56 protein-coding genes and 1 pseudogene (2 of these 57 running past the window's edge) are annotated in these 55074 nt (G+C 65.0%); 31 read left to right on the top strand and 26 right to left on the bottom strand.

The annotated features are described in order from the left end of the window. A pseudogene (gene recG / locus LQ956_RS03015) lies at positions 1–121 on the top strand (ATP-dependent DNA helicase RecG) (its annotated part extends 1985 nt beyond the left edge of the window); the annotation flags it as partial. A gap of 28 nt (positions 122–149) precedes the next feature. Here recG and LQ956_RS03010 read toward each other — a convergent pair. Beyond that, positions 150–812 carry a hypothetical protein gene (locus tag LQ956_RS03010; protein ID WP_238629366.1) on the bottom strand — a complete coding sequence of 221 codons (663 nt, stop codon included), beginning with the start codon at positions 810–812 and terminating at the stop codon, positions 150–152. A gap of 236 nt (positions 813–1048) precedes the next feature. Here LQ956_RS03010 and LQ956_RS03005 point away from each other — a divergent pair, with 236 nt between their 5' ends. The 6 genes from LQ956_RS03005 to msrA all read left to right on the top strand — a co-directional run bounded on the left by LQ956_RS03005 (position 1049) and on the right by msrA (position 7711). Continuing rightward, positions 1049–1492, top strand: coding sequence for a DoxX family protein (locus LQ956_RS03005; RefSeq protein ID WP_238620622.1), 444 nt, complete (start codon positions 1049–1051; stop codon positions 1490–1492). Between the two features lie 157 nt (positions 1493–1649). After that, the gene (locus LQ956_RS03000; RefSeq protein ID WP_238620621.1) at positions 1650–2654 is read left to right on the top strand and encodes a CHAD domain-containing protein; all 1005 of its coding nucleotides are present in this window, start codon (positions 1650–1652) and stop codon (positions 2652–2654) included. Between the two features lie 421 nt (positions 2655–3075). Beyond that, positions 3076–4074: a TAXI family TRAP transporter solute-binding subunit gene (locus tag LQ956_RS02995; protein WP_238620620.1), complete on the top strand. Its 999-nt coding sequence runs from the start codon at positions 3076–3078 to the stop codon at positions 4072–4074. A gap of 118 nt (positions 4075–4192) precedes the next feature. Beyond that, positions 4193–6355 carry a TRAP transporter permease gene (locus LQ956_RS02990; RefSeq protein WP_238629365.1) on the top strand — a complete coding sequence of 721 codons (2163 nt, stop codon included), beginning with the start codon at positions 4193–4195 and terminating at the stop codon, positions 6353–6355. 94 nt (positions 6356–6449) lie between these two features. Then, complete coding sequence (locus LQ956_RS02985) at positions 6450–6974, top strand: hypothetical protein (protein WP_238620618.1); 525 nt, start codon at positions 6450–6452, stop codon at positions 6972–6974. 71 nt (positions 6975–7045) lie between these two features. Beyond that, entirely contained in the window at positions 7046–7711 is a 666-nt protein-coding gene (gene msrA / locus LQ956_RS02980; RefSeq protein ID WP_238620617.1) for a peptide-methionine (S)-S-oxide reductase MsrA, read from the top strand. On the opposite strand, the gene LQ956_RS02975 is transcribed toward msrA, so the two are convergent. From LQ956_RS02975 to LQ956_RS02950, 6 genes are all read right to left on the bottom strand, one after another. Next, positions 7708–8829, bottom strand: coding sequence for a hypothetical protein (locus LQ956_RS02975; protein WP_238629364.1), 1122 nt, complete (start codon positions 8827–8829; stop codon positions 7708–7710). The genes msrA and LQ956_RS02975 overlap by 4 nt on opposite strands. Beyond that, on the bottom strand, positions 8826–9683 hold the full coding sequence (locus LQ956_RS02970; RefSeq protein ID WP_238629363.1) for a DUF2169 domain-containing protein: 858 nt from the start codon (positions 9681–9683) through the stop codon (positions 8826–8828). Before LQ956_RS02970 ends, LQ956_RS02975 begins: the two co-directional genes overlap by 4 nt. Beyond that, on the bottom strand, positions 9676–10800 hold the full coding sequence (locus LQ956_RS02965) for a hypothetical protein (protein WP_238629362.1): 1125 nt from the start codon (positions 10798–10800) through the stop codon (positions 9676–9678). Before LQ956_RS02965 ends, LQ956_RS02970 begins: the two co-directional genes overlap by 8 nt. Positions 10801–10809: 9 nt before the next feature. Next, entirely contained in the window at positions 10810–11262 is a 453-nt protein-coding gene (locus LQ956_RS02960; RefSeq protein WP_238620613.1) for a hypothetical protein, read from the bottom strand. A gap of 78 nt (positions 11263–11340) precedes the next feature. Further along, entirely contained in the window at positions 11341–12123 is a 783-nt protein-coding gene (locus LQ956_RS02955; RefSeq protein WP_238620612.1) for a gamma-glutamyl-gamma-aminobutyrate hydrolase family protein, read from the bottom strand. Between the two features lie 2 nt (positions 12124–12125). Beyond that, positions 12126–13124: an amidoligase family protein gene (locus LQ956_RS02950; RefSeq protein ID WP_238620611.1), complete on the bottom strand. Its 999-nt coding sequence runs from the start codon at positions 13122–13124 to the stop codon at positions 12126–12128. Positions 13125–13240: 116 nt separating this feature from the next. Here LQ956_RS02950 and dapF point away from each other — a divergent pair, with 116 nt between their 5' ends. From dapF to LQ956_RS02900, 10 genes are all read left to right on the top strand, one after another. Beyond that, a complete protein-coding gene (dapF, locus tag LQ956_RS02945; RefSeq protein ID WP_238620610.1) occupies positions 13241–14077 on the top strand; it encodes a diaminopimelate epimerase in 837 nt (278 codons plus the stop codon). Beyond that, positions 14074–14787, top strand: coding sequence for a DUF484 family protein (locus LQ956_RS02940; RefSeq protein ID WP_238620609.1), 714 nt, complete (start codon positions 14074–14076; stop codon positions 14785–14787). The genes dapF and LQ956_RS02940 overlap by 4 nt, the downstream gene beginning before the upstream one ends. Then, positions 14784–15716, top strand: coding sequence for a tyrosine recombinase XerC (xerC, locus tag LQ956_RS02935; protein ID WP_238629361.1), 933 nt, complete (start codon positions 14784–14786; stop codon positions 15714–15716). The genes LQ956_RS02940 and xerC overlap by 4 nt, the downstream gene beginning before the upstream one ends. A 78-nt stretch (positions 15717–15794) precedes the next feature. After that, the gene (gene hslV / locus LQ956_RS02930) at positions 15795–16328 is read left to right on the top strand and encodes an ATP-dependent protease subunit HslV (RefSeq protein WP_238620607.1); all 534 of its coding nucleotides are present in this window, start codon (positions 15795–15797) and stop codon (positions 16326–16328) included. 49 nt (positions 16329–16377) lie between these two features. Then, positions 16378–17718: an ATP-dependent protease ATPase subunit HslU gene (hslU, locus tag LQ956_RS02925; RefSeq protein WP_238620606.1), complete on the top strand. Its 1341-nt coding sequence runs from the start codon at positions 16378–16380 to the stop codon at positions 17716–17718. 22 nt (positions 17719–17740) lie between these two features. Further along, positions 17741–18097, top strand: a complete 357-nt coding sequence (locus LQ956_RS02920) for a gamma-butyrobetaine hydroxylase family protein (protein ID WP_238620605.1) — start codon at positions 17741–17743, stop codon at positions 18095–18097. A gap of 14 nt (positions 18098–18111) precedes the next feature. Then, positions 18112–18861, top strand: coding sequence for a bifunctional demethylmenaquinone methyltransferase/2-methoxy-6-polyprenyl-1,4-benzoquinol methylase UbiE (gene ubiE / locus LQ956_RS02915; protein WP_238620604.1), 750 nt, complete (start codon positions 18112–18114; stop codon positions 18859–18861). Positions 18862–18894: 33 nt separating this feature from the next. After that, positions 18895–19515, top strand: coding sequence for a ubiquinone biosynthesis accessory factor UbiJ (locus tag LQ956_RS02910; RefSeq protein WP_238620603.1), 621 nt, complete (start codon positions 18895–18897; stop codon positions 19513–19515). Positions 19516–19533: 18 nt separating this feature from the next. Beyond that, positions 19534–21204: a ubiquinone biosynthesis regulatory protein kinase UbiB gene (gene ubiB / locus LQ956_RS02905; RefSeq protein WP_238620602.1), complete on the top strand. Its 1671-nt coding sequence runs from the start codon at positions 19534–19536 to the stop codon at positions 21202–21204. A gap of 131 nt (positions 21205–21335) precedes the next feature. Next, complete coding sequence (locus tag LQ956_RS02900) at positions 21336–22664, top strand: sensor domain-containing diguanylate cyclase (protein ID WP_238620601.1); 1329 nt, start codon at positions 21336–21338, stop codon at positions 22662–22664. A 418-nt stretch (positions 22665–23082) separates the two neighbouring features. Here LQ956_RS02900 and LQ956_RS02895 read toward each other — a convergent pair whose 3' ends face one another. The 3 genes from LQ956_RS02895 to LQ956_RS02885 form a co-directional block, all read right to left on the bottom strand. After that, positions 23083–23547 (bottom strand): PAS domain-containing protein, encoded by a 465-nt coding sequence (locus LQ956_RS02895; protein ID WP_238620600.1) that lies wholly within the window; start codon positions 23545–23547, stop codon positions 23083–23085. A 35-nt stretch (positions 23548–23582) separates the two neighbouring features. Further along, positions 23583–24053 (bottom strand): SRPBCC family protein, encoded by a 471-nt coding sequence (locus LQ956_RS02890; protein ID WP_238620599.1) that lies wholly within the window; start codon positions 24051–24053, stop codon positions 23583–23585. Between the two features lie 78 nt (positions 24054–24131). Further along, the gene (locus LQ956_RS02885; protein WP_238629360.1) at positions 24132–24833 is read right to left on the bottom strand and encodes a pirin family protein; all 702 of its coding nucleotides are present in this window, start codon (positions 24831–24833) and stop codon (positions 24132–24134) included. 134 nt (positions 24834–24967) lie between these two features. On the opposite strand from LQ956_RS02885, the gene LQ956_RS02880 reads away from it, so the two are divergent. Continuing rightward, positions 24968–26653: a GGDEF domain-containing protein gene (locus LQ956_RS02880; RefSeq protein WP_238629359.1), complete on the top strand. Its 1686-nt coding sequence runs from the start codon at positions 24968–24970 to the stop codon at positions 26651–26653. Here the strand turns inward: LQ956_RS02880 and LQ956_RS02875 are convergent. Beyond that, on the bottom strand, positions 26644–26856 hold the full coding sequence (locus LQ956_RS02875; RefSeq protein WP_347402210.1) for a hypothetical protein: 213 nt from the start codon (positions 26854–26856) through the stop codon (positions 26644–26646). The genes LQ956_RS02880 and LQ956_RS02875 overlap by 10 nt on opposite strands. Positions 26857–26906: 50 nt before the next feature. Beyond that, a complete protein-coding gene (locus LQ956_RS02870) occupies positions 26907–27260 on the bottom strand; it encodes a NifB/NifX family molybdenum-iron cluster-binding protein (protein WP_200171391.1) in 354 nt (117 codons plus the stop codon). Positions 27261–27340: 80 nt separating this feature from the next. On the opposite strand from LQ956_RS02870, the gene LQ956_RS02865 reads away from it, so the two are divergent. Further along, complete coding sequence (locus tag LQ956_RS02865) at positions 27341–27646, top strand: DUF134 domain-containing protein (protein WP_238620596.1); 306 nt, start codon at positions 27341–27343, stop codon at positions 27644–27646. A gap of 9 nt (positions 27647–27655) precedes the next feature. Here the strand turns inward: LQ956_RS02865 and LQ956_RS02860 are convergent, their stop codons facing one another. After that, a complete protein-coding gene (locus LQ956_RS02860) occupies positions 27656–28612 on the bottom strand; it encodes an SLAC1 anion channel family protein (protein WP_238620595.1) in 957 nt (318 codons plus the stop codon). Between the two features lie 385 nt (positions 28613–28997). Between LQ956_RS02860 and infA the strand changes: the two genes are divergently transcribed. Beyond that, on the top strand, positions 28998–29222 hold the full coding sequence (gene infA / locus LQ956_RS02855; RefSeq protein ID WP_008930796.1) for a translation initiation factor IF-1: 225 nt from the start codon (positions 28998–29000) through the stop codon (positions 29220–29222). A 45-nt stretch (positions 29223–29267) separates the two neighbouring features. Here infA and LQ956_RS02850 read toward each other — a convergent pair whose 3' ends face one another. Together LQ956_RS02850 and LQ956_RS02845 are read right to left on the bottom strand one after the other, a co-directional pair. Then, the gene (locus LQ956_RS02850) at positions 29268–29705 is read right to left on the bottom strand and encodes a hypothetical protein (RefSeq protein WP_238620594.1); all 438 of its coding nucleotides are present in this window, start codon (positions 29703–29705) and stop codon (positions 29268–29270) included. Positions 29706–29752: 47 nt separating this feature from the next. Then, positions 29753–31039: an MFS transporter gene (locus LQ956_RS02845; RefSeq protein ID WP_347402031.1), complete on the bottom strand. Its 1287-nt coding sequence runs from the start codon at positions 31037–31039 to the stop codon at positions 29753–29755. A gap of 110 nt (positions 31040–31149) precedes the next feature. Here LQ956_RS02845 and LQ956_RS02840 point away from each other — a divergent pair, with 110 nt between their 5' ends. Then, positions 31150–32040 carry a universal stress protein gene (locus LQ956_RS02840; protein WP_238620593.1) on the top strand — a complete coding sequence of 297 codons (891 nt, stop codon included), beginning with the start codon at positions 31150–31152 and terminating at the stop codon, positions 32038–32040. A 26-nt stretch (positions 32041–32066) separates the two neighbouring features. On the opposite strand, the gene LQ956_RS02835 is transcribed toward LQ956_RS02840, so the two are convergent. Further along, positions 32067–33890: an ABC transporter transmembrane domain-containing protein gene (locus LQ956_RS02835; RefSeq protein WP_238620592.1), complete on the bottom strand. Its 1824-nt coding sequence runs from the start codon at positions 33888–33890 to the stop codon at positions 32067–32069. An 89-nt stretch (positions 33891–33979) separates the two neighbouring features. After that, positions 33980–34651 carry a RadC family protein gene (gene radC, locus LQ956_RS02830; RefSeq protein WP_238620591.1) on the bottom strand — a complete coding sequence of 224 codons (672 nt, stop codon included), beginning with the start codon at positions 34649–34651 and terminating at the stop codon, positions 33980–33982. 427 nt (positions 34652–35078) lie between these two features. On the opposite strand from radC, the gene pufA reads away from it, so the two are divergent. Both pufA and pufB read left to right on the top strand, forming a co-directional pair. Then, positions 35079–35279 (top strand): light-harvesting antenna LH1, alpha subunit, encoded by a 201-nt coding sequence (pufA, locus tag LQ956_RS02825; protein WP_238620590.1) that lies wholly within the window; start codon positions 35079–35081, stop codon positions 35277–35279. 14 nt (positions 35280–35293) lie between these two features. Continuing rightward, positions 35294–35434, top strand: a complete 141-nt coding sequence (gene pufB / locus LQ956_RS02820; protein ID WP_200171375.1) for a light-harvesting antenna LH1, beta subunit — start codon at positions 35294–35296, stop codon at positions 35432–35434. A gap of 227 nt (positions 35435–35661) precedes the next feature. Here the strand turns inward: pufB and LQ956_RS02815 are convergent, their stop codons facing one another. After that, positions 35662–36666: a GGDEF domain-containing protein gene (locus LQ956_RS02815; protein ID WP_238629358.1), complete on the bottom strand. Its 1005-nt coding sequence runs from the start codon at positions 36664–36666 to the stop codon at positions 35662–35664. Further along, positions 36647–37657, bottom strand: a complete 1011-nt coding sequence (locus tag LQ956_RS02810; RefSeq protein ID WP_238630360.1) for a cobalamin B12-binding domain-containing protein — start codon at positions 37655–37657, stop codon at positions 36647–36649. Before LQ956_RS02810 ends, LQ956_RS02815 begins: the two co-directional genes overlap by 20 nt. A gap of 350 nt (positions 37658–38007) precedes the next feature. Between LQ956_RS02810 and LQ956_RS02805 the strand changes: the two genes are divergently transcribed. From LQ956_RS02805 to cobJ, 3 genes are read left to right on the top strand one after another with little or no spacing between them, the layout of a single operon-like run. Next, positions 38008–38640, top strand: a complete 633-nt coding sequence (locus LQ956_RS02805; protein ID WP_238620587.1) for a precorrin-8X methylmutase — start codon at positions 38008–38010, stop codon at positions 38638–38640. Then, entirely contained in the window at positions 38637–39371 is a 735-nt protein-coding gene (locus LQ956_RS02800; protein ID WP_238620586.1) for a precorrin-2 C(20)-methyltransferase, read from the top strand. The genes LQ956_RS02805 and LQ956_RS02800 overlap by 4 nt, the downstream gene beginning before the upstream one ends. Continuing rightward, the gene (gene cobJ / locus LQ956_RS02795) at positions 39368–40132 is read left to right on the top strand and encodes a precorrin-3B C(17)-methyltransferase (protein ID WP_238620585.1); all 765 of its coding nucleotides are present in this window, start codon (positions 39368–39370) and stop codon (positions 40130–40132) included. Before LQ956_RS02800 ends, cobJ begins: the two co-directional genes overlap by 4 nt. On the opposite strand, the gene LQ956_RS02790 is transcribed toward cobJ, so the two are convergent. Next, the gene (locus LQ956_RS02790; protein WP_238620584.1) at positions 40096–40875 is read right to left on the bottom strand and encodes a cobalt-precorrin-6A reductase; all 780 of its coding nucleotides are present in this window, start codon (positions 40873–40875) and stop codon (positions 40096–40098) included. The genes cobJ and LQ956_RS02790 overlap by 37 nt on opposite strands. Positions 40876–40961: 86 nt before the next feature. On the opposite strand from LQ956_RS02790, the gene cbiE reads away from it, so the two are divergent. The 4 genes from cbiE to LQ956_RS02770 all read left to right on the top strand — a co-directional run bounded on the left by cbiE (position 40962) and on the right by LQ956_RS02770 (position 44565). Beyond that, a complete protein-coding gene (cbiE, locus tag LQ956_RS02785; RefSeq protein ID WP_255721741.1) occupies positions 40962–42212 on the top strand; it encodes a precorrin-6y C5,15-methyltransferase (decarboxylating) subunit CbiE in 1251 nt (416 codons plus the stop codon). Between the two features lie 3 nt (positions 42213–42215). Then, positions 42216–42980: a precorrin-4 C(11)-methyltransferase gene (gene cobM, locus LQ956_RS02780; protein ID WP_238620582.1), complete on the top strand. Its 765-nt coding sequence runs from the start codon at positions 42216–42218 to the stop codon at positions 42978–42980. A gap of 23 nt (positions 42981–43003) precedes the next feature. Beyond that, positions 43004–43870, top strand: coding sequence for a uroporphyrinogen-III C-methyltransferase (cobA, locus tag LQ956_RS02775; RefSeq protein ID WP_238629356.1), 867 nt, complete (start codon positions 43004–43006; stop codon positions 43868–43870). A 350-nt stretch (positions 43871–44220) separates the two neighbouring features. After that, entirely contained in the window at positions 44221–44565 is a 345-nt protein-coding gene (locus LQ956_RS02770; RefSeq protein ID WP_238620580.1) for a hypothetical protein, read from the top strand. Positions 44566–44587: 22 nt separating this feature from the next. Here the strand turns inward: LQ956_RS02770 and tcuB are convergent, their stop codons facing one another. Genes tcuB through LQ956_RS02755 form a run of 3 tightly spaced genes read right to left on the bottom strand, consistent with a single transcriptional unit; the run spans position 44588 to position 48674 of the window. Then, positions 44588–45739 carry a tricarballylate utilization 4Fe-4S protein TcuB gene (tcuB, locus tag LQ956_RS02765; RefSeq protein ID WP_347402030.1) on the bottom strand — a complete coding sequence of 384 codons (1152 nt, stop codon included), beginning with the start codon at positions 45737–45739 and terminating at the stop codon, positions 44588–44590. Next, positions 45727–47121: an FAD-dependent tricarballylate dehydrogenase TcuA gene (gene tcuA, locus LQ956_RS02760; RefSeq protein ID WP_238629355.1), complete on the bottom strand. Its 1395-nt coding sequence runs from the start codon at positions 47119–47121 to the stop codon at positions 45727–45729. Before tcuA ends, tcuB begins: the two co-directional genes overlap by 13 nt. After that, entirely contained in the window at positions 47118–48674 is a 1557-nt protein-coding gene (locus LQ956_RS02755; protein WP_238629354.1) for a cobyric acid synthase, read from the bottom strand. Before LQ956_RS02755 ends, tcuA begins: the two co-directional genes overlap by 4 nt. 200 nt (positions 48675–48874) lie before the next feature. Between LQ956_RS02755 and LQ956_RS02750 the strand changes: the two genes are divergently transcribed. After that, a complete protein-coding gene (locus LQ956_RS02750) occupies positions 48875–50818 on the top strand; it encodes a sensor domain-containing diguanylate cyclase (protein ID WP_238620577.1) in 1944 nt (647 codons plus the stop codon). A gap of 9 nt (positions 50819–50827) precedes the next feature. On the opposite strand, the gene LQ956_RS02745 is transcribed toward LQ956_RS02750, so the two are convergent. The 3 genes from LQ956_RS02745 to LQ956_RS02735 form a co-directional block, all read right to left on the bottom strand. Continuing rightward, entirely contained in the window at positions 50828–52354 is a 1527-nt protein-coding gene (locus tag LQ956_RS02745; RefSeq protein ID WP_238620671.1) for a cobyric acid synthase, read from the bottom strand. Between the two features lie 188 nt (positions 52355–52542). Next, positions 52543–54252, bottom strand: a complete 1710-nt coding sequence (gene bchE, locus LQ956_RS02740) for a magnesium-protoporphyrin IX monomethyl ester anaerobic oxidative cyclase (RefSeq protein ID WP_238623558.1) — start codon at positions 54250–54252, stop codon at positions 52543–52545. Positions 54253–54402: 150 nt separating this feature from the next. Next, on the bottom strand, positions 54403–55074 hold the final stretch of the coding sequence (locus LQ956_RS02735) for a diguanylate cyclase (RefSeq protein WP_238629353.1). The gene runs 3216 nt beyond the window's last position; the window shows 672 of its 3888 coding nt (coding positions 3217–3888); its start codon lies beyond the right edge, outside the window; the stop codon is at positions 54403–54405.

Below are 55074 nucleotides of genomic sequence, written 5' to 3'. Positions count from 1 at the left end.
GGATCTGCTGGACACGGTGAAGGCGGCGGCGGCCCGGCTGATGCGGGACCACCCCGACCATGTGGAGCCGCTGATCCGGCGCTGGCTGAGCGGGGCGGAGGAATATGGTCGCGTGGGTTGAGGCGATCACCCCCCACGCGACCGGTGGATCAGAAGCGGTAAGATAGGCCCAGGCTCAGGACGGGCCAGTATTTCAGGTCATCGAGTTCGTCCTTGAGGCTGTCTTCTTCACGCTTGAGGTCGTCGTTGAAGGCGTCCTCCAAGGCTGGATCACTGACCTGCCCCCTCAACCGCACATCCGGCGACCCCGTGAACATCACCCCGGCATCCATGGCGAAGGACCAGCGGCTGCCGCGGATGGCGTTGCCGTAGCCGATCCCCACATAGGGGGCAAAGGAGCGCCAGTCGATGGTGGCGTCGAGGCTGGCGTCATACGTGTTATCACCGATGTCCAGACTGCCGTCCGCCTTCCCCTTGAGTTCGTTGCCATTGTGATAGGCCCCGGCGCTCACCCGGAAATTGCCGCCGAAGGGATGCCAGTCCGCCAGCAGGGCCGCGCTGCGCAGCTTCAGGTCACCGTCGTAGTCGATGCCTTCCTCTTCGAAGTCCTTGCTGTAGTCAAAGCCGTACAGGCCGGCCCGCAGGTTTACCCGCTCGCTCAGCACGACCGTGCCTTCCAGGCCCAGGCCGGTGGTCCCCACCTTGGCCGCCATCCCGAAGCGGGAGTCGGCCGCGGCCGTCGTGCCGGCGGCGAGCAGTGCCATGGCCAGGGTGCCGGCCAGGGCGGGGCGGGACATTCCTTGGTTGTGCATGTGTTTCCCCCAAATCTCTTCTTGACTTGTGTGTGCATGGAACGAATCGGTGCAAAATGACACCAAACCCCTTCAGGAACGGATCACGATGTTCAGCGGATCCTTCCTGTCCTTCAGTGTAGTGCCCACGGACCCGGAGGGGGCGGCATTCGTCGGTGATATGCGTCCGTCGGTTCCGCCGCCCCGCCGTTTCGTGGTCAATGCCTTCACAAGATCCAATAAGGAGACTCAGATTCATGCAGTTCAACAGCCAGACCCTGCTTTTCGGCGGTACCACCCCCGCTTCCGCCCTCGCCGATGCGGGCATGACGGTGTTGCGGGTAGCGGCCGGCCTGATGATGGCCTTCGGGCATGGCCTGGACAAATTACCCCCGTCCGCGGGCTTTGTGGGGTTCGTGGAGAGCCTGGGGTTTTCATCCCCCCTGTTCTTTGCCTGGCTGGCGGGATTGGCGGAGGCGGTGGGGGGGCTGTTGCTGGCGGCGGGACTGCTGACCCGGGCTTCGGCGGCCGCCATCCTGGGCGCCATGATGGTGGCGGCCTTCATCGCCCATGGGGGTGACCCGGTCTTTGCCGCGGGTGGTTCCGGCAAGGAGCTGTCTCTGCTCTACGGCGCGGTGATGGTGGCGTTCCTGTTTGCCGGTGCCGGGCGTTTCAGTGTGGACAGCGTGTTTCGGCGGTAATGTCCGTGGCCTGCCCGTTCGCGGGCAGGCCCGCTCCCACAGGAGTCCATGCATAGGGGAGTGCCCTATGGTCGGTCCTTGCCACCGGGTTCATTGAAATGTCATCTACATCGGCGTTAATGGCGGCGCTTATTGACCATTGGATGAACGGTGATTCATGAAAGAAAGTCTGGCGATCCAGCCTGCGGCCCGCGTGGTGCGTGATCTGGCTCGAAAGTATCTCGATCAGGCCGCCCAGGCCGCCCAGCGGCTGTCGGACCCGCAGGATACGGAAGCCCTGCATGATTTTCGCGTGGCTCTGCGGCGATTGCGCAGTCTGCTGGCGGCGCACAAGACCTTCGTGAAGTCCTGGTTACCGAAAAAACTGCGTCGCCGGGTGAAGGAGCTGGCCGCCGGGACGGGTCCGGCCCGGGACACGGAGGTACAGATTGCCTGGATGGAACAGCAGCGCGGCCAGGTGAAATCCCACCAACGGCCCGGCTACCAGTGGATGATGGGACGCCTGGAGCAGCGGCTGCAGGAAGAGTATCAGGATCTGCACGAAACCCTGCCCGATGCCCTTGGGCGCCTGCACAAGCGGATGCATGAGCGGCTGGACCTGATTCGTGATGATGAGAGTCCGCCCTTTGGTGCCGTCACCGCCGCACGGCTGCTGGAGTCTGCGGAGGATTTTCGTCGGCACCTGCTGCGGGTGGCGGGGGATGACGGTGAGGCGGACGAGGCGGTGCATCAGGCCCGTATCAAGGGCAAGCGCCTGCGCTATCTACTGGAGCCGGTGGCGGCGGAACTGGACGGGGGCAAGGAGCTGATCCGTGAACTCAAAGACATGCAGAACCTGATGGGGGAGATCCATGACATTCAGGTTTTTTCCCAGGAGTTGGGTCAGGCCTCCGAGGAGGCCGGGGCCGAGCGGCTGCGACGACTGATCGACCTTTCACTCACGCTGAGTCCCGACCATCCGGACGTGGAAGCCGCCCGCCGTCAGGATGAGAGGGCCGGACTCATGAGCCTGGCCCGGGAGCTTCACGATCGACATGAGCACCTGATGTCCCGGCTGCGGGCGAAGCTCACGGAAGGAGAGGGCGCCCGTTTTCTGGAGCATCTGGCCGCCGCCGTGGCCCAATTGCAGCAAATCAGCGCCAATCCCGCCGCGGATGACTAAGGAATTCGGCGCTTGGGGATGACCCGAATAAGTCATTCCCGCCCAAGCGGAATTCCAGGACGGTGGTAATGCAGCCCTGATCGAATCGCCGTCATTCCCGCGCAAGCGGGAATCCAGTAACAGACTGAAAATCCTGGACTCCCGCATTCGCGAGCGTGGCGGCAAGGGGCTTTTTCAGCGCTTTCCCGGATTGCTTCCCATACAGTTCCGCCATGTCGGGCAAGGTGCTGATGCCGACCGATGTCAACGGAATCTTACTTCAGCGTGAAAATCCTCCTGCGGTCTATGCTATCTTCGGGAACGGGCTTGGCCGGCTGGGACATGGCGGTCTCTCGGGATGGCCCAGAAGATCTCAAACCATCAAGCAAGACATCCCAGGTAGCCCTCGAAGGTTGCCCATACTCCCAGGAGGAGTGTTGCCATGTTGAGAAGTTATTTCCGCTGGGCGGGTGTTGCCGCCCTGAGCTGCATGCTGATGACCGCGGGAGCGGTATCGGCACAGGATCGTACCGGGTGGCCGAATTCGGTCAACATCGGCACGGCATCCCAGGGTGGGACTTACTTCATCTACGGTGCCGGTTGGGGCGGCCTGATTCAGGAAATGGTGGGCGTCAACGCCTCCGCCGAAGTGACCGGCGGTCCGACCCAGAATATGGTGCTGGTGCACCAGGGTCGCCTGGAATTCGGCATGACCACCATGGGTCCGGCCCGCGAAGGCTGGGACGGCGAGCTGGAAGTGGCCCGTGGTCTGCAGACCCGTGATGTCCGCGCCCTCTTTCCCATGTACCAGACCCCCCTGCAGGTGGTGGCGCTGAAGCGCTCCGGTATCAGCAGCATCGCCGATCTGGACGGCAAACGCGTTGGCGTGGGTCCCCGCGGCGGTACCGCCAGCGTGTTCTGGCCTCGTTTCTTCAGTGACCTGGGTCTGAACGTGCGCGTCCGTTACGGCGGCGCCGCCGACCAAGTGGGTCAGGTGCAGGACGGCATGCTGGACGCCTTCGCCTTCGCTGCCGGTGTGCCGATCTCCGCCTTCAGCCAGATCGAGGCCCAGCAGCCGGTGAATATCTTCTCCCTCAATGAGGAAGAGATCGCCAAAATCACCGAGAATCATCCGGTGAGCCGCTTCGTCATCCCTGCCAACACCTATCGCTCCGTGACTGAAGAGCAGCCCACCGTGGCCCTGTGGAACTTCGGTATTGCCAGCAAGAACATGCCGGAGTCCTTCGTCTATGAGGTCATGAAGGCGGTGCTGGACAACAACGATCGCATGGTGACCATCCACCGCTCTGCCGAGGAAACCCTCGCCGAGAACATGGTGCACAACACCTTCATGTGGTTCCACCCGGGTGCGGTGCGCTACTACAAGGAAAAAGGCATTGAGGTGCCCGAGCACCTGATTCCGCCCGAGTACAAGGACTGATCGAGGACTGATCGAGAACCCGGAAAGGTTCACTGCTTTGGGCCGCGCCGAGCGCGGCCCAAAGTGTTTTATCCGGAAAACCGGCTGACTCAACCTGTACGTTCAGAAGATCCTCCCCATGACGAGCTCCGAAAAATCGGGCCCTATTGATGCTGCGTCCCTTGCCGATGCCGAAGAGGGCATGTCATCCCAGCGCAATCTCACCCGCTGGCAAAAGTTGCTGTTGTTCCTCCTTGGTCTGACCTATACCAGTTTCCACCTCCTGGTTCTCAACGTCATCCCGATGGAAACCTGGGCTTTTCGCATCGTCCACGTGGCGGGTGCCCTGGTGATCGGTTTTGCCATCGTGGCTGCCTGTGTGCCGCCGGCAGATCCCCGAAAACGACGATGGGTCCTGGAACTGCTGCCCATGGTGCTCACCGTGGGGTTAGCCCTCTATGCCCTGGTGGCCATGGCCATCGCGATGTATATGAAACTGCGCCTGGGCCACGACACCTACAGTCTGCCTGAGTGGATATTCCACACCTTTAGCTGGGCGCTGTTGGCCAGCGTTGTGCTGGGGATTGTCTTTGCGTGGATGTTCAAGCCCCGTTCCGACCGCATCGGCTGGTATGACTGGTCTCTGATGGCGGGGAGCATCTCGGTCTGTGCCTACCTGCTGTTCAATCTGGATGTCCTGCAGTTCCGCATGGGCGTGATGCCTGCGCAGACCGATTTCTGGGTGGCCACGGCCGGTATCCTGCTGATCCTGGAACTGACCCGGCGGGTGGCCGGCATGGCCTTGGTGGTCATCGCCGGTATCTTCATCCTCTACGGTTTCGTCGGTCCCTGGCTGCCGGGTGTCCTGGAGCACAGCGGCTACGATGCCGACCGTTTCATCACGTACATCTATACGGACAACGGTATTCTCGGCCCCACCACGGCGGTGTCCTCCACCTATATCGTGTTGTTCATCGCCTTTGCCGCCTTCCTGCAGGCCTCAAAGGTGGGTGACTACTTCGTGAACTTCGCCTTTGCCGCCGCCGGTCGTGCCCGCGGTGGTCCGGCCAAGGTGGCGGTGTTTGCCAGTGGTCTGATGGGCATGATCAACGGCACTTCCGCAGGTAACGTGGTGGCCACCGGCTCCCTGACCATCCCCCTCATGAAACGGGTGGGCTACAAGCCTCGCAGTGCCGGTGCCATTGAGGCGGCGGCTTCCACCGGTGGCCAGATCATGCCGCCGGTGATGGGGGCGGGGGCCTTCATCATGGCGGAGGTGACGGGGATTCCCTACACCGACCTGATCATTGCCGCCCTGATCCCGGCCCTGCTGTACTTTGCCTCCGTCTACTTCATGGTGGACATGGAAGCGGCCAAGACCGGCATGAAGGGTCTGCCCTCCAAGGACCTGCCCCAGATCGGCAAGTTGCTGCGGCAGGTCTATCTGTTCGCTCCCATCATCATCCTCATCGGTGCCCTGTTCATGGGGTACTCGGTCATTCGCGCCGGCACGGTGGCCCTGATGAGTGCCGTGGTGGTGAGCTGGCTGACTCCGTTCCGCCTCGGGCTGTTCGGCTCCGCCCGCGCTCTGGAACTGGCGGCCCGGATGTCCATCCAGTTGATTGCCGTCTGTGCCTGCGCCGGGATCATCGTCGGTGTGATCGGCCTGACCGGGGTCGGTCTGCGGTTCTCCTCGCTGCTCCTGGGCGTAGCCGAGAACAGCCAGCTGCTGGCCCTGCTGTTCGCCATGTGCATTTCCGTGCTGCTGGGCATGGGCATGCCCACCACGGCGGCCTATGCCGTGGCGGCATCGGTGGTGGCCCCGGGCTTGATCCAGATGGGCGTGGCCCCGCTGGTGGCGCACTTCTTCGTGTTCTACTTTGCGGTGATGTCCGCCATCACGCCGCCGGTGGCCCTGGCGGCCTATGCGGGGGCAGCCATCGCGGGCTCAGAGCCCATGCGAACCTCGGTGACCGCCTTCAAGGTGGGCCTGGCCGCCTTCATTGTGTCGTTCATCTTCTTCTATCATCCGGCCTTGCTGATGGAAGGCGAATGGACGGAGATTGCCCAGAGCTTTGCCACCGCGATGGTGGGTGTATTCATGCTCGCGGGTGCGGCGCAGGGCTGGTTCTTCGGGGCGGCGGGATGGCCCGTCCGCGTGCTGCTGTTTGCCGGTGCGCTGATGGCCATCTCCGGGGATCTGCTTACCGACCTGCTGGGTCTGGGGCTGGCCGTGGTTCTGTTCCTGTGGCAGCGCAGGATGGCGAAGGGCAAGCCGCCTGAGCCAGCCGTCGACGCCTGAGTCGTTTTGCCAAGGATCGGCCCCCTCCCGGGGGGGCCGATCCTTGGTCACGGAGGAGGCGGTGTTGCGCTGAATCGAAAAAAGGAGGTGCGCGATGGTGGACAGGGCCTATCTGGTGGCCGTGACCGGCAAGCCCATGGAGGGCGTGGATGTGGCCACCGTCAAGGCCAGGTTGGCGACCCTGTTCCGGGTGCCGGAAGCCCGGGTGGAGGGGATGCTGGCCGGCAAGCCGGTGGTGGTCAAGAAAGGGGTGGATGAGGCGACCGCCCGGCGTTATCTTGAACTGCTGCGCGAAGCCGGTGCGACGGCCCGGATCATGGCGTGTGCCGCCGAACCGGCGGCCGATGCGCTGGATGACACCCCTGCTGCGATGATCGGGCTTGCGTCCACCGCCATCCAGGCACCGGAGCTGACCCTGGCGCCGCCGGGGACCGATCTGAGTGACCGGGTGCCGACACCGGACCTGGATGTCGACTTGTCCGGCCTGACCCTGGCTGAGCCCGGGGCGACCCTGGGTGAACCCCGTGATGTGCCCGAGCCACGGATTGATACCCGTCACCTGAGTCTGATTCCAGGCCCGAAGCCAAAGTCAGAACCTGAGTCCCCGGATCCTTTTTGAGTGGCCGCTTGTTTTCCTGAGTAAAAATATCAACTATGATGCGGCATATCCCGTTCCCGAGGTGTGCCGAGATGTTTTCCTTTCTGCGCAAGACCGCCCTACCTGCGCCGGAGCAGGCCCTGCCAGGACGGCAGGAGGCCATGCCGGTACCCGAACACCACCATGTCCTGGGCACCCCCCTCAAGCCCCCTTTTCCCGAGGATATGGAAACGGCCCTGTTTGGCATGGGCTGTTTCTGGGGTGCTGAGCGCCGGTTCTGGGGGCTGGCCGGCGTCTACAGCACGGCGGTGGGCTATGCTGGCGGCTTCACGCCCAACCCCACCTACCGGGAGGTCTGCAGCGGCATGACGGGTCATAACGAAGTGGTTCAGGTGGTCTTTGATCCCGCTCGGATCAGTTATGCCGATCTGCTCAGGACCTTCTGGGAATCCCACGACCCCACCCAAGGCATGCGCCAGGGCAATGACCTGGGCACCCAGTACCGCTCGGGCATCTATACCCATGGCACCCGGCAGGCGGAGCCGGCGGAACACTCCCGGTCCGTGTTCCAGGCGGCCCTCAAGGCCCGCGCCCTGGGCGATATCACCACCGAGATCCTGTCTGCTCCGATCTTCTATTTTGCCGAGGCATATCATCAGCAGTACCTGGCCAAGAATCCCGATGGCTATTGTGGTCTTGGCGGCACCGGGGTGACATGCCCCCGTTGGAACTCCTCTGACCTTGAGCGGGCGGTTTAGGACTCAGGCTGTCCGTGGGCCGGGTCCGCGCACCGGGTCACTTCCAGAATTGCGACACCTCGTTCCTCCGTCAACGGCCGATCCAGGATTGCCACCGACCGCAGCGGCCCGCCGCACCCCCGGGCCGCCAGGCGGCGGGCGGCCTCCATCCAGCCCATGCCCAGCGCCAGTTGCAGCAGGTACTGGGCGGCGCCTGCATGTCCCAGCACGGCCCCCAGGTCCATGATGGGAGGCAGGAGTCCGTCGGGTATGGGATGCTCCGGCCCGGTCGATCCCTCGGGGGGGTGGGTATTCCTTAGCGGCCAGACCCTGGCGTGGCAACCGTACCATTCCATGGCGGCATGCCTGTCCGGATTGCCCGGCAGGACCACGCCGTCCAGTGCGAAGGCATCCAGGCTTGCCTGTTCCAGGCTGCTGTGCAGGGCCATGGCCCAGGCCAGAAATTCGCCACCCTCGGGATCGACATCGCGGGGCTCGGGGCATGTATCCCAGGCACGGACCTGGTGACCACCCGCAGACAGGGAGACGGGCATGAAGACCGCCGCTTCTCCCGGCACCAGGCCATCGGCTTCGTCCCAGGCCGGTGTTCTGCCTGCTGCCGGGAGCGCCGACAGCATCTCCGGTATCAACAGGCTGTCCACGCAACCCAGTACCCAGTGATGGTCCGGTTCCTGGTGCAGTGCTGCCAGTGCCCTGTCCATGAGGCCTACGGCGGAACCTTCCAGTAACACGATCTGCAGCCGGGTTCGCGGGTGCCGGAGTGCCGCCTTGCCCATCCAGTCCCAGATCCGTTCCGGCGCCAGCCAGGGATGCTCCAGGGTGTCGGGTCGGCAGGGCCAGAGCACCGTGCAGTCCGCCGGCAAGGGATCTTGCAGCGCGTGCGCCAGCATCCGCCGGACACGGTCACGGCTGTCCGGCATGCCCTCAAGGGCCGGAGATACCCGTATGCGTCCCCGGGGGTGATCCCCCCCGGCCATGAGTGCCGCCAGGTGATCGGAAAACTGCTGTGTCCCCATCCCGGCCCGTGCCGCCGCCCACAAAGCCAGGTGATCTCCACCGGCGGCCGTCCACAGGCGAGGGGTGTGCAGTCGCAGGTAAAGGTGCTGGGGCTTGCTCATGCTGCGGGCGTCCGGTGCAGGGGATGGTCCCGATGTCCCACCAGGATCCAGCCCCGGCCGCCATCGACGGCATCGGCAGGTATCCCGGCCCGGTGAATGTGATGCACCAGGCCGGCATCCCCGTCCAGCCAGAGGGTGTCGCAGACCGGGGTCAGGGGCTTCATGCTCCGACCTCGAACCCACCATGCACCGATGGTCTCGGCCGTCAGCCTGAGTCTGAAGTGCTCGGATTCCGTACCGTCCGGGATCGGTTGCAGCGTCAGGGTTTCATGGCCCGTAAGGGGTTGCGCCAGTCGTTGATCGAGCGGTGCCTGATTGAAGGTATCGGCGGGCAGAGGTCCCTGAAAGGGCAGGGTCATGAGTCGGGTCGGCAGGGGTGTCAGTCCGAGCAGCGTCCGGGTCTGAGGGGCGGCGTGGCCGGGCACGGGACCCGGCCCCGGGGCGTGCGATGCATGCCCGGTCCAGGGGCGTAGCCAGTCACGGCGCCGGGACTCCGGCCGCTGTCGGTGCAGGGTCTTGTCCAGCAGTACCCGGCCTTCACGGCTCAGGAGCAGCCTCAGCGCGCGTGCGCCCCTGCCACCCAGGAGTCCGTCCAGGCCGGTGATCAGGACATCGGTCCCCTGTTTGAAGGGGACGGCCTCCGTGGCCCGCAGCAGGGGGCTGTCGCCCGGCTCACCCTGATAGGTGTCGGCGGTGATCAGCGGGGCAGGGGGATGCAGGGGTTCCGGCTCTTCCCGTGAAGAAAAAAACCGGTGAGTACGCTTGATGACCAGGGTATACCGGCCCTTTCCGTCGCGGTCCCAGCCGGGGAACAGGCCTGCGGCCCAGGGACTGTGGTTGCACAGTTCAAGCATGGGGGCGGACCTGTCTCAGGGTCTGTCGCCGCCGATCCTGCCAGCCATCCTGTGGCATGCCTACGGGGCGGCCCAGGCCCAGCGACAGCAGCAGCTGCGGGCCGTCCAGCGCCTGTCCGGTATGGTCTTCGAGCCAGTCCAGCAGCTTCCCATGGCTGCGTGGCCGCCCCTGCCACAATGGGTGCGCGGCCAGTCCGGCGCGGTGGACCTGTCGCCACCAGGCCATGGCTTGAGCATGGGGAGACGGTGTGGACAGGGGGCGCGGACCTTGGGTCCCGGGTAGTGTCAGGCCGCTTAGCGCCTCGAAGGCCGGCAACGCGTGGGGCAGGGTCCGGGGATCGGCAAGGGCGCTGATCAGGGCTTCCGTGGCGGTACGGGTCCCGTGCAGCGCCAGCCCCCAGGCGGCGGCCGGGTGTTCGGGCAGGGCCTCCAGCAGTCGAGGCAGGACCTGCGGCAGACCGCCGGCTCCCAGCAGATGCAGTCCCGGGGTGGATCCGGCCAGCACCGCCGCGTGAGCCTTCACCAGCGACGGTGCAAGCAGGCCCCGAATCAGACCGCCGCGCAGTTGCCAGCAAAGGGCTTCGGGCGGCAGACTCGTATCCAGGTTCCTGAACCAGGTCTCCGGTGCCCATGGGGCGTCGGCGCCCCAGCGCAGGGCCGCCAGGGCCTCATCAGGATCCTCAGGGGCGCGGGCCGGGCAGAGTTCCGGGGCGGGTGTAACCAGGTGTGCGGCCACCCGCCAACGCCGGTGACTGAGGGGCGGACATGCCGCCAGGGCCTCAAGCCAGGGGCGAGGTTGTTCCGGCGGTAGGTGTTCCAGAAGCCAGCCCCAGGGATGCCCGGGATGATCCAGCAATGACCGACAGACTTCGTCCGGTGCGGGCGGCCACCGGGAGAGCCAGCGGGCGGCGCAGCGGGTGAAGTGGGCCTGGTCGCCGTGATCGTCCGGGCAAACCGACGACGGGTCCTGTGCCAGCAGCATCCAGTGGGCCAGCAGACGCCGCTCCAGACGGGCCAGGGGCGTGGCCGGGGTGCAGGCCAGGGCACGGTAATGGCGCAGCATCCGGTAGCACTGGCCGGCCAGCCGTTCATGGTCATGCCAAAGGGGGCAAGCCATGGTGATGACTCAGTTGAAATGAATGCGGGCCGCGAGGAAGTGCATCACCCGCGCCATGATGCCGTGCAGCTCCCGCCCGCGCATCTCCATGCGTCCTTCCGGGTCGAGACTGATGGAGGCGGCGCCGCAGCGTAGGTAGAGACCCTGTTCCGCACGCAGATGGACCCGACCGTCCCGTTCCGTGAGCCCGGTACAGGGGGGGGCTTCACCATGACGCCGCAGGCGGTCGAGGACGATGGGGCCGGTGGTGGTCTGGGTCAGGACCAGGACCCGGTCCCCCGGCCGTAGGGCGGGTACGCCCTGCGCATGGGCCATGGGGGCCAGGGTGGCGCCGTCCGGACATTCCACCCAGCGGGCTTCACCGGACTGGGCCTCCAGGACCCGGGCGAGAATGAAGGGGCCGACCGGCTCCATCGTGGCCGGCACCATCGGCCGGGTGGGGTTCACCTGAGCTGCCTCCATGGCATCTTCTCCCTGTGATGACGGTCATGCCGCCGAATACATCCATGGGTTCAATCTTGGACCCGGTGCCGGCCAAGATCAAGGGCCGCCGGCCCCGGCGGCTGCCACCAACCCCCGGAACAGGGCCTGATGCCGGTCCTTGTGGGGCAGGAACTCCGGGTGCCACTGTACCCCGATCAGCATCGGCTCGCCTCCGACCTCAATGGCCTGGACCACGCCGCTGGGTTCCCGGGCGGCGATGATGACCCCTGTTCCCAGCCGATCCACCGCCTGATTGTGCAGGGCATTCACCGCCAGAGGGGTTGGACCCGCCAGCTGTGCCAGGCGGCAACCCGGCTCCAGGACCACCTGTTTGCGGGGCAGGATGCTGCGCACCTGCGGGCACTCCTGGTAGAAACCGCTCAGTTCCTGGTGCAGCGTGCCGCCATGGACCACATTCAGCAGCTGCATGCCTCGGCAGATGCCCAGCAGCGGCAGGCCGCGCTCGCGGGCCATTCGGATCAGGGCTTCTTCCAGCCGGTCTCGGCCCTGATCTTCGCCTTCCAGACGGGTGAACAGGGTTCGCCGCAGCAGCCACAGCAGGGGATAGAGGACGAACCCCAGTAGTCGCTGTCGTCCCCTGCGTTCAGTGGCCTCGATTTCCTTCATCAGACTCAGCGGATCCTGACCGTAAAGGCCCGGATCCACGTCGGCGCCGCCGCCGATCACCAGGCCATCCAGCTCGCTGCCGTCATGGGGACGGGTGGGGGTGATCCGCACCGGTCGGCCGCCGGCGCGCAGGATGCACCATGCGGTCATCAGCCAGGCTGCCATGCCCCCTTGGTCGGGACCAGTGACGCCGATGCGTGGTTTTCGTGCCATGTTTACCTCCTCAGCCAGTCGCTCACCTGGGTGGCCCAGCGGCGCCCCTTATCCGCCAGGGTTTCATCCGGTCGGTCCAGGTACGCCCGGGCCACGGCCATGAGTCGCTGCGGATCTGCCGCCAGACGTTCCACCGCCACCCAGCCGTTCCAGGGCATGCTTAGGTTCCAGTCCGGCTCGTCGATCCGGCAGTCCGGCAGGCGATAATGGAAGGTGGGCCGGGGCCGGATCAGGTGGTGTTCCACCGGTGCGGCCTCGATCCGCCCTGGGGACAGATGGGCGAACAGGGGGAGCATGTCCAGGGGACGGTTGCGGGTGGGGTTGTCCGTGAGGTAATCGTCGATGAGCTGTTCAAGATCCGGGGCATAGTCCGGCCGTAGGATGCGTTGCCCCCATTTCGCCGGAAACGGTTCCACGAAAGGCGTCAGGCGTCGGGAGAGGTCGGTCTGTGCCTCTTCCAGCAGCCAGTCATTAAGCAGCAGGAAGGCCTGCAGGTGTCGCAGGATATAGTCTGCATCATGCCGGGCCAGTTCCAGATTGAGCTGCAGGCCGAAGGCATAGACCAGGGAGGCGTGTGTGCCCTTGGCCCCGGCCGCCTGCAGACGTGCCCGCAGGTGGTCCAGTTCCGGCAGGGTATCGTGGGGGATGGGCGGGGCGACCACCTCGTGAGGGACGATGAGGCCCGCCACCCCGGCCAGGGTGTGTTCCAGGGTGCCGGGTTCCGCGTCCCGATCCACCGACACACCCATGTTTTCCAGATAATCCAGATATTCACGGCGCTTGAGCAGGCTGCTGTCCAGCTCCAGCTGGAAGTCGCCGAGGCGGGTACCGGTGATCTCATGCTCGAACGGGGAATGGCGGTGCTGTTTGCCGCCGAAACAGTCGATGATGATCGCGGCGATGGCATCCAGAGAGATGTCGGCCATCTCCAGTTCGACACCGACCCGGCGCAGACTGCCGTCCGGGGTCTGGCGGTGAGGCAGGGGGGCGAATGCAGTCATGGGAAACTCCCTCGATCCGGGCCTTTTTACAGGGTGACAAAATTGAGGGCGGGCGTCACCTTTTTGCCCTGCTCAAGTGCTTCCCAGCAGCCCGACAAGCCTTTAATCTCACCACCATGATGATCCGATTCACGAAAATGCATGGCCTGGGCAACGACTTTGTCGTCATCGATGGTGTGCGCCAGCAGGTCAGTCTCACGCCGGACCACGTCCGGTTCCTGGCCCATCGACGTCTGGGCGTAGGCTGCGATCAGGTGCTGATGGTGGAACCGCCGTCCGATCCGGGCCGGGCGGCCTTCCGCTACCGCATCTTCAATGCCGATGGCAACGAGGTGGAGCAGTGCGGCAACGGCGCCCGCTGCTTTGCCGTGTTTGTCCGGGACCAGGGGTTGACCCGGGAGACTCGGGTTCCCGTGGAGACCGCCGCAGGAATCATTACCCTGCAGGTGGAGGCGGACGGGCAGGTGACCGTGGATATGGGCCCCCCGCGGCTGGCGCCCTGGGAGATCCCCTTCGAGGCCGACAAGGCGGCGCCCTGGTACAGCCTGGCAGTGAATGATCAGACCCTGGAAATCGGCGCCGTCTCCATGGGCAATCCCCACGCGGTGCTGCGGGTGGATAACGTGCAGACCGCAGCGGTGGCCCGGCTGGGGCCAGCCATTGAGGGACATCCCCGATTTCCCCGGCGAGTGAATGCCGGTTTCATGGAGGTGGTGTCTCCCACCCATGTTCGCCTGCGGGTCTACGAGCGTGGTGCCGGTGAGACCCTGGCCTGCGGCACTGGCGCCTGTGCCGCAGTCGTGGCCGGTCGTATCCAGGGTCTGCTGGAGGCCCGGGTGGACGTGGATCTGCCGGGCGGCCGGCTTGTGATACAGTGGGCGGGTCGCGAAGACGACCCGGTCTTCATGACCGGTCCCGCCACCTCGGTCTTTACGGGTACCATCGAACTATGAGCATATCCGACAAGGGGGCTCTCGCGAGCGAGGCCCTGTCCGACGAGACCCTGTCCGAAGCGGTCGTTGAGTCCTATCTGATGGCCCGTCCTGATTTCTTCGAACGTCACCTTGCCCTGCTGGAGGTGATGCGTGTACCCCACCCCTGCGGGGACGCGGTCTCCCTGATCGAGCGTCAGATCGGGCTGCTGCGGGAGCGTAACCGGGGGTTGGAGCGCAAACTCATGGACCTGGTGCAGGTGGCGCGGGAAAACGAGCGCCTGAGTCAGCGCCTGCATCAGCTGGCCCTGGGGCTCATGGAGGCGGACAGCCTGGATGCGGTGCTGGCCACCACCCAAGAGCAGTTGCGCAACGAATTCCGGGCCGATGCGGTGGTGGTGCGCCTGTGCGGTGATCCGCAGAAGGGCCTGCACTTCACGGCCTCCGATGATGCGGCCATGCGCAGCTTCGACAAGCTGTTCGAGACCCGTCGTCCCCTGTGCGGACGCCTGTCCGCTGTCCAGTTCAAGGCCCTGTTCCCCGAGGATGAGGATCTGTCCCTGCAGTCCGCCGTTGCCGTACCCCTGATGGAGGGTACCCGCCCCCTGGGCGTGCTGGGACTGGGCAGTCAGGATGGCGCCCGCTTCCATCCCGGCATGGGTACCCTGTTCCTGGATTATCTGGGCGAGATCCTCTCCCATGCAGTGGGCCATCGTTTGGCCACGGGATGAACGCCCCCGAGGCCGCCCTGACGGATCGCCGTATCCAGGCCTATCTGGGCCATCTGGCCCGTGAGCGGGCCTATTCCCCCCATACGGTGAGCAATTATCGCCGGGACCTCATGGTGCTGCGGGGGCATGTCCCTTTCCGCAGTGCCGAGCCGGACTCGGACTGGTCCCACGTGACCGTCCATGACATTCGTGCCCTGGTGGCGGCCCGCCATCGGGCCGGGGCCTCCGGGCGCAGTCTGCAGCGGCTGCTGTCCTCTGTGCGGGGGTTCTTTAATTACCTCATCCGCGAAGGTGTGGTGGGGGCCAATCCGGCCCAGGGGGTGAGGGCGCCCAAGACCCCTCGCAAGCTGCCCGAGGTGCTGGACGTGGAGGAAGTCGGACGGTTGGTGGAGATTCCCGGCGACAGCCTGCCGGCGCTACGGGATCGGGCAATTCTGGAGCTGTTCTATTCCTCGGGGCTGCGGCTGTCGGAGCTGACCTCTCTGGACTGCACCCAGCTGGATCTGGCCGACGGCATGGTGCGGGTACTGGGCAAGGGCCGCAAGGTGCGCCAGGTGCCGGTGGGCCGCAAGGCCCGGGAGGCGCTGGCGGCGTGGTTGCGGGTACGTGCCCAGTGGGCCGCGGTGGACGAGCCGGCGCTGTTCGTGGCCCGCCATGGACGGCGCCTGACCCCTCGCGCCATTCAGAAGCGCATGGCCCGCCGTGCCCTGGCTCAGGGGCTGGAGCGGCATGTGCATCCTCACCTGCTGCGCCACTCCTTTGCCAGCCACATGCTGGAGTCGTCCCAGGATCTGCGGGCGGTGCAGGAACTGCTGGGGCATGCGGACATCGGTACCACGCAGATCTACACCCATCTGGATTACCAGCACCTGGCCCAGGTCTATGATGCCGCCCATCCCCGGGCGCGGCGCCAAAAGCAAAACTCCTGACCGGCCGTCTCCCCTCGCGCCCGAGTTCCGTTACAATGCCCCCTCAGTCGTCGGCATCAAGACGTGAGGAGTTTCCCCTTGGAACAGTTCCGCGGTACCACCATCGTCTCCGTGCGCCGTAATGGGCAGGTCGCCCTCGGTGGGGATGGTCAGGTCTCTCTGGGCAATACCATCATGAAGGGCAATGCCCGCAAGGTCCGTCGCCTGCACCATGATCGGGTGGTGGCCGGTTTTGCCGGGGGCACCGCCGATGCCTTCACCCTGTTCGAGCGTTTCGAGGGCAAGCTGGAAAAATACAGCGGCAACCTGCTGCGGGCCGCCGTGGAACTGGCCAAGGACTGGCGCACCGAGCGTTCCCTGCGTCGTCTGGAAGCCCTGCTGGCGGTGGCCGACAGGGACAACTCCCTGATCATTTCCGGCAATGGTGACGTGATCGAGCCGGAAGACGGCATCATCGCCATCGGCTCCGGCGGCCCGTTCGCCCAGTCCGCTGCCCGTGCCCTGTACGAGAATACCCAGCTGTCGGCCCGGGAGATCACTGAAAAGTCTCTCAGCATCGCCGCCGATATCTGCATCTACACCAATCATCACCTGACCATCGAGGAGCTGTGATCAGGCCCCGTCCGATCACAGCCCCTTTGTCAGCGTAAAGAGATGTGCCATGACTGAAATGACCCCCCGCGAAATCGTTCAGGAACTGGACCGTTTCATCGTCGGTCAGGATGCCGCCAAGAAGGCAGTGGCCATTGCCCTGCGCAACCGCTGGCGCCGCCAGCAGCTGCCCGCGGCCCTGGCCCGTGAGGTCACCCCCAAGAACATCCTCATGATCGGCCCCACCGGCGTGGGCAAGACCGAGATCGCCCGCCGTCTGGCCCGCCTGGCCAATGCCCCTTTCATCAAGGTGGAGGCCACCAAGTTCACCGAGGTGGGCTACGTGGGCCGGGACGTGGAATCCATCATTCGCGACCTGGTGGACGCCGCCGTGAAGATGCTGCGGGAGCAGGAGATGGACAAGATGCGCCACCGGGCCGAGGAGGCCGCCGAGGAACGCATCCTGGACGCCCTGCTGCCGCCGCCGCGCGGCAGCGGCGGCTTCATGGCCGACGACACCCCGTCTCGCGGTGCCGATTCCGAGACCCGGCAGAAATTCCGCAAACGCCTGCGGGAAGGCAAGCTGGACGACAAGGAGATCGAGATCCAGGTCCAGGCCCTGCCGCCGGGGGTGGAGATCATGACCCCGCCGGGGATGGAAGACATGGCCAACCAGCTGCAAGGCCTGTTCCAGAACCTGGGCGGGCAGCGTACCCGCACCCGCAAGCTCAAGATCGCCGAGGCCTTCAAGCTCATCACCGACGAGGAGGCCGCCCGTCTGGTGAATGAGGACGACATCAAGCTGCGGGCCGTCTCCCATGTGGAGCAGAACGGCATCGTCTTCCTCGACGAGATCGACAAGGTGGTGCGCCGCGGTGAATACAGCGGTGCCGACGTCTCCCGGGAAGGGGTGCAGCGGGACCTTTTGCCCCTGGTGGAAGGCTGCACCGTCTCCACCAAGTTCGGTTCAGTGCATACCGACCACATCCTGTTCATCGCCTCCGGTGCCTTCCATCTGGCCAAGCCCTCGGACCTGATTCCGGAGCTGCAGGGGCGCCTGCCCATCCGGGTGGAGCTGGAGGCCCTCACCACCGAGGACTTCGTGCGCATCCTCACCGAGCCCCGTGCCTCCCTCACCGAGCAGTATGCGGCCCTGCTGGCTACCGAGGGTGTCACCGTGGAATTCACCGAGGACGGTGTGCGCCGTCTGGGCGAGATCGCCTTCCAGGTGAACGAGCGTACCGAAAACATCGGTGCCCGCCGCCTGCACACGGTGATCGAGCGGGTGCTGGAGAAGATCTCCTTCGAGGCCCCGGACTGCAGCAGCCCCCTGGTCATCGATGCCGCCTATGTGAGTGAGCGCCTGGGTGAACTGGTGCAGGACGAGGATCTGAGCCGCTATATCCTGTGACGACCGCGGGAGGCACGCGCCCATGAAGCATCGCCCGACCGATATCCGCCTGCATCGGCAGGCACGAATGCTGGAAATGGTCTACGCCGATGATGAGGCCCATCGGCTCAGCTGCGAATTCCTGCGGGTACACTCCCCTTCCGCCGAGGTGACCGGCCATGGTCCCGGGCAGGAGGTCCTGCAGGTGGGCAAGGAAGACGTGACCATCACCGGCATCGAACCGGTGGGCAACTACGGTATCAAGCTGGTGTTCTCGGATGGACACGACACCGGCATCTACGACTGGAATTACCTCTATCATCTGGGCGTCGATCAGGCCCGGATGTGGCAGACATATCTGGAGCGACTGGAGGCTGCCGGCCACCAGCGCCAAGGCTGACAACGGGAGCATGCATGTCCGACGACAACACCACTGATTTCGGCTACGAACGTGTGCCGGTGAAGGACAAGGTCAAACGGGTGGGACAGGTATTCCATTCCGTGGCCGGCCGCTACGACCTCATGAATGACCTCATGTCCATGGGCATTCACCGGGTCTGGAAGCGTTTCACCATTGAGGTGGCCGCCGCCCGCCCCGGGCAGAAGATCCTGGACCTGGCCGGCGGCACCGGCGACCTGACCTCTCGTTTCTCCCGTATCGTCGGCCCCACCGGGCAGGTGGTACTGTGCGACATCAACGCCTCCATGCTGTCCTGTGGCCGCGCCCGGCTAGTGGACGAGGGGCTGGTGGGCAACATCAACTATGTCCAGGGCAATGCGGAATGCCTGCCCTATCCGGACGACTATTTCGATCTCATCACCATCGCCTTCGGGCTGCGCAATGTCACCGACAAGAATGCCGCCCTGCGCTCCATGCTGCGGGTGCTGCGCCCCGGCGGCAAACTGCTGGTGCTGGAGTTCTCCCAGCCCACCACCAAGCCGCTGCAGTCGGTCTATGACGTCTACAGCTTCAAGGCCCTGCCGCTGATGGGCAAGATGGTGGCGGGGGATGCGGACAGCTACCGTTATCTGGCGGAGAGCATCCGCATGCACCCGGATCAGGAGACCCTGAAGCAGATGATGCAGACGGCCGGTTTCGAGCGCTGCGATTACCACAACCTGACCGGCGGCATCGTGGCGCTGCACAAGGGCTACAAGCTCTAGCGCCGCGGGTCCGGCCCCACGGGAGAGATGCCCATGCCTACACCGCCGACCCTGGTCACGGCCCTGCTGGAGCGGGCCATCCGTCGTTACCTGGCGCTGGATCCACATAGCGACGAGCGCCTGACAGCCCTGCGGGGCGGGGTGGTGGCGCTGCAGGTCACCGGCGTTGATCTGTGCCTTTACTTCGTGCCGGCACAGGAGTACCTGCAGGTGCTGGGGCAGTATGACGGTGAACCGGGGGTGACCATCAGCGGCGCTCCCGCCACGCTGGCGATCCTGATGGCGGGCGAGCCCGGCGCCCGGTTGCCGGAGGGGGTCAACGTGATCGGCGACCCCCAGCTGGCCCGCCGGTTCAGCGACCTGTTGCGTCAGGTGGATCTGGACTGGGAAGAGCTGCTGTCCGGCATCACCGGGGATCTGGTGGCCCACCGTGCCGGTGAGGCGTGGCGCGGACTGTCGGTCTGGCTGCAACGCAGCCGTGAATCCCTGCGCCTGGATGTGAAGGAATACCTGCAGGAAGAGACCCGCAGCCTGCCCACCCGGGGCGAGGTGGAGGTCTTCATGGACGAGGTGGACCGTCTGCGCAGCGACGCAGACCGCCTCCAGGCGCGTATCCAGCGCCTGGAACAAGCCCGGGCACGGGCCCAGCGATAAGAACACTCAGGACACTCGATGCGTCACCTGCACCCCTCCCAGTTGCTTCGACTGATTACCATCAATCGCGTCCTCATCCGCCATGGGCTGGATGACGTGGTGCTGACGATCCGTCTGCTGCGCTCCGTGCGCTTTTTGCGCTATCTGGGCCCGTGGAACTGGTTCCGTACCGTGCCCTACGGTCGCGGCGAGCGGATTCGCCGCGCACTGGAAGATCTCGGCCCCATCTTCATCAAGTTCGGCCAGATGATCTCCACCCGGCGTGACCTGCTGCCCGAGGATATCGCCATGGAGCTGGCCAAGCTCCAGGACCGGGTGCCGCCGTTCCCCAATGAGCAGGCCCGGGCCATCATCGAGAAATCCCTGGGGCGTCCCATCGAGAGCCTGTTTGCCGCCTTCGAGGAGGCCCCGATGGCCTCCGCCTCCATCGCTCAGGTGCATGGGGCGGTGCTTCATGACGGCCGCCGGGTGGTGGTCAAGGTGGTGCGGCCCAACATCGAGAAGGCCATTCGTCGGGACGTGGAGCTCATGTACGTCATCGCCGAGCTGACGGAGCGCTACTGGCCCGAGGGGAAGCGGCTGCGCCCGGTGGAGGTGGTCGCCGAGTACGAGCAGACCATCCTGGACGAACTGGACCTGCTGCGGGAGGCCGCCAATGCCTCTCAGATCCGTCGCAACTTCGAGAATTCCAACGTCCTTTACATGCCCGAGGTGTTTTGGGATTACTGCCGCAAGGACGTGATGGTGATGGAGCGCATCCAGGGGGTGCCGGTATCCGACGTGGCCACCCTCAAGGCCCTGGGAGTGGACCTGAAGCTGCTGGCGGAGCGGGGCGTGGAGATCTTCTTCACCCAGGTGTTCCGCCACAACTTTTTCCATGCGGACATGCACCCGGGCAACATCTTCATCGATGTCTCCGACCCGGCGGACCCCAGCTATCTGGCGGTGGATTTCGGCATCGTCGGTACCCTGTCGCCGGCGGATCAGCGCTATCTGGCGGAGAACTTCTACGCCTTCTTCAATCGGGACTATGCCCGGGTGGCGGAGCTGCACGTGGAGTCCGGCTGGGTGCCGCCGGATGTGCGGATCACGGAGCTGGAGGCGGCCATCCGCACCGTGTGTGAACCCATTTTCGAAAAGCCCCTCAAGGACATCTCCTTCGGTTACGTACTGGTGCGCCTGTTCCAGACCGCTCGGCGCTTCAACATGGAGGTCCAGCCCCAGTTGGTGTTGCTGGAAAAGACCCTGCTCAACATCGAAGGCATGGGCCGGGATCTCTATCCGGAGCTGGACCTGTGGCAGACCGCTCGCCCCTTCATCCAGCGCTGGATGGACGAGCAGGTGGGGGTGCGGGCCCTGGTCAAGGGCCTGCGGCGCAATCTGCCCCTGATCCTGGAAAAGGCCCCGGACATGCCGGGTCTGATCCATGAGGCCCTGCGACTTCAGGCCCGCGGCGTGGGGGTGCGTGGCATGGACAAGACCCAGTTCAAGGCCCTGCGGGCGGAGGTCAGGGAGGGTAACCGGGCCGCCATCCTCGCAGTGGCCGGGGGTAGTTTGCTGATCTGCGCCGTGCTGGTCCTGACCCTGGCGCCGACGCTACCGGCGGTGATGGGCGCGCCCTGGCTGGCCTGGCTCACCGGCGTTGCGGGGTTGGGGATGCTGTCGCTGGCCTGGCTGCGCCAGGCCTGAGACACGGGCAAGGTGGTTGTTCCGCCCCTGACCGGTGAGGGGCGGGGCAGGTAGGGTTTGAATGATGTGCCTTACCATGTCGGCAAATCTGCTAAGGTAAATTCGTGGTTCCCTCTTAAGGTGGATCTCTCTTGGCAACCCCGGTGAACGCCTCGTTCGACGCCGAAGACAGCAAACCGACGGATTCTTCCGGCCTCCCAGCGATGCTGGACGAGATACTCCGGCTGTCTCCGGCCGTGGTTTATTACACCGAAGCCGTCCCTCCTTACCGCATCGAGTACATTTCACCCAATCTACGCCTGTTCCTGCGTATCGATGACGAGAAACTCACCGCCTCCGGGGGGTGGTTCCATCTTGTGCATCCCGATGACGTGGCGCCCACCCTGGCTCAATTCGAGGTCTGGCTACAGGGGGATTCAACCCGGGATCTTAACCGTCGTTATCGGATCATGACCCACGAAGGCAGTTACATCTGGGTTGAGGATACCTGCCGCAAAGTCTTCAAGGAGGGGCGGCTAAGGCACATTGCCGGTGCCGCGCTGGACATCACCCGACAGCAGAAGGTGGAAGAAACATTGCGCAAGATCGCCGAGGTGGCGCCAGGCATGATCTATCAGTTTGAACGCCGTGCCGACGGGCGTTATCGCATACCCTATGCCAGCCATCAGATGCGGGATCTCTTTGGTGTCGATCCCGGGGATGTGGAGAATGATCTGGACAGGCTGCTGAACGTCTTTCATCCCGATGACGTCGAACGGGTGATGCAGAGTGTCGAAGCGTCGGAGCGTACGCAGACGTTCTGGAGCGTTGATTACCGGGTCTGCGTGAACGGAGATGTTCGCTGGCTGCATGGGCAGTCCACCCCGGAACGGACCCCTGAAGGGGGAACCCTCTGGCATGGTCTGGTCATGGACATCACCCGCCAGAAGCAACTGGAACAAGAACTGCGGGAAATGAGCATCCGCGATGCCCTGACCGGTCTGTTCAACCGGCGCTATTTTTTCGACGTGGTATCCCGGGAGTTGGACCGGTTCGGCAGGACAGCCTCCCCGTTCTGCCTGATCATGGTGGACCTGGATAAGTTCAAGGCCATCAACGACCGGCACGGTCATGCCAAGGGCGATGAGGTCCTGATCGCCTTCGCAGGCATCCTTAAAGCGCGTTTGCGCCGCACGGATGTCTCGGCGCGTCTGGGGGGCGAGGAGTTCGTGATCTTCCTGCCGGATACCTTGCTGGACCAGGCTTTCTGGCTGGGGGAGGAGATCCGGGCGGACGTGGCGGCCATCCGGCTGAGCGGTGCGAGGGATGTCCCGTTTGGTGTTACGGCCAGCTTCGGCCTGACCCATTGTCAGTCTTCGGATCGTCATCCCGATGATCTGTTGCGACGTGCGGACCTGGCCCTATACCAGGCCAAGCATCAGGGAAGAAACCAGGTTGTCAGCATTCCTGCCATCACCTGAGATTCGTCCGGGCCTGTTATTTCAGGGGCAGTTATGCACAGGCTTGCCATGGTTGGCCTTGGCTCGGGATCGCCTTTCCCGCGGTCGGAAGTCTTTGAGTGTTGAGTGGTTTAGTCTTTTTAAATCAATGCTATATTTTTTTGTTCTGTTTACTGTCATGGCGTCGGTGCCCGAAGGTGATCAGGGTATCGACATGACATCCACAGTTTTGTCCACAGTTTAGGGGGCGGCTCAAGTACCTGTCCTGTGCCGACACTCCCGCGAAAGCGGGGTCGAGGATTCTCGATCAGTGCCTGGATTCCCGCGTGCGCGGGAATGACGCATGAATCCGGGTTCGTCCACAGACACTCCCTTCTCCCCTTGGGGCAGAAGGGTTGGGGATGAGGGGAGAGGGGCTGGAATGGCCCGGGCAGGTATTTCAGCCAGGCTGGCTAGCCCCCTGCCGGAGCAGGGCTTCCAGTCGGGCCACCTCGGTCCGGGCATTCACCAGGTCGGTGACGTCATACTGCACACCCAGGAAATAGATCAGTCTGCCGGAGGCGTCGAACAGGGGCCGGATGTTCAGGCGGTTATGGAACAGGGTGCCGTCCTTGCGGTAATTGCGCAGGGTGACTTCCACCTCCCGTCTTTCCGTCAGCGCCTTGCGGATTGCCTCGATGGCCGGCTGCTCCCGGTCCTCCCCCTGCAGAAAACGGCAGTTATGACCAATGATTTCCGCCCGCGTGTAGCCGGTCATGTGCTCGAACACCGTGTTGGCGTAGACAATGGGGTTGTCAGGTAGATCCGGGTCCGAAAGGGTCACGCCGTTGACGCAGGTATCCAGAATCTGGGCGAGTACGGAAGGGATCAGGCCGGAGGCGTCTTTTTCAGGAATGAAGTCCATGGGGCGATGACTCTGAAGGTTGAACAGGGCAGGTTTCAGGCCGCTGAGGGGGAGGGGGCCTGGGGCTCGATTTCCGCCTCGACCAGCCCCTTGAGATTGCGTACCGTCCGCTCGGTGCCTTCCTGCACCGCCAGGCGGATGAGTTTCTCGAAGGGGCGCAGGGGCAGGCTCAGTTTCCCCAACTCAAAACTGAAGTGCAGTTCGGTGTGCTGGTCCCGGGGTTCGAACCGGTAGTCAATGCGATAGGGATCATTCAGTCCACGAAAGGTCACCTGCCGGCCCGGTTCCAGCGCGATCACCCTGAAGTCGGACTCGGTGCGTCGCCCCTGATCCACCCGTACTTGACGGCCGGTCCAGCCCACTTGCACGGGGCCATCGGTGAGCACCCGCAGACTTTTCACTTCGGGCGACCAGCGCGGGTAGTTGGTGACGAAGTCTTCGACAACGAAACGAAAGACTTGCTCCAGGGGGCGTCTTATCAGTGTGCGCGTCTGGGCCTTGACCATGGCCGGGCGGTCTCCGGAAACCCTTGTCCAAGGTGAGTATAGCTGCTGGCATCACAAAGGTTCGAGGCGGGCATTCCTTCAGGCCGCCAGGTCGAACACCAGCACCTCGGCCGCGTCGCCGTCACTCAGCACAAGCTGTGTCTCCCCGGACAGGAGCAGGGCGTCCCCACTCTCCAGGCGATGGGCATTGGCGGCGAGCGAACCTTTGACCAGATGCACGTAGTATCTGCGTTGCGGGTCCAGGTCCAACTCGGCGTGTTCCGCCCCGTCGAACAGCCCTGCCAGCAGGCGTGCATCCGCGTGGAGGGTCACGGCGCCCTGGGCGCCGTCCGGTGAGGCCAGCAGGCGTAGCTGTCCGCGCTTTTCCTCGTCAGTAAAGTGTTTCTGTTCGTAGCTGGGCGGGATGCCCTTGCGGTCGGGGAGGATCCAGATCTGCAGCAGGTGGGTGGCCCGGTCCGGGGCGTGATTGAACTCGCTGTGACGGATGCCGCTGCCGGCGCTCATGCGCTGCACATCGCCCGGGGGAATGGCGGTGCCGTTGCCCAGGCTGTCCCGGTGGGCCAGTTCACCGCTGATCACGTAGGTGATGATCTCCATGTCCCGGTGCCCGTGGGTATCGAAACCGCCGCCCGCCGCGATATGGTCTTCGTTGATGACGCGCAGATTGCCCCAGCCCATCCACGCCGGGTCGTGGTAATCGGCGAAGGAGAAGGCGTGACGGGACTGCAGCCAGCCGTGATCGGCATGGCCGCGTTCATGGGAACGTCTTGTCTTGATCATCACCGGATGCTCCGTGAGGGACTCTCTGGTTTGGCAGGCGTGTCTTTTGTTGGTTCACGGTGATTTGCAACGGCCTCTGACGGCGCTATTGTGTGCCATTGCAGATGGGATCCCGTCCCGCAGGAGCAGCTGATATGGGACTTGCCGGTCAGGGCAATGACACCAGACGGCAGGAAAAGCCTGTAACACCCCGTGCAAGGGTGCGTCGCCGGTGGCGCGGCCTGGGACTGCGACCCCGGTTGCTGATGGCGTTTCTGCTGGTGGCCCTGGTTCCCCAGGGATTGCTGTTCCTGGCGCAGTACCACCATACCCGTGCGCTTACCCTGTCCCTTGCGAAAGCGGGCGTGGAACGTGTCGCCCAGGTTCAGCAGCGGCGGCTGAACCTGGAGTTCGAGCGCATGACCGATCACCTGGAACTGGTGGCCAGCCGCACCCAGATGCGCCTGAGCCTGCAGGCTTATCTGCAGACCGGAGAACCCGTCCATCGCGGCCTCATCGAGCGCATCCTGCGGGATGCCCTGGCGCCCGTGGACAAACTCGGTGGGATCTGGATTCGTGATGCCCAGGGCGATCCCGTGACGGGGGTGCGCCATGCCGGGCGCCTGGATGAGGTCGACATACAGCCGCCTTATCTGCAGGGCTCGGCGATCAGTATCGAGGTCTTCCGGTCGGACAAGGGCGGCCCACCCAGGCTCTGGGTCAACGGCCCCCTGGTACTTAATGACAACGAGATCGGCAGCTTGCACCTGCTGGTGCTGGCGGACGATCTGCTGACCCTGCTGGAAGACTTCCCTTACGAGGACCTGGGTGGAAAAACCCTGTTGCTGTTGCGCAGCGGTGTGGAAGGCACTCGTATCTTCGGCATCGATTCCGACCAGGATCTCGATATCTGCGGTGCGCTAGGCGAGATTCCGTCCGTCACCGGTGCCGGGCCGCTCCGTGTCTGTGACCATCTGCTGATAGCGTTGCCCCTGACGCATGATCTGGGGGAAGTGGTGGTTTACGTGTCCCTTCAGGTTTTGAAGGCCGCGTTCAGGGAACAGATGCGGTTGCTGCTGATGATGGTGCTGTTTGTTCTGCCGCTCTGTCTGCTCATGGCTCTGGCGTTCACGCGCATGATCTCACGGCCGGTGAGTCTGCTGACCCAGGCTACACAGGCTCTGCGAAAGCATCAGGGCAACGTCTTCGTGAAGGAGCCATTATGGGGGGAGTTCACTGATCTGGCTCGCTCCTTCAACTTGGCCGCCGGCATCATCATCCGTCGCACCCAGGACCTGAGCCGGGAGGTGGCGGATCGTCGCCGCACACAGCAAAAGCTGGCCGACCTTGCCAATAATGACGCGCTCACCGGACTGATAAACCGGCGCCGGTTCATGGAAGTGCTGGAGCGCCATATGGAGAGACGTCGCGAAAAGGACGGCAATCTGACGCTGCTCTATCTGGATCTGGATGGGTTCAAGCCTGTCAATGACCGTCTCGGGCATGAGGCGGGAGACATCGTGCTGCAGGTGGTGGCGGAGCGCCTGCGTAACCTGGTGCGTGGTGAGGATATCGCGGCCCGCCTGGGGGGGGACGAATTTGCCCTGCTGCTTTCGGAAAGCGATGGCAGAAGGCCCGATTCCCGCAAGCTGGCCTTGCGGGCGGAAGAGCAGATCTCCCTGCCCATTGAGGCCAAGGGACACATGGTGAATGTGGGCTGCAGCGTCGGCGTGGCGAGGGCCCGGCCCGGAGATAAGCCCCAGGATTTGCTCAATCGGGCCGATGAGGCCATGTATCGCATCAAGGTGACGCGTCGCGAGCGGCCCCGGGATCAGAGGTGATCTGCCAGCATCCGGCCGATATCCACCCGTGCCCGCAGCTGCCTGCACAGCATAAAGGTACCCATGAATTTGCGGTGCAGGAACAGGGTGCCGGGGACTGGTGTATTGCGGAAGCGGTCGTCCAGGAACAGTTCGCGGCCGCGGTGATAGACCCGCTCGAACAGGTCCGAGGCACCAAAATCATAAGGCCCTGGGTGGCGCATGCCTCGTGCAGGGTATCCCGGTCATCTTCCAGCGCCGCCCGGTGGGCGCTTCAATGCCGACAGGCCCCCTCCAGTGGCTGCGGCAGGGGCTCTCCTGCCAGCAGACTGCGCACCGCGGAGGTCGGGTCCGTGGCGCTGGTCACGTGTACCCGAATACCCTGAGCCGCCAGGCGCCGCATGAAGCCGGGGCCGGCCCCCTGGGTGACCAGATCCGTGAGCCCCAACTCGAAGAGCGGATGCGATTGTCCCCGGTGTTCGTGCAGGGCCATCTCCATGGGCAGATCCAGGCGTTGCAATTCCTCCGGGGCATCCGCCGCGCCCGGTCCGAAGACCAGAAAGCGCCGGCACTTGCCCGCATGACCGGTGATGGTGCGAAAATTCTGGCTCGTCACGGCAATGCGCATATTGGTTTCTCCATCATGATTCGTGGCCAATTATGCGCATATGACCATAATAGATACAAGCATCCATCACGGAGCAGCCCATGCCAAGGCCACGCGGTCCACGCCGGATCACCTGTCGTCCCGACTGTACCTACTTCAAGCCGGCCGGCATCCCGCTGCGGGATCTGGAGGAAGTCGTGCTGGCGCTGGAGGAGGTGGAAGCCCTGCGTCTGGCGGACCTGGAAGGCCGCTATCAGGCGGATGCGGCGGACAGTATGGGGGTGTCCCGCAGCACGTTTTCCCGCATGCTGGACTCTGCCCGCAAAAAGGTCTCCGAGGCCCTGCTGCAGGGCAAGGCCATCCGGATCGAGATGGCGGATGTCCCGCAGGCAGGGCCGCCGGAATGAGGTGCCGGATCATTCCTCGACGCAGATCTCCCGGCGTCTGATCGCGATGCCCGTGCGGATCAGCAGGGCGCCGATGATGAAGGTGAGCACGCCGATCATGACCACGCCGATCACGTAATGGAAGGGATCGCCGGTCAGGCCGTGCATCTTGATGGCCGCCAGGGTCATGGCCGCCATGGGGAATGAATAGGCCCACCAGGAGATGAAGAACTTCAGGCGTCCGAATCGACCCACCAGGGAGAACAGCAGCAGGGTCAGGAACAGGCCGGTGTAGAACAGCACCCGGGCAAAGGGATCCAGGCTGTCGGTCAGGCTCAGGTAGGAAATGAAGCCTACGGCCGGCGGCGCCACCAGGATGAACAGGGTGGGGACCAGCCTCTCCGGCAGTGGATCGTGGAAGATCACCCGGTAGAACACGATGGTCAGCAGCACGATCCAGAACACCAGGCCGATGCTGAAGAACAGCCAGGAAATTTCCGGGCTGGCATGGTGCACTCCGGCGACCGGCACCAGGATGTTACCCACCACGGGGATGAACCAGGCCGGGTTCATGTGCTGGATCTGAAAGCTGTTGTGATTGATCCATACCGACATCACGTACAGGGTGAACGCCAGGTGCAGTGCCGCGCCCGCGGACCAGAGCGCCAGGGAGAGGCGGGGCGCATCCTCCAGAAAGGCGATGGACAGCAGGATCAGGCTGATGGAGATGGTGGCGAAGAAGTTGCGCTTGACAGGGTGGTTGAGTTCCTTGATTACGGCCTCCCGGTAGCGAACCAGCTTGGTCAGATAGAGTGCCGCCACCGCCAGCATGGCCGCCACTGCAAGCATCCTCAGGGCATCACCGATGACCGGGGGGACGGCCAGCAGGGCATCGGCCCGGTCCCAGACGATGGCGAAGCCCAGCAGGCCCATGATCATGGCGAACCAGGCGACAGGGAAGTGCGGCAGTCTCGGTTGTGATGTCATCGGATGGCCCGTGGGTTGTTGATCCGGCGGCGCCCGAAGCCGAACTCCGGCGCCTATGAAACGCGGCTTACTTTAAAGGAAGCGGGGAATATTAGCCATTTCTTAATTTCAATGCCGAGGCCCCTGTCCGGTGGCCTTTCAGGGGGTCGCGTGTAAGCCCCTGAAAATAAGCCCGGATTCATGTATACTGCGCGGGTCTTTGGCATAACGACGGGCACCAAGGCCTGTCAAGCGGCATCAAGATCGCCTTGCCCCACCTTATCTGCGCTGCACCGGCAGACGCACGACCCCATAGCACTGGCCCCGTGGGCCGAGCTGACATTCACTCAGGCCGGGCACCCGTAATTCCCTCATTCGTCCTGCCTGACAGAAAAGAGGTACCCCTATGTCCAATAAGGAAGATCTCATTGAGATGGAAGGCACCGTCACCGACGTGATGCCTGATCAGCGTTTTCGCGTGGAACTGGAGAACGGCGTGCAGGTGCAGGCCTATGCCTCCGGCAAGATGCGCCGCTACCGCATTCGCGTGGTCAGCGGCGACAAGGTCAAGCTGGAGATGTCTCCCTACGACCTCACCAAGGGCCGTATCAGCTACCGCTACAAGCACTGATCCGGTCGCGGGGGCGTCAAGCGCCCCCAATCCCCGCACGGGTGCCTACCGGGCCGCCATGAAGGCCCCGTCCAGGGCCCGGCGCAGCGCTTCGGCATCGGCCGGTGCCGGCAATTGTTCCACCAGTGCGCCCTGGGCTGAAAACAGCAGCACGGCCCCGTCGCGTACCCCATGTCGATTCGCCAGGCTGCGACCGTCGGGCGTGCCCAGGTTGGCCACCAGGAAGTGGACCTGCGGCATGTAGTCATCGCGGATCTCGTCCATGTAGCCCATCACCCGCATGCCGGACAGGAACGAGGCGTCATAGGTGAGTACCAGGGCAGGGCGCCCGTCGCCGATGCGGTTCAGGTCCGTGGAGTAGGCCCCCTTGGGCAACTGGCTCCAGATCAGGGCGGCGGCCACCAGCAGGATCAGGGGTGTCATCAGCAGCCTGGCCCAGCGGGGCAGGCCCTTGCGGGATGGCTTGGCAGTGTCTTGGCTCATCGTTTCTCCTCGTGCCTCCAGGGGTGTTTCGGTGATCCGGCCGGGTCTCAAAAGCCGCTGCGCCTCAAGGTCCAGAGCAGCCAGCCTCCAAAGCAGAGGGTCATGGCCAGCGCGCCCAGGTACACATGCCAGCCCAGTCCGTGATACAGGAATCCCGGCAGGAAGGACCCGGTGGTACCTCCCGCATAGTAAAAGGCAATATACAGTCCGTTGACCACCCCCCGTTGCTCGCCGCTGGCCTGATTGAGCACCCCCGGTGCCAGGGAATGGATCAGGAACATGCCGGCGCAGAGCACGAACATCCCCACGAACATCACCCACACCTGTGAGCCCGTGAAGAACAGCAGGGCGGCCAGAAATACCGCGCTGCCCAGCAGCATGGTGTTCACGGTGCCGCCGATATGATCGGCGATGCGCAGGGAGAGCAGGGAGGTGACGACGCCCATCAGGTAGCCCGCATACATGAAGGCAATACCGGTCTCGTTCAGCCCTGTGCCCAACTCCATCAGGCGGAAGGGCAGGAAGTTGAGCAGCGAGGCGAAGGCGCCGAAGGCGCAGAACACCACTAGGTAAAGCCGCAGAAAGCTGGGTTGCCGCAGGACCTGCAGGATGGTGCGCGGGTCCAGGCGCTGGAAGCTCACTGGCGGGTCCGCCTTCAGGCGCTGCAGCAGCAGGGCGCACAGGGCGATGGCCACGGCCAGGAACAGGAAAGACCAGCGCCAGCCGAACTGGGTGGAGATCAGCCCGGAGATCATGCGTCCCAGAAAGCCCCCCAGCACACTGGCGGCAATGTAGATGGCCATCACCCGGGCGATCTGACCCGGCGCGGCGCTGGCGGCCAGGTAGGTCATCAGCGAGGTGAGCATGGCGGGAATGATCAGCCCCTGCGCCAGGCGCAGGGCCAGCAGCAATTCAAAGCTGGTGACCAGATATACCGCCACCTGGGTGACGGCCAGCAGCCAGGTGGCGCCGATCAGCAGGCGTCTGGCGGACAGTCGCTGCAGCAGGAAACCGTAGGCCACCGGGGCGATGGCCAGGGGCAGCAGGGCCACGGTAATCAGCAGCGAGGCCTTTGCCTCGCTGACGGCAAAGGCTTCCGCCAGCACGGGCAGCAGCGGCTGGGGGGCATACAGGGAGGAAAAGACCAGGATCGCGCAGTACTGCACGATAAGGAGATGGCTGATATGCAAGAAAAGCTCCTGACGCAGGCGCAAGGCCGCTGGAAGGGCGATGGGGCTGTCCCGCCATTGTACTGCAAGCCCCGGCTTTTCCTGATTGGCAAAAGACAATTGCCGATGATCCCCCATGCCGTGGCAGCGGGTGCCCCGCACCATTCACGTGACACCGGCAACAACTGTGCGACAATCCATACAACCGGTGCCATGTCAGGGTGGACTGGCGCGCCGAGACAGCAAAGAGCCACGTCCTGCACGAGAGAGATACGATGAAGCTGAGCAAGATCCTGTTTGCCACCGACCTTTCCGCCGGCGCTGACAACGCCGGCCGACGTGCCCTGCAGCTGGCCGCTTCGGAAGGGGCCCGGCTGCGGGTGGTCAACGTGATCCATGCACCCATGCTGGACGAGGCCGTCCTCAAGCGGGTGCGGGGCGATACCGACCTACTGATGGAAGATCTGGTTCAGGCCACGGAGCAGGCCATGGTCGAGCGCATGACGGCGCTGGGTGCCGCTGACGACCTGGACATGGAAGTCTCCTGCGTGCGGGGTCAGGGGCACAAGCAGATCCTGGCGGAGGCCCGCGAGTTCGGGGCGGACCTGATCGTGGTGGGCTCCCACGGCCAGCGCAGTTTCAAAGAGATCCTGCTGGGCACCACCACCCAGAATCTGGTCCACCATGCCGATCGCCCCATCCTGGTGGTGAAGAAGCCGGTACAGGGGCCTTACCGCCATATCGTGGTGCCGGTGGATTATTCCGAGCGGACCCGTAGCGCCCTCCGCCTGGCCGCGGCCCTTTCACCCGACGAAACCCTGCATGCGGTGCATGCCTACAATATGGATTCCCTGGACCAGGTGCTGCGTAACCGGGTGGTGGCCAGCGAGGTGGCGCGGATCAAGCAAGAAGTGCGCGCCGAGCAGGAGCAGGAACTGAAGGATTTCCTGGCCGGCTGCGGCCTGTCGGCGGAGCAGCTCTCCGCCGAGCTGCGTCTTGGGTATGCGCCCGACGTGCTGGAGCGGGCCGTGCAGGAATTCAAAGCCGAACTGGTGGTGATGGGTACCCACGGCCGCAACCGCCTACAGGATGCCCTGCTGGGCGGTGTAGCACGCCGGGTCGTGCATCAGATTCAGGACGCGGACGTGTTGTTGGTCCGGGGCTGAGTGGGTAGCGCGAACCGGCCGCGGGCTTAGCCGGTGCCGGTTCGCCGGCCCGGCTCCGTCGGCGCCGGGAATCCCTCCCGGAACTGCAGGGCGGCCAGCCGGGCGTAAAGGCCGCCCTGGGCCACCAGCTCATCGTGGGTACCGACGGCTGCGATCCGGCCCTGGTCCATGACCACGATCCGGTCCGCCTTGCGCACTGTGGCCAGGCGGTGGGCGATGATTAGGGTGGTGCGCCCCTCCATCAGGTGTTCCAGGGCCTCCTGGACGAGTCGTTCGCTTTCCGCATCCAGGGCGCTGGTGGCCTCATCCAGCAGCAGCAGGGCCGGGTCCCGCAAGATGGCGCGGGCAATGGCGATACGCTGGCGCTGGCCGCCGGACAGCCGTACACCCCGTTCTCCCAGATGGCTGGAAAAGCCCTCCGGCAGGCGGTCCAGGAACTCGCTGGCATGGGCCGCGTCCGCTGCCTGCCGAATCTGCTCCCGACTTACCCCCTCCATGCCGAAGGCGATGTTTTCCCAGGCATCGGCGCCGAAGATGATCGCGTCCTGGGGCACGAGGGCCATGCGTCCCCGCAACTGGCCCGGGTCGGTTTCCCGAAGGTCTACCCCGTCAAAGCGGATGTGGCCGGATTCGGGATCATAGAAACGCAGCAGCAGTTGCAGTACGGTGGACTTGCCGGCACCCGAGGGGCCTACCAGGGCGACTTTCTCGCCGGGATCAAGGGTCAGCGAGACCCCATCCAGGGCCGGTGGTTCAGGGCGGGAGGGATAGCGGAACATCACCCGTTCCAGCTCCACCCGGCCCACGGCCGGGGCGGGTAGCGCCCGTGGCCGGGTGGGCGGAGTGATGGCGGGTTCCGTATCCAGCAGTTCGATCAGGCGTTCCGCCGCCCCGGCAGCCCGGAACAGCTCGCCGATGACTTCGCTGATGGCGCCCACGGCACCGGCCACCAGCACGGCATAGAACACAAAGGCCGCCAGTTGCCCATTGCTCATGCGACCGGCCAGTACGTCGTGTCCGCCCACCCACAGCACCAGGCTGATGCTGGTGAACACCAGCAGCATCACCGTGCCGCTGAGCAGGGCACTGAAACGGGTGCGCCGGATGGCGGTGTCAAAGGCCTGTTCCACCTGGCGGCCGTAGCGCAGTATGTCCACCGCTTCATGGCAGAAGGCCTGGACGGTGCGGATGCCGTAGAGGGTTTCGTCAATGTAGGCGCTGATGTCGGCTACCCGGTCCTGGGACTGGCGGGAAAGGCGACGCACATGGCGGCCGAGTATCCAGACGGGCACCGTGATCAGCGGCACCCCCAGCAGCACCCCCAGGGTCAGTTTGGGGCTGGTGATGAACAGCATGACCATGCCGCCGCAGAACAGCAGCAGGTTACGCACCGCGATGGCCAGGGTGGAGCCCACCACCACCTGTACCAGGGAGGTGTCCGTGGTCAGGCGGGAGATGACTTCACCGGTGCGGGTGACCTCGAAAAAGGCAGGATCCAGGCGCAGCACCTTGTTGAACACTGCCCGGCGCAGATCCGCCACCACTCGTTCGCCGATCCAGGTGACCAGGTACATACGCACCGAGACCGCGGCAGCCATGAGCAGCACCACGCCAAGCAAGAACATCAGGGCCTGATCCAGGGCGGCGGCATCGCCGGCGGTCAGTCCCTGATCGATCACCAGGCGCAGCACGGCCCCGAATGCCAGCACGGCTCCGGAACCCGCCACCAGTGCCACGACTGCGGCCATGATGCGGCCCATGTGGGGTCTGGCAAAGCCCAGCAATCGCCCCAGCACGCGCAGATTGCGGCTGGTGGGGCGATTGCTCAGTTCGGTTTCATGTTCGGACACGACCCTGTTCCTTGACTGACCTTGAGGCGGGCCTATCTTAAACCTTTCTCGCCTCATCAAAGCTCTGAAAAGACTATGGATAAGTCGTCTCAGATCACGCCGCGCTCCGCCAGCGACACCAGTTCGTCGCCGACGATGATGTGATCCAGTACCCGCACGTCGATCAGTCCCAGGGCCTCCTGCAGGCGCCGGGTGATGGCCTCATCCGCCCGCGAAGGTTCGGCGATCCCCGATGGATGATTGTGGCTCAGGATGACGGCCGCCGCATTGTGGGCCAGGGCGCGCCGCACCACTTCCCGGGGGTGGACGCTGGCGCCGTCGATGGTGCCCCGGAAGAGTTCCTCAAAAGCGATGACCCGGTGGCGATTGTCCAGAAACAGGCAGGCAAAGACCTCGAAGGGATAATCCCGCAGGCGGGCGCTCAGATAGCGCCGGGTATGCTCCGGGCTGGTGATGGCATCGCCCCGCTGGAGCGTCTCGGACAGGTGTCGTCTTCCCATCTCCAGTACGGCCTGGAGCTGGGCATATTTGGCTTCTCCCAGGCCGTGGGCGGCACAGAAGTCCTTGCGCTCCGCCTGCAGCAGGGCGCGCAGGCCCCCAAAGCGGGTGAGCAGATCCCGGGCCAGGTCCACGGCGGTGCGGCCCGCCACGCCGGTGCGCAGGAAGATGGCCAGCAGTTCGGCGTCGGAAAGGGCGGCGGAGCCCCGGGCGATGAGTTTTTCCCGGGGGCGTTCGGATGCGGGCCAGTCGGTAATGGGCATGCTTGACCTCCTTGTGCGGATCGGACAGTCCGGTGTCCTGGGGGAGCAGGCATCATGACCTGCCCCGGCGGATGCTGTCCATCCGTATCAGGCCCTCGGATCCGCTGCCTCACGCCTTCACTCGTTGACCCGGGTCAAGCTTTTGTGAGTCTTGAGTCTTTCCTGGGCTTCCGCCTGTATCGAAACCTTGACATCCCGCCGCGTCAGCCTAGACTTACACCCTGACTACGGCCCCTGCCATGCAGGTCAGCCATGCAGGATTATCGGGACTGACGGAGCGTTGGATTCGGGAGAGCGAGTCTTACGGTTGGTTTCAAGGATCCGGTTTCCGGCCCTGAACCGTGACGGGGCTGCATCGGAAGTTGATGTTTGCAAGAACGTTCGGATCTCGAGAGGGATCCGTGCTTAAACCAAGAGGGTAATATCAATGAGCGAATACAGAGCAAGCAAGCCCAGCAACCCCAAAGACGACTGGAAGCTGTGGCTGGTGGTCAATCCCGGCACCTGGCTGATGCCCATTCTGATGGCTGTTCTGGTCGTTGCCCTGGCTGTCCACGCCTTCGTGTACGCCAACGACAGCTACAACCCGCTGACCTTTGACGCCAGCGCCGTCGAAGCTTCCGAGTAAGAGAGGACTAGATCATGAATGACAACAGCATCTCCGGTCTGACCGAAGAACAAGCCAAGGAATTCCACGAGCAGTTCAAGACCACCTTCACGGTGTTCATGGTTCTGGCTGCCGCCGCTCACTTCCTGGTGTTCATGTGGAGACCCTTCTACTAAGAAGGTCTTTGCAGTAGCGGTACTGCACTAGCAGTGCAGGTGGAGGAGTACCTGTCGGTTCGATCGACGAATGATTGTGACTTTTGCAGAGGCCAATCATTCGGAGAACCGCCAGGCTCCTCCACCTTCCGTTTGGGAGTCTGGATCTAATACTGACCAATTCTCTCGGGTATTGCAACCCCCTTCCTGAACATTTTTATCGTCCGCGGTCTGTGCGGTCGGTCATGTCACTCCTTCCCTGATGCATTCTCTTCCCGGCCGGCCGCCTGCTCCGCCCCCGGTCCTGCGATGACGATCCGATTACGGCCCTGATTCTTGGCTTGATAAAGCGCGGCATCGGCCCGTCTCATCAGTGCCTCCGCATCTTCTTCGGGCTCAAGCATGGCGATACCGATACTGACACCGAGCCGATGGTCCAGCCCGCTGGGACGAAGCTCCCAAGTACTTGCCCGGATGCGTTCTGCCACCGCCGCGGCTACGTGGCGATGGGCGTCAAACATGTAAAGTCCGAATTCCTCTCCCCCCAGTCGCCCGGGCAGGTCTGAAATCCTGACCAGCGCGCGCAGCAGCTCCGCAAAGGCGGCCAGCACCGCATCACCGGTGGAATGACCGAAACTGTCGTTGATCTGCTTGAAATGATCCAGGTCCATCATCAGGATGGACAGGGCATGCTGGCGACTCTGAGCCTGGACCACGCCCTGTTGAAGGCGCTCCATGAAATACCGGCGATTGGCCAGGTGCGTCAGCGCGTCGGTGCGGGCCAGTTGCTGATTCAGCTCGTTGGCCATGGCCAGGTCGTGATTGGCCTTGCGAAGATCCCTGACCAGGCGGGACATTTCCAGCGCCAGGCTGCCCATGCGGCCGATCACGTCGCTGTCTTCCGTCTTGGCTGGCTCCCCGATCAGTAGTGTGTGGGCGTTGAGCGGATAGGCATGGAACAGGTAGTTTTCTCCCCCCATGACGGTATTGAATATCCGGGCGATGGCAGTGCGGTGGGCAAGTCCCGGTTCGATGTCGGGGATCTCGTCGCCGCTGGCCAGGAACCGGGACAGGGATTCGCCGCGCACATCCGCAAACCCGGCAAAGCGGGAGCGGAACGTGACATTGGCATCCCTGATTCGGCCGTCACTGTCCACTTCCACTACCACCAGGCGACCGGATTCCATGACATAGCTGTGAAGTGCTCGGGCCAGTTCAGGCTGCAGGGTGGGGTCAAGTACTGGTGGGTTCATCGGTTTCCGCCTCCAGGGTTCGTGCCCATCGGACCGCCGCATCACAACTTTCCAGGAGAGCATCCGCCCCCACGGATGCGGCCAGGCGGGGGGCCATGAGAAATGCCTGCCCACCGATCAGGATGCGGGTGGTGCTGCCATGTCCAAGGGCCTGCCGCAGGTATTCGATGGTACATCGGGCTTCATGGATGTTGCTGATCAGGGTCACCGAGAGGGCCACAAATCTGGGGCGTTGCTGCACCGCCGTCGTGATCAGATGTTCCCGGGGTGTATCGCCGCCCAGCAAGGTGATGTCCCACCCATCCAGTTCCAGGCTGGTTGCCAGCATCCAGGCGCCCATTTCGTGAAACTCATTTGAAACGGGGCTGACCAGGGCGTGTCCGCGATGGATGTCGGGAAAGGGTAGATCATGGTAAAGGGAAGACAGGATGCCGTAGGCCATGGCGGTGGTCTGGTGCTCCATGGACACTGAAATCTCACCGTCTTCCCATCGTGCCCCGACATCCACCATGGCGGGATAGAACAGTTCCTGCAGGATGTCGCCGTAGGACATGCCGCGGCTCAGCAGTTCTCTGCAACGGCGGATGATATCCGGGTAATTTCCCTGGAGCAGGTTGGCAGTGATGTAGGTGTATTCCTCCCGGTACCGGTCGGGGACGTGGAGCCTGCGTGCCTGATGAGACAGGGCGGCCTTGATGGTCGCGGGATGAATGTCGGCCATCCAGCGGTACACGGGCAGGAGATGTTCCGCATCGTCTTCGCTGAGCGTGAGGCGAATGGCCTGCGTCCAGGCTTCGAACTGGGCGGGAAAATAGTCAAAATGCACGCCCTGGTGATGGTAGGCGGCATACACCCAGGGCAGGGTCTCCGCCAGCAGCTGAAAGTCATTGGCCGTCAGCACCTCGGCCATGAAGGCCGCGTGATTGCGATGATTGCATTCCAGCAAACGCACGCCGTGCCCGCCGCTGAATTCATCATGTCGGGGATGCATGGCCATCGTGCGTGAAACCAGGCTGGCGATGCGGTTCCTGTGACGCCGATAACGGTCCGCGGTGCCTTTGGGAACCTGTGAGCATGGTATCGGCGGCATGGCTGGAGTGGTCGGCATGGTGAGGGTTTTCCGGGCCTGAAGATCATGCCTTGGTCAGTGTTGACGGGATCGGGGGCGACAGGATCGTATGCCTGATTATAGTGCGCTTGCATGCGCGGGCTTCAAAAAGCCGGCGCCGCCGATGGCCGGTGTCGGGCAAGCCGGGCATTGCCCCGTGGACCCCGACCCGCTAAGCTTACCCACCCGCTCCGGTCGCCCCGGCATTGCCCTTCACGCAGTACACTCGATCCATGTCCCATACCTACGACTACATCAAGGATGGCGCGGCCATCTATCGTAAATCCTTCGCCACCATCCGCGGCGAGGCCCGTCTGGACGGTTTCAGTGCCGACGAGGCCCGGGTGGTGGTGCGCATGATTCATGCTTGCGGCATGGTGGAACTGGCGCCCCAGGTGGTCTTCACGTCCGATGCCGCCAAGGCGGGAAGGGCGGCCCTGCTGGCGGGCAAGCCCATTCTTTGTGATGCCAAGATGGTGGCCCACGGCATTACCCGCGCCCGGTTGCCGGCGGACAACGAGATCATCTGCACTCTGGATGACCCCCGTGTCCCCGAACTGGCGCGGCGGATCGGCAATACCCGCTCCGCTGCGGCCCTGGACCTGTGGGGTGAGCGGCTCGACGGAGCCGTGGTGGCCATCGGTAATGCGCCGACCGCCCTGTTTCACCTGCTGGAGCTGATCGATGCGGGGGCGCCTCGGCCGGCCCTGGTGATCGGCATGGCGGTGGGTTTCGTGGGCGCCGCCGAGTCCAAGGAAGCCCTGGCCGGGTATCCGGGTCTGGAATCCGTGATCGTCCACGGTCGTTTGGGTGGCAGCGCCATGACCGTGGCGGCCGTCAATGCCCTGGCGAGTGAGCAGGAATGAGTGGTTCCGGCACCTTGTTCGGCATCGGCTTGGGTCCCGGTGACCCGGAGCTCATCACCCTCAAGGCCCTGCGTCTGCTGCAGGCGGCGCCGGTGGTGGCCACCTTTGCCAAACAGGGTCGCACCGGCCAAGCCCTGGGGATCGCTGGCCCCCACCTGCGCCCGGAGCAGCAGATCCTGAGACTGGAGTACCCTTTCACCACCGAGGTCTCCATCCATGATCCCCGTTATGCCCGGGACATGAGCGACTTTTACGACCAGGCGGCGGCAGAGGTGGCTCAATGCCTGATGGGCGGGCGGGATGTGGCGGTGATCTGCGAGGGTGATCCCTTCCTCTATGGTTCTTACATGTACCTGCATGATCGCCTGTCCCATCGCTTCCCGGCGCAGGTGGTTCCGGGCATCAGCGGCATGAGCGGATGCTGGACCCAGGCCGACACCCCCATCACCCATGGCGATGACGTACTCACGGTGATTCCCGGCACCCTTTCGGAGGATGCCATGGTGTCTCACCTGGGTCGTACCGATGCTGCCGTCTTCATGAAGGTGGGCCGTAATCTTCCCCGTATCCGCGCCGCCCTGGCCCGGGCCGGTCTACTGGAGCGGGCCATGCTGGTGGAGCGGGGGACCATGGAAGGCGCACGCGTGGCGCGCCTTGCCGAGTGCCCGGAAGACCAGCCCGCTCCCTATTTCACCATCGTGCTGGTACCCGGCAGACAGGGGGTTCGATGAGCGGTCGTGTGGATGTCATCGGGCTTGGCCCCGGCGCCGAGGACCTGCGTTGCCCTCGCGCCGCTCACGCCCTGGCCCAGGCCACGGACCTGGTGGGCTATGTCCCCTATGTGGAGCGGGTGGCCGCCGAGGGCGGCCAGCGGATCCACGCCTCGGACAATCGCGAGGAAATCATGCGCGCCCGCTTGGCCCTGCAGTTGGCCGCCGAGGGTGCGCGGGTGGCCGTGGTCTCATCCGGCGACGGCGGCGTGTTCGGCATGGCGGCCGCGGTATTCGAGGCCATGGATCATGGTGAACCCGGCTGGCGTGATCTGGAGGTGACGGTTCATCCGGGGGTGTCCGCGGTACTGGCTGCCGGTGCCCGGTTGGGGGCGCCGTTCGGGAATGATTTCTGCGTCATGTCCCTGTCGGACAACCTCAAGCCCTGGACCGTCATCCTGCATCGCCTGGAATGTGCCGCCCGGGGTGGTTTTGCCATGGCCTTCTACAACCCCATTTCCAAGGCGCGACCCTGGCAGCTGGGCGAGGCCCTGGCGCTGCTGCGTCGCCACCTGCCCGGGCATGTGCCAGTGATCTTTGCCCGAGCCGTGAGTCGTCCGGAAGAGCAGGTGGAAGTGACCACGCTGGCGCAGGCCAGACCGGATCAGGCGGACATGCGCACCCTGGTGATCGTCGGCAACGCCGAGACCCGGCTGATCCCCCGCACGGGCCGGGATCCCTGGATCTACACACCCCGTAGCGTGGGTCGGGAACGGACGTAGTGCGCGCCCAGCCAGCTCAGGGCAGCCTCCGGGTCCGGCACCTCGGCGGGGGCCGGCGGGACCCATGGGCGTTCCACCATGATCACTTCCACGCCGCACCGGCGTGCCGCCTCCAGCTTGGCGTAGGTGGCCTCGCCGCCGGAGTTCTTGGTCACCAGGGCGTCGATACGGTGCTGTTGCAGCAGGCGCAGTTCATCTTCCAGCCGGAAGGGGCCGCGGTCAGTGATGCACAGGCAGTCCGGTGGACGCACCGCGGGCAGATCCACGCTGCGGATGATGTAACGGTGCCGGGGCGCCTCGCAAAAGGGGGCCAGTTCCAGTTGCCCGATGGTAAGAAATACCCGCCGGGGCCGGGTACCCAGGGCCTGCACCGCAGCGACCATGTCCGGCACGCCGTGCCAGTGATCCTCCGGGCCGGGCATCCAGGCCGGGCGCCGCAGGGCCAGCAGGGCGACGCCTGTCCGTGCCGCGGCCACGACGGCGTGGGTGGACATGCGGTCGGCAAAGGGGTGGGTGGCATCCACCAGTACCTCGATGGCCTCCCTGCCCAGGTAGTCGGCCAGCCCGTCGGGGCCCCCGAAGCCGCCGCTGCGGCAGGGCAGGTCCGGCAGGCGGGGATTTTGCGTGCGCCCGGCCACCGAGTAGGTGGGGGCAAAGCGTGCATCACCTTCCAGGGCCCGGGCCAGTTGCATGGCTTCTCCGGTACCGCCGAGGATCAGGATGTGCAGGGGCATGTGAGTCATGGATCGTTTCAGACAGAACGGATGGATAGGCCCAGCCCCTTGGCCGGCGGAGCAGGGCGCGGGATGTTGCCGGGGCAGGGATTGCAATGACCGGTGAACACGTCCATCAGCCGGCCGGCGATCCCCCTGGTCCCTGGTTGAGCATCATAGGTCTGGGAGAGGAGGGCGTCGAGGCCATGAGCCCCGCTGCCCGCGCGCTGGTCGGGGCGGCCGTCCTGGTGGTCGGCGGCACACGTCATCTGACCCTGGCCGCACCCCTGATCCGGGGAGAGGCACTGTCCTGGGCCTCGCCCCTGTCCGACACCCTGCCCCGGATCCTCGCCCGGCGAGGACTGCCGGTGGTGGTGCTGGCTTCCGGTGATCCCTTTTTCTTCGGTGTGGGCACCACCCTGCTGCGGCATCTACCGGCGCGGGAGATGTGCTGCCTGCCTCACCCCTCCAGCGTGTCCTTGGCCGCCGCCCGCCTGGGCTGGGCCCAGCAGGACTGTACGGTGGTGTCCCTCACCGGCCGTCCCCTGGAGACCCTGCGGCCGGCCCTGCAGCCGGGGGCACGCCTGTTCGTGCTCACCGCCGACCAGGACTCGCCGGGGCAGATCTGCCAAGCCCTGACCCGGTGGGGTTTCGGTGAGTCCGCCGTGACCTTGTTGGAGGCCCTGGGTGGTCCACGGGAACGCCGGCGTCATGTCACGGCGCGGGATTTCGATCTCCAGGACGTCCAGCCCCTGAACCTGCTGGCACTGGAGGTACTGGCGGCGGCGGATGCCCCCATCATCCCCCTGGCCCCGGGGCTGCCGGATGAGTGGTTCGAACACGATGGTCAGATCACCAAGCGGGAGATCCGCGCCGTCACCCTGTCCAGTCTGCGCCCCCACGCCGGCGCACTGCTCTGGGACGTGGGGGCGGGTTCCGGTTCCATCGGCATCGAATGGCTGCTGGCCCACGCCGGCACCCGTGCCATTGCCGTGGACAGCCATCCGGAGCGGGCCGCCCGCGCGGCCCGCAATGCCGTCGCCCTGGGTGTCCCCCGGCTGGAGGTGCGTGTCGGTCGTGCCCCCGAGGTGCTGAAGGATCTGCCCCGGCCGGATGCGATCTTCATCGGCGGCGGTGCCCGCGACGAGGCCGTCATCGACCAGTGCTGGGCCGCACTGGCCCCCGGGGGGCGCCTGGTGGCGAACGTGGTGGTGCTGGAGACGGAGCAGGTCATCCAGCGGGCCTGGCAGCGTTACGGCGGCACCCTGACTCGTCTATCGGTGGAACGTCTGGAACCCGTCGGCAGCCTGCACGGTTTTCGTCCTGCCATGCCCGTGGTGCAATGGGCGGTGGAAAAGAGGAACTGATTGATGACCGTACACTTCATCGGCGCCGGTCCCGGCGCGGCGGATCTGATCACCCTGCGGGGCGCGCGCCTGCTGGCCCGTTGTCCCGTGTGTCTCTACGCCGGCTCCATCGTGCCGGCGGAGCTGCTGGAACACTGCCCACCCGGGGCGCGGCTGGTGGACACGGCACCGATGGATCTGGATGCCATTGAGGCGGAATACGTCCGTGCCCACGAGGCCGGGGAGGACGTGGCCCGCCTGCATTCCGGCGATCTGTCCGTCTACAGCGCCGTGGCCGAGCAGATGCGCCGTCTGGATCGACGGGGCATTCCCTACACCCTCACTCCCGGCGTGCCTGCCTTTGCCGCCGCCGCCGCCGTGCTGGGGCGGGAACTGACGGTGCCGGAAGTGGCCCAAAGTCTGGTGATCACGCGCATGTCTGGCCGTGCCTCCGCCATGCCGCCCGGCGAGACCCTGGAAAACTTCGCCCGCACCGGTGCCACCCTGGCCATCCATCTGGCCATCCACCGTTTGGAGGACGTGGTGGCGGCCCTGATGCCGCACTACGGCGAGGACTGCCCGGTGGCCATCGTCGCCCGTGCCAGCTGGCCGGATCAGACGGTGCTGCGGGGAACCCTGTCCGGCATCGTGGCCATGCACCGGTCCGATCCCATCGAGCGTACCGCCCTGATTCTGGTGGGGCCGGCCCTGGGCAGTGAGGATTTTCGCGAAAGTGCCCTGTACAACACGGACTATGTCCGCCGTTATCGCCCCGGTTACGGGTCGTGAGCGGACAGCCCCGGAGCATTCTGATGAACGAAGTCTCACCCGCTCGCCCCCTGTCCCCGGAGGCCGCCCTGGACACCCTGGGGGCCCTGCTGCCCGGCATGCCCCGGCTGCGGCAGGGGGAGGTGTGGATCGTCGGGGCCGGCCCCGGTGATCCCGGGCTGCTGACCCTGCACGCCCTGTCGGCCCTGTTGCAGGCGGACGTGCTGGTGCATGACGCCCTCATCGATCCCCGCACCCTGGCCCTGGCCCGTCCGGATGCGGTGCGCATCTTTGCCGGTAAGCGTGGCGGCAGGCCCTCCACCCATCAGGACGACATCACCGCCACCCTGGTGGATCAGGCTCGGCGGGGCTTCCGGGTGGTGAGGCTCAAGGGCGGGGATCCCTTCATCTTCGGTCGTGGCGGCGAGGAGGTGGCCGAACTGGTGGCCCAGGGCATCCCCCATCGGGTCATCCCGGGGCTGACCTCGGGGCTGGCGGGGCTGAGCGCCGTGGGCATCCCGGCCACCTGCCGCGGAGTCAACCAAGCCCTGTTCCTGGCCACCGGCCATGGTGCCGGCAGTCGGCCCACGCCGGACGGCATCGATTGGACCCTGGTGGGGCGCCTGAATCAGCCGGTAATCCTGTACATGTCCCTGCGCAACCTGCCCTTCATCCTGGACGGTTTGGGGCAGGGCGGGATGGCCGACACGCTCCCGGCGGCGGTGGTCGCCTCCGCCACCACCCTGGAGGAGCGGGTGGTGATCACCACCAAGGGCGAGTTGCTGGAGACCATCCGCCGCGAGGGGCTGGAGGCGCCGGCCATCGTGGTGCTGGGCGAAATCGTCCGCTGTCATCACACCCTGCGGCAGGTGGTGACCCAGGCGGTGGAAACCGCCTCCGATCGGGCGTGAGTTCCCGGCGGGAAGCCATTGTCATTCCCGCGCACCCTGGAATCCAGGGGCCTTGATGGGCATAAGCACGTCGCCGATGCCGTCATTCCCGCGCAAGCGGGAATCCGGTGGGATCAAGATTCTGGGCTCCCGCTTTCGCGGGAGTGACGGCAGTGGGTTTTCTCGAGAGTGACGGCAGAGGGCTTTCGCAGGAGAGTCAACCGTCAATGGGAATCCGTCATTCCCGCGTAAGCGGGAATCCAGGGCGGTGTCCGGACAAGGATTAAATCTGAGCCCCGACAAGGAAAGGCTTGCCCACGGCATGCCGCCGTTCAACAATCAGTGCCGGCCCAACGCATCCAGGAGATCCCATGAGCGATATCCGCAACCGCCTCTCCGCCCTGCAGCGTCGTCTGGATGAATTGCAGGTCGCCGTCGGTGACGGCAATCCCGAGGCCAATGCTCTCATCGTCGCCCTCAGGGACGATCTGAACCGCCTGTCGGCGGACATGGTCGGTGAAGCCGTCATCGAAGACAAGGCCGGCGCAAGTTCCGAGACCCTGGAGCAGGAGGGGGATGCCCTGAAATGCCCCCGTTGCACCCTGCGGGGACTGTACGCGGTCAAGGGGCGGCTGCGGGAACGGGCTGAGGGTGCCGGCCGCGAAGCTTTGCACCATTGCTGGAGTTGCGGCTACGAGGTGTGGCGGCCGTCATAGGTATCGAACGGCATGTGAGTACTTATTCCTTATCCGTTTCTTTACCCGCGGTTCCGGGTCCGTGGTGTTGCTCCATGGCACGGCGCAGCAGTGCCGCCCCCCGGTAGGCTCCGTGCACGAACTTGCTGTAGGGCACCAGCAGGAAGAAGCCCAGTACCGTACCCAGGTGCAGGGCCAGCAACAGACCCATGGTCGCGGTCTCCCGCAGGGCCAGCAGCATCAGGCCGGTGGCGGCCACCGCGAACAGCAGGCCCAGCAGGGCGTAGTCCGCCGGCAGGGTTTCCGCCGCCGTGGGCGCCGGATCCCCTCGCCGTTTCACCCACACCAGCCCGGCCGCTCCCACCATCATGCCCATACCGCCCAGCGTGCCCAGCAACACCGGTAGGCTAAAAACGGGGTAGGGTGCCTCCCAGGCGAGAAGGTGATGATAGCCGGCCGCCACCGTGGTGGCGGCCAGGCACAGCAGGAAGCCGTAGAACAGGGCATGGTGAAAGCCCCGTCGCCATTGGGTAAAGCGCCCGTCCACGTCATTGCAGCCGCCCCCCCCGCCGTCCAGATTGCGCAGGGTGAGCAGGTCCGCCGCCGCCCGGGGCAGCGCCCGCCACCAGGATGAGGCCGGTGGTGCGCCCCGGCCGATGTCCCGCCGGAAACGGGCTACCCCGATCCCCAGGGCCAGCACCGATGTGCCCAGGGTGACCAGGGCCACGGTGGTCATCACCCCCCAGGGGATCACCTGATAGAAGGCCCCAGCCTCCCGGTGTACGGCAAACAGGGTGTCCCAGGGTACCAGTATCAACGTGAGCAGCGGGATCAGCAGGGTGGCGACCAGGCTCACCATGAGGGTGGCCGGACCGCTGCGGGCCAGCAGGGCGGCGAAGGCGCTGGGCCAGGTGTAACGGCGATAGCTGTCGTGGCGAACCCGGGCCAGGGTGGCGGGCACGTTGATGGCGAATTCGTGGGGCGGGGCATACTGGCAGGCATACCAGCAGGCCCGGCAGTTGTGGCACAGGTTGGCCAGGTAATGCAGGTCGTCCCGGGTGAGGTCCGGGCGCTGTTCCGAGGCGTGGAACACGGCGCAGTAGCCGGTGCAGTAGCTGCAGACGTTGCACAGGTTCATCACCCGGCGGGCCTCGGCGAGACTTGCGGAAGAATCCGGGGGGCTCAATTCAGACACTTTTCTGCCTCGGGGTGCAGTTTCAGGACCCGGTGGGCGGCTTCCTTCCCGGCGATGCGGCCAAACACGGCACCCACAGTCAGGGCGGCGCCGGCCACATAGCCGGTGCCCAGGATGCTGGGCGCCATGATCATGCCCGCCGCATACAGGCCATCGCAGGGTTCGCCATCGGCCATCAGGATACGGGCCCGGGTATCCACCTTCAGGCCGTGGCAGGTGAAGGTGATGCCGGGGGCCATGGTCCAGGCATGGAAGGGCGGGGTGTTCAGGGGCAGGGCGCAGCGCGTCTTGGGTGGGTCCAGGCCCTCGGTATGGCCGTCCTCCGGGCCATCGGGCCGCAGGGCGCCATGGTAGCGGTCGACCGTCTCCCGCAGGATATCCGGGTTCAGGTCCAGTGCCCGGGCCAGCCCCTCCAGGGTATCCGCCCGGCGGGTGGGATAGATGGCGGGCGGGGCCCGGCGCAGTCCCGCCGTGTCCAGGATCAGGTGAGCCCTGGCACCGGGCAGCCGGGCCACCCGGCGGCCCCAGAAGGAATAGCGGCGCGGGGTGATCTCCGCCCCTTCATCCTGAAAACGGCGTCCGTCCCGATCCACCACCAGGCCCCAGGGCATGCCGTCCACCCGGGTGACGATACCGCCGTCGGCGGCGGGGGCCATGGCATTCACCGCCACCAGATGACAGGCCCCGGGGACACCGGCGGGCAGGGCACCCTGTGCCAACAGGGACAGCAGGATCTCACCCCGGACATGGGGCGTACCCCGGACCAGGAAACCGGCGGCCGACTCGCCCCAGGTGCGGGACAGGGCCGCGGGGTTGGCCTGATAGCCGCCGCTGCAGATCACCACGGTGCGGGCCGACAGGGTCAGTGATTCATGTCCTCGGCGGGCCGGGAGGTGATGGGTATCGGCGGCCTGGAGCTGCACATCCAGCACTTCCGTGTCATGCAGGATTTCCACACCCAGGTCCTCGGCGGTGCGGCCGAGGGCGTTGATCATGGCCTTGCCGCCGCCCAGGAAAAAGGCGGTCTTGCAGGACCAGGGGATCATGCCGCCACTGGTGGGCTGGAATCCCACCCCCTGGGCCTGCAGCCAGTCGGGCAGTTCCCGGGAGCGTTCCGCCATCAGGCGGGCAAGGTCTTCATCCATGTGGCCGCCGCTGACCCGGCGCAGGTCGGTGAGAAACTCCGCCGCGGTATAACGACCCGGGAACAGGGGAGAGGGCGTGTCGTGGACCAGGCGCAAGTTGCGGGAGTGACGGGCGTTGCCCCCTCGCAGGTGACGGGGGGCGCTGTCCACCAGTTGCACCGAGGCACCGGCCCGGCGGGCGGCGAGGGCGGCACAGAAGGCGGCGATGCCGCCACCGATGACCAGGACGTCGTTCATGGCGGGGGTGGTGCGCCCATGGGGCGGCTGATGTTCCAGAGTTGATCCAGGTTCAGGTCCTCCTCCAGCTGCGCCGCCAAGGCGTCCAGGGTGGCCTGGGTCTGTCGGGCGTAGTGCAGGTCGCCGGCCGCGCCCCCCATGCGCTTGAGCCAGTGGCTGCGGAATCCGTCCCCGGCAAAGAGGCCATGCACATAGGCCCCCATGACCCGGCCATCGGCGGACTCCGCCCCCTCCGGCCCCTCATCCAGCATGAGCCAGGGTCGGGCCAGTCCCGGCCCCGTGGTGCGTCCCATGTGCATCTCGTAGCCCTGCACCCGCTGGCCGCTGCGCCGGTCCAGCCGATCCAGGTCCAGCAGGCGCTTGTCCCGGGTGATGGTGGTCTCCAGATCCAGCAGCCCCAGGCCCGGCGTGTCGCCGGGCGGACCTTCCAGACCCTGGGGGTCCCGCACCACCCTGCCCAGCATCTGGTAGCCGGCGCACAGCCCCACCACGCCGCCCCCCTGGCGCACGTGGGCCAGGATGTCGATGTCCCAGCCCTCCCGCCGCAGCATCCCCAGGTCGGTGCGGGTGGCCTTGGAGCCGGGCAGCAGGATCACGTCCGCGGCCCGGGGGATGGGCTCGCCGGGGTTGACCCAGCGTAGGTTCACCCCCGGCTCTGCCGCCAGCGGGTCCAGGTCGTCGAAGTTGGCGATGCGGGACAGCCGGGGCACGGCGATCAGCAGACCCGGCCCCGGGCGGGCATGGCGCTGCTCCAGGGCCAGGGAATCCTCCTGGGCCAGCCGGGCGGCGCCGTCGAACCAGCGTACCAGGCCCAGGCAGGGCCAGCCGGTAGCCCCGGTCATGTCCTCGCGGGCGGGATCGAAAATCCGCGGGTCGCCACGGAAGCGATTGACGATGTAGCCGCTCACCCGGCCCCGTTCCGAGGCGGTCCACAGCAGGTGTGCCCCCAGCACCGAGGCGGTCATGCCGCCCCGGGCGTCCTCCCCCAGCAGGGCCACGGGGATATCCGCCGCTTCCGCCAGCCCCATGTTGGTGATGTCCCGGGCGCGCAGATAGCGTTCGGCGCCGCTGCCGGCCCCTTCCACCAGCACCAAGTCCGCCTCGGCGGCCAGACGTTGCAGGCTGTCGAGGACGGCGGGCATGAGGCCGGGCTTGAGGTCCTGGTAGTCCGCGGCGGCCCAGTTCCCGAGCACATGGCCGCGCAGCACCACCTGACTGGTCAGATCGCTCTGGGGTTTGAGCAGGACCGGATTCATGTGCACCGAGCAAGGGGCGCCGCAGGCCAGGGCCTGCAGGGCCTGGGCACGGCCGATCTCCCCTCGGGCGGGGCCGCCGCCCGGGTCCGGCGGGGCGTCCGCATCGATGGTGACGGCGGCGTTGTTGCTCATGTTCTGGGCCTTGAAGGGCCGCACGGTCAGGCCCCGGCGGGTGTAGGCCCGGCACAGGCCCGCCACCAGCAGGCTCTTGCCCACGTCGGCGCTGGTGCCCTGGATCATGAGGATGCGGGCGCGGGCCGGGCTGTCGCCGCAGGGAGAAAAATGGATTTTTGGCATCCGCTGGATTGATTGTCCGTCAGTGATGGCCGGAGCATCCGGAGTTTGATGATACCTGATGGTACCCAAACGGGCGCCGTGTGATGAAGTGCGCTTTTGCCTTTATCGATCGGTTGCCGCAGTATCGCCGCTGCAGGGCATTTGAGTTTTCAATCATCAGGTACCGATGATCGCTCGGGTCACGGCCTTGGAAAGCTGACATGGACATCCCGACACTATTCCTGATCATTGCACTGACCAACATTCTGCTGGCGGTGGCCATGGTGTCCATGGCCGATCGGCCCGGACACGCCGCCATGGGACCTTGGTCCCTGGCGGCGCTGGTCAATGCCGGTGCCTACCTGGGCTTCATCTGGCATGCCCATGCCGGTCACCCCCTCCTGCTGGTGGCATCCAACGTGATGGTGGCCGCCTGGCTGGCCCTGGTTGGCGAGGGGTTTCAACGATTCTATCAGCGACCATTGCCCCGCTGGATCCTTTGGGTTCCGCTGCCCATCATGCTGATGGGGCTTTTGTCCCTGCTGGACAACCTTCCGGGCCGAGTCATCCTGGTGGCCATACTCCTGTCGTGTCAGACGGTCGTGATCCTGTTCATGGTGCTGCGCAATCGTCACGATACACCGGGGCGCGGACAGGTCATCATCGTCATCGGCCTGGCGGTACTCCTGGTTCTGCTCGGCATCCGGGCGATCATGGCGGGCCTGGGGAGCATGGACAGGATGACAAGCATCCTGCAGGCCAACGCCTTGCAAGTGCTGACCTTTCAGGCGGGGTTGCTGGCCATGATCCTGCTGGCCCTCGGCGTGATCGTGATGACTCACGAACGCACGGGGCAGATCCTTGCCGCCAGTGAGCGTCGCTTTCGCATCCTGTTCGAGGAATCCCGTCAGCCGCTGACCCTGATGGATCAGGCCGGTTTTTTCACCGCGGCCAATCCGGCGGCTCTGGCGTTGTTTCACCTGCAGCAACCCGAGCAGCTCATCGGTCGACCGCTGACCGATTTCACGTCGCCGACGCAACCCGATGGCCGTCCGTCCATCGACCACGCCAGGGACATGCGACGTCAGACCCTGACCCTGGGCGGGCATGAATGCGAATGGCAATGTCTGCGTGGAGATGGGCAGCCCTTCGACGCCCTGCTCATGCTGACGGCCATTCAGTATGAGGAACGACCGCTGCTGCATGTAACCTGGAACGACATCACCCGGCGCAAGGCCGCCGAGACACAACTGCGCATCAACGAGGAGAAATTCCGGACCTTCGTCGAGGACGCCAACGACGTCATCTATACCCTGAATCTGGATGGTATTTTCCAGTACCTTTCACCCAACATCCGCGAGCTCCTGGCACAGGAGCCGGAAGATTTCCTGGGCGGCCATTTCTCGGCCATCGTGCATCCCGACGACCTGCCTGCCTGTCAGGCCTTTCTGGAGCGGCTGCTGGCCACCCGAAGCAAGCAGAGCGGGCAGGAATATCGGGTACGGTATGGTGCCGGTGCCGCCGACTGGCGCTGGCATGTCACCAATGCCTCTCCCCTGTTTGACAAGGACGGGACCATCATCGGCATGCTGGGTATCGCCCACGATATCACTGTGCGCAAGCAGGACGAGGTCAGGATCATGCACATGGCCCATCATGATGGGCTCACCGCCCTGCCCAACCGGGCCTTGCTGTTCAGTCACCTGGACCAGGCCATGGGCAGGGCACGGGACGTGGGCAGGATGCTGGCCCTGATGTTCCTCGATCTGGATAAGTTCAAGCCGATCAATGACACCCATGGCCATGCCGTCGGCGATCTGGTGCTGCAGCAGGTGGCGCGCCGTCTGGTGTCCTCCGTGCGTGAAGCCGACATGGTGGCCCGTATCGGCGGCGACGAGTTCATCGTCATGCTGCCGGAGATCCGGCAGATGGAGCATGCCCTGATGGTGGCGGAAAACATCCGGCAGTCCCTCCAGGAACCGTTCCACATCAACGGGCTGGAGCTGAGTGTCTCCACCAGCATCGGCATCGCCTTTTATCCCGAGCATGGCGGGGACAGCCGGGAGCTGGCGCAGCATGCCGACATCGCCATGTACCACGCCAAGCAGGGTGGCGCCGATCGGGTCCGGGTATATGCCCCGGATCTGAGCGCGCCAGGGGCTTGATCCCGGATTTTATCCGGCCAGGGCCAGCAGGGCATCCAGGTCCAGGTTCTCCTCGCAGTGATCCGCCAGTGCCTCCAGGGCCGCTTCCACCCGCGCCTCGTAATCCAGGGCGGAGGCCTGGGCGCCCACCCGTGACAGCCAGGCGGCACGGAAGCCGTCATCCCCGAAGATGCCGTGGACATAGCCGCCGGTGACCCGGCCGTCGGTGGACACCGCGCCTTCCGGGCGTGGGCTGCCGGTGCCGTCGTCCAGCATCAGCCAGGGCCGTTCCAGACCGGGGCCGTGGGTACGCCCCATGTGCATCTCGTAACCGGTGACCCGGCAACCGCTCAGGGTGTCCCGGGCGTCCAGTTCAATGAGCTTTTTCTCGGCGCCGATCTCCGTTTCCACGTCCAGCAGGCCCAGCCCGGGGGTTTCTCCCGGTTCACCCTCGATGCCCCGGGGGTCCCGCACCACCCTGCCCAGCATCTGGAAGCCGGCGCACAGGCCCACCACCCGGCCGCCCTGGCGCGCGTGGGAGAGGATGTCGATGTCCCAGCCTTCCCGTCGCAGTACCTCCAGGTCGGCGCGGGTGGCCTTGGAGCCGGGCAGGATGATCACGTCGGTATCCCGGGGGATGGGATTGCCCGGCTTCACCCAGCGCACGCTCACCCCGGGTTCCGCCGCCAGCGGGTCCAAGTCGTCGAAGTTGGCCACCCGGGAGAGCTGGGGGACGGCGATGTTGAGACCCCGCCCCTCCCCGTCGGCGGGGCGTTCCAGGGCCAGGGAGTCTTCCGCCGGCAGGCGGGTGGCTCCCTCGAACCAGCGCAGCACCCCCAGCGAGGGCCAGCCGGTGCGCTCGGTCATCAGTTCGCAGGCGGGCTCGAACAGGGAGAGGTCGCCCCGGAACTTGTTGATGATGTAGCCCACCACCCGGGCCTGCTCGGATTCGTTGAGCAGGGCATGGGTGCCGACGATGGCGGCCAGGGCGCCGCCCCGGTCGATGTCTCCCAGGATCACCACCGGCAGATCGGCCAGCTGCGCCAGCTTCATGTTGGTGATGTCGGACTTGCGCAGGTACACCTCGGCGCCGCTGCCGGCCCCTTCCACCAACACCAGATCCGCCTGGGCGGCGGTGCGGTGGAAACTGTCCATCACCGCCGGCAGCAGTTGGGGCTTCATCTTGTGGTAGACCTTGGCCCGGCAGTTGCCCAGCACCCGCCCCCGCAGCACCACCTGGGAGCCGATCAGGGTCTGGGGCTTGAGCAGTACCGGATTCATGTGGATGGAGGGCTCCACGCCGCAGGCCCGGGCCTGCAGGGCCTGGGCGCGGCCGATCTCTCCGCGGGGGATCTGTCCGTCAGGCCCCGGCGGCAGGTCGCTGTCCCGGGTGACGGCGGCGTTGTTGCTCATGTTCTGGGCCTTGAAGGGCCGCACATTCAGGCCCCGGCGGGTATAGGCCCGGCACAGGCCGGCCACCAGCAGGCTCTTGCCCACGTCGGAGCTGGTGCCCTGGATCATCAGCGCCCGGGCCTTGCGGGGACCGGCATCGGGCATGGCGGGGAAATCGATGGGGGCGGTGGGATCTTCGATCACGGGGGATACCTGGGCAGTGACGGTAAAGGCAATGGGTCAAGATACAGGCAGGCATTTGGCTTGGGCAAGGCGATGCCCTGAAACGACGAAGGGCACCCCGAAAGGTGCCCTTGCGTCAATGACGGCCCTGGCTGTCGTTAAACGGCGCCTCAGGCGTTTTCCTTGATCTTCTCCTTGATCTTGGCGTCATCCATGCTCTCGGGCAGCTGCTGGTCCCCGCCGCCGCAGATCTTCACCTGCTGGGCGGTACTGGAGGTGTTCTCCGGCAGCTGCTCGTCGCCGCCACCGCAGGCCTTGAGGGCGGCGCCCTTGGCACCGGCCCGCTTGCGGGGCGGTGCGCTCTTCCACTTGATGACCTGTTCCTCAAGCTGCGGCTCGGGTTTCACCAGGGTACGTGAAGTGTCGAAGTTCCAGTTCACGGTCTTTCTGGACTGGGGACCCCAGTAACCGGCCTTGCCCAGGTCGTAGAAACGGCGCTCGAAGGCACTCTTGAGGAACGCCTTGAGGCAGCCCAGCAGGTACTTGCGGCGCAGCGGGTTTCTTTCCCACGGATAGCCCAGGAAGGCCTTCTTCATGTAGAAGCGGCGGTAGTTGTGCATGACCCGATCCAGCAGTTCGCCGCGGGTCATGGCCTTGGGCTTCATGATGGGGGTCACGAAGTTGTACTTCTCGAAGTCGAAGATCTCCACCTTGTCCTTCATCTCCGTGTACAGGTCGGAGAAGGGCCAGGGGGTGAACATGGCCCAGTTGGCCATGTCCGGGTTCCAGTCCATGCACAGCTGGAAGGTTTCTTCCAGGGTCTCGGCGGTCTCGTTTTCCAGGCCGACGATGAACTGGGCCTCGGTGACGATGCCGGCATTGCGCAGCAGTTCGATGGCCCGCTTGTTCTGGGCCACGGTGGTTTCCTTGACGAACATGTCCAGGTTGAGCTGTGCCGCCGCTTCGGTGCCCAGGGAGATATGGACCAGGCCCGCCTTGCGGTAGAAGGGCAGCAGGTCTTCGTCGCGCATGACGTCGGTCACGCGGGTGTTGATGCCCCAGAGCACGCCCAGGTCGCGGTCGATGAGTTCCTGACAGAACTCCACAAACTTGGCCTTGTTGATGGTGGGCTCCTCGTCGGCGAGGATGAAGAAGCCGACGCCGTGTTCCTTGACCAGGATCTCGATCTCGTCCACCACCTTCTTGGGATCGCGCACCCGGTAGTCACGCCAGAACTTCCACTGGGAGCAGAAGCTGCAGGTGAAGGGGCAACCGCGGGCCATGTTGGGGGTGGCCACCGGTACGCCCATGGGGATGTAGATGTATTTTTTCCAATCCAGCACGCCCCAGTCGGGGATGATGGAGTCCACGTCGCGAATGGTGGGCGCGGCGGGGGTGGCGACCACCTTGTCGTCCTCGATGTAGGCGATGCCCCGGATGTCCTGACGGCCCGATTCCCAGCGGCCTTCGTCCACCGCGCGGACCACGTCCAGCACCACGGCCTCGCCTTCACCACGCACGATGGCGTCGATCCAGGGGGCCTCGGTGAGCACCTGCTGGAACATGAAGGTGGCGTGGATGCCGCCCAGCAGGGTCACCGCGTTGGGGCAGGCCTCCTTGGCGATCTTGAGGGTCTGCTCGGCCTTGTAGATGGCGGGGGTGACGGCGGTACAGGCAATGATGTCGGGCTGGGCCTCGGCGAAGATCTTGCGCAGATCCTCGTCCGGGGTATCGTCGGTCATGGCATCGACGAAGACATACTCGGTGTAGCCATGGGACTTCAGGTAGCCGGCCAGATAGGCCACCCAGGCGGGGGACCACTTGCCGGCGATTTCGGCGCCCCCGGAGTGGTAATTGGGATGGACGAAGAGGATTCGCATACGTTGCTCCCGCGAAAGGATTTATCACCCCCGGGTTTCGCCGCGGATGAAGAAGACAGGCGGGGCGTTCCTAAGTTCCCCGGAATGCCTGATCGTACCCGTGCATTTTTAGCACTGTCAACCTTGATGGACAGCCTGACATGCGCTGCGTCAAGGGCTTGTATCATCCAGGTTCTCCCGGGGGCGGCCCTTGCAGACGGTACGGTTGCGTCCCTGGCTCTTGGCTTCGTAAAGGGCTTCATCCGCCTTGGCCAGCAGTTCATCCAGGTTGCCGCCCCCGTTGATGGTACAGACGCCGATGCTGAGGGTGACGGGCAGAGCGCCGGCCCGGGTCACGATCGGGGTCCGGCACAGTTGCAGGCGCAGCTTGTCGAACAGCGGCCAGGGGTCGGCACCGGTCGGCATGGCGGTGACGATCAGGAATTCCTCGCCCCCCAGGCGACCCACGGCATCGTAGGATCGCACACTTTCCCGTAGCAGATGGGAAATGCCGCACAGGACCTCATCGCCGGTCTGATGGCCATAGGTATCGTTGATGATCTTGAAGCGGTCCACATCACACATGCCGATGGCGAGGGTTTCTCCATTGCGCGCGCAGCGCTCCCGCTCCCGCTCCAGGTGTTCCAGAATGGCCCGGCGATTGGGCAGGCCGGTGAGGGGATCATGGGTGGCCTGGTAGGCCATGTCTTCACGGCTCTGCAGCAGGGCGTCCTGCAGCTGGATGATCCGTATGCCCACGTCCATCCTGGCCCGCAGCTCACCGGCATCGAAGGGCTTGACGAGATAATCGTCGGCACCGCTGTCCAGGGCGTGGATCAGGTC

The organism is Ectothiorhodospira lacustris (assembly GCF_022227845.1).
Taxonomy (GTDB): Bacteria; Pseudomonadota; Gammaproteobacteria; order Ectothiorhodospirales; family Ectothiorhodospiraceae; genus Ectothiorhodospira; species Ectothiorhodospira lacustris.
The sequence above is the reverse complement of the archived record's forward strand: the minus strand, read 5'-3'. Positions and strand labels throughout refer to the sequence as shown.

Excerpts from the sequence above, each read along its gene's own strand:
- hslU (WP_238620606.1), top strand. The coding sequence starts at position 16,378 with ATGACTGAAATGACCCCCCGCGAAATCGTTCAGGAACTGGACCGTTTC.
- LQ956_RS02895 (WP_238620600.1), bottom strand. The coding sequence starts at position 23,547 with ATGGACTTCATTCCTGAAAAAGACGCCTCCGGCCTGATCCCTTCCGTA.
- LQ956_RS02975 (WP_238629364.1), bottom strand. The coding sequence starts at position 8,829 with ATGAGCAAGCCCCAGCACCTTTACCTGCGACTGCACACCCCTCGCCTG.
- tcuA (WP_238629355.1), bottom strand. The coding sequence starts at position 47,121 with ATGAACGACGTCCTGGTCATCGGTGGCGGCATCGCCGCCTTCTGTGCC.
- LQ956_RS02870 (WP_200171391.1), bottom strand. The coding sequence starts at position 27,260 with ATGCGCATTGCCGTGACGAGCCAGAATTTTCGCACCATCACCGGTCAT.
- LQ956_RS02965 (WP_238629362.1), bottom strand. The coding sequence starts at position 10,800 with ATGGCTTGCCCCCTTTGGCATGACCATGAACGGCTGGCCGGCCAGTGC.
- cobM (WP_238620582.1), top strand. The coding sequence starts at position 42,216 with ATGACCGTACACTTCATCGGCGCCGGTCCCGGCGCGGCGGATCTGATC.
- pufB (WP_200171375.1), top strand. The coding sequence starts at position 35,294 with ATGAATGACAACAGCATCTCCGGTCTGACCGAAGAACAAGCCAAGGAA.
- bchE (WP_238623558.1), bottom strand. The coding sequence starts at position 54,252 with ATGCGAATCCTCTTCGTCCATCCCAATTACCACTCCGGGGGCGCCGAA.
- LQ956_RS02985 (WP_238620618.1), top strand. The coding sequence starts at position 6,450 with ATGGTGGACAGGGCCTATCTGGTGGCCGTGACCGGCAAGCCCATGGAG.
- LQ956_RS02865 (WP_238620596.1), top strand. The coding sequence starts at position 27,341 with ATGCCAAGGCCACGCGGTCCACGCCGGATCACCTGTCGTCCCGACTGT.
- radC (WP_238620591.1), bottom strand. The coding sequence starts at position 34,651 with ATGCCCATTACCGACTGGCCCGCATCCGAACGCCCCCGGGAAAAACTC.
- infA (WP_008930796.1), top strand. The coding sequence starts at position 28,998 with ATGTCCAATAAGGAAGATCTCATTGAGATGGAAGGCACCGTCACCGAC.
- pufA (WP_238620590.1), top strand. The coding sequence starts at position 35,079 with ATGAGCGAATACAGAGCAAGCAAGCCCAGCAACCCCAAAGACGACTGG.
- LQ956_RS02875 (WP_347402210.1), bottom strand. The coding sequence starts at position 26,856 with ATGCGCCACCCAGGGCCTTATGATTTTGGTGCCTCGGACCTGTTCGAG.
- LQ956_RS02955 (WP_238620612.1), bottom strand. The coding sequence starts at position 12,123 with ATGGCACGAAAACCACGCATCGGCGTCACTGGTCCCGACCAAGGGGGC.
- LQ956_RS02770 (WP_238620580.1), top strand. The coding sequence starts at position 44,221 with ATGAGCGATATCCGCAACCGCCTCTCCGCCCTGCAGCGTCGTCTGGAT.
- LQ956_RS02845 (WP_347402031.1), bottom strand. The coding sequence starts at position 31,039 with ATGGTGCGGGGCACCCGCTGCCACGGCATGGGGGATCATCGGCAATTG.
- cobA (WP_238629356.1), top strand. The coding sequence starts at position 43,004 with ATGAACGAAGTCTCACCCGCTCGCCCCCTGTCCCCGGAGGCCGCCCTG.
- ubiE (WP_238620604.1), top strand. The coding sequence starts at position 18,112 with ATGTCCGACGACAACACCACTGATTTCGGCTACGAACGTGTGCCGGTG.
- dapF (WP_238620610.1), top strand. The coding sequence starts at position 13,241 with ATGATGATCCGATTCACGAAAATGCATGGCCTGGGCAACGACTTTGTC.
- LQ956_RS02950 (WP_238620611.1), bottom strand. The coding sequence starts at position 13,124 with ATGACTGCATTCGCCCCCCTGCCTCACCGCCAGACCCCGGACGGCAGT.
- LQ956_RS02960 (WP_238620613.1), bottom strand. The coding sequence starts at position 11,262 with ATGGAGGCAGCTCAGGTGAACCCCACCCGGCCGATGGTGCCGGCCACG.
- xerC (WP_238629361.1), top strand. The coding sequence starts at position 14,784 with ATGAACGCCCCCGAGGCCGCCCTGACGGATCGCCGTATCCAGGCCTAT.
- LQ956_RS02920 (WP_238620605.1), top strand. The coding sequence starts at position 17,741 with ATGAAGCATCGCCCGACCGATATCCGCCTGCATCGGCAGGCACGAATG.
- cbiE (WP_255721741.1), top strand. The coding sequence starts at position 40,962 with ATGACCGGTGAACACGTCCATCAGCCGGCCGGCGATCCCCCTGGTCCC.
- msrA (WP_238620617.1), top strand. The coding sequence starts at position 7,046 with ATGTTTTCCTTTCTGCGCAAGACCGCCCTACCTGCGCCGGAGCAGGCC.
- LQ956_RS02940 (WP_238620609.1), top strand. The coding sequence starts at position 14,074 with ATGAGCATATCCGACAAGGGGGCTCTCGCGAGCGAGGCCCTGTCCGAC.
- LQ956_RS02805 (WP_238620587.1), top strand. The coding sequence starts at position 38,008 with ATGTCCCATACCTACGACTACATCAAGGATGGCGCGGCCATCTATCGT.
- LQ956_RS02800 (WP_238620586.1), top strand. The coding sequence starts at position 38,637 with ATGAGTGGTTCCGGCACCTTGTTCGGCATCGGCTTGGGTCCCGGTGAC.
- LQ956_RS02790 (WP_238620584.1), bottom strand. The coding sequence starts at position 40,875 with ATGACTCACATGCCCCTGCACATCCTGATCCTCGGCGGTACCGGAGAA.
- LQ956_RS02995 (WP_238620620.1), top strand. The coding sequence starts at position 3,076 with ATGTTGAGAAGTTATTTCCGCTGGGCGGGTGTTGCCGCCCTGAGCTGC.
- LQ956_RS02860 (WP_238620595.1), bottom strand. The coding sequence starts at position 28,612 with ATGACATCACAACCGAGACTGCCGCACTTCCCTGTCGCCTGGTTCGCC.
- cobJ (WP_238620585.1), top strand. The coding sequence starts at position 39,368 with ATGAGCGGTCGTGTGGATGTCATCGGGCTTGGCCCCGGCGCCGAGGAC.
- LQ956_RS03005 (WP_238620622.1), top strand. The coding sequence starts at position 1,049 with ATGCAGTTCAACAGCCAGACCCTGCTTTTCGGCGGTACCACCCCCGCT.
- LQ956_RS02810 (WP_238630360.1), bottom strand. The coding sequence starts at position 37,657 with ATGCATCCCCGACATGATGAATTCAGCGGCGGGCACGGCGTGCGTTTG.
- LQ956_RS02850 (WP_238620594.1), bottom strand. The coding sequence starts at position 29,705 with ATGAGCCAAGACACTGCCAAGCCATCCCGCAAGGGCCTGCCCCGCTGG.
- LQ956_RS02815 (WP_238629358.1), bottom strand. The coding sequence starts at position 36,666 with ATGAACCCACCAGTACTTGACCCCACCCTGCAGCCTGAACTGGCCCGA.
- LQ956_RS02910 (WP_238620603.1), top strand. The coding sequence starts at position 18,895 with ATGCCTACACCGCCGACCCTGGTCACGGCCCTGCTGGAGCGGGCCATC.
- LQ956_RS02750 (WP_238620577.1), top strand. The coding sequence starts at position 48,875 with ATGGACATCCCGACACTATTCCTGATCATTGCACTGACCAACATTCTG.
- LQ956_RS02885 (WP_238629360.1), bottom strand. The coding sequence starts at position 24,833 with ATGATCAAGACAAGACGTTCCCATGAACGCGGCCATGCCGATCACGGC.
- LQ956_RS02970 (WP_238629363.1), bottom strand. The coding sequence starts at position 9,683 with ATGCTTGAACTGTGCAACCACAGTCCCTGGGCCGCAGGCCTGTTCCCC.
- LQ956_RS02745 (WP_238620671.1), bottom strand. The coding sequence starts at position 52,354 with ATGCCCGATGCCGGTCCCCGCAAGGCCCGGGCGCTGATGATCCAGGGC.
- LQ956_RS02840 (WP_238620593.1), top strand. The coding sequence starts at position 31,150 with ATGAAGCTGAGCAAGATCCTGTTTGCCACCGACCTTTCCGCCGGCGCT.
- LQ956_RS03000 (WP_238620621.1), top strand. The coding sequence starts at position 1,650 with ATGAAAGAAAGTCTGGCGATCCAGCCTGCGGCCCGCGTGGTGCGTGAT.
- ubiB (WP_238620602.1), top strand. The coding sequence starts at position 19,534 with ATGCGTCACCTGCACCCCTCCCAGTTGCTTCGACTGATTACCATCAAT.
- LQ956_RS02880 (WP_238629359.1), top strand. The coding sequence starts at position 24,968 with ATGGGACTTGCCGGTCAGGGCAATGACACCAGACGGCAGGAAAAGCCT.
- LQ956_RS02990 (WP_238629365.1), top strand. The coding sequence starts at position 4,193 with ATGACGAGCTCCGAAAAATCGGGCCCTATTGATGCTGCGTCCCTTGCC.
- LQ956_RS02890 (WP_238620599.1), bottom strand. The coding sequence starts at position 24,053 with ATGGTCAAGGCCCAGACGCGCACACTGATAAGACGCCCCCTGGAGCAA.
- LQ956_RS03010 (WP_238629366.1), bottom strand. The coding sequence starts at position 812 with ATGCACAACCAAGGAATGTCCCGCCCCGCCCTGGCCGGCACCCTGGCC.
- LQ956_RS02755 (WP_238629354.1), bottom strand. The coding sequence starts at position 48,674 with ATGCCAAAAATCCATTTTTCTCCCTGCGGCGACAGCCCGGCCCGCGCC.